Origin of the sequence: Bosea sp. OAE506 (genome assembly GCF_040546595.1) — a bacterium.
In the GTDB taxonomy this organism is placed as follows: Bacteria; Pseudomonadota; Alphaproteobacteria; order Rhizobiales; family Beijerinckiaceae; genus Allobosea.
The window spans coordinates 3690322-3746377 of sequence record NZ_JBEPOB010000001.1 but is presented as its reverse complement, the minus strand read 5'-3'; the positions used below and the strand labels follow the sequence as shown (position 1 = coordinate 3746377).

Annotated in this window: 51 protein-coding genes, 3 tRNA genes and 1 pseudogene (2 of these 55 running past the window's edge); 32 read left to right on the top strand and 23 right to left on the bottom strand. The window is 67.8% G+C overall.

What is annotated here, in order from left to right:
* Positions 1-640: the 3' portion of a cell envelope integrity EipB family protein gene (locus ABIE41_RS18190; RefSeq protein WP_354192721.1), read on the top strand. It extends 197 nt beyond the left edge of the window; 640 of the gene's 837 nt are visible here — the last part of the coding sequence; its start codon lies off the left edge, out of view; the stop codon is at positions 638-640.
* Here ABIE41_RS18190 and ABIE41_RS18185 read toward each other — a convergent pair.
* A complete protein-coding gene (locus ABIE41_RS18185) occupies positions 597-1955 on the bottom strand; it encodes a DNA polymerase IV (RefSeq protein ID WP_465247094.1) in 1359 nt (452 codons plus the stop codon). The genes ABIE41_RS18190 and ABIE41_RS18185 overlap by 44 nt on opposite strands.
* Entirely contained in the window at positions 1952-2242 is a 291-nt protein-coding gene (locus ABIE41_RS18180) for a DUF3572 domain-containing protein (RefSeq protein WP_192641676.1), read from the bottom strand. Before ABIE41_RS18180 ends, ABIE41_RS18185 begins: the two co-directional genes overlap by 4 nt.
* 144 nt (positions 2243-2386) lie before the next feature.
* On the opposite strand from ABIE41_RS18180, the gene ABIE41_RS18175 reads away from it, so the two are divergent.
* Positions 2387-2758 carry a response regulator gene (locus ABIE41_RS18175; RefSeq protein ID WP_192642859.1) on the top strand — a complete coding sequence of 124 codons (372 nt, stop codon included), beginning with the start codon at positions 2387-2389 and terminating at the stop codon, positions 2756-2758.
* Between the two features lie 18 nt (positions 2759-2776).
* On the top strand, positions 2777-4153 hold the full coding sequence (locus ABIE41_RS18170) for a PleD family two-component system response regulator (RefSeq protein WP_192641675.1): 1377 nt from the start codon (positions 2777-2779) through the stop codon (positions 4151-4153).
* A 248-nt stretch (positions 4154-4401) separates the two neighbouring features.
* Here ABIE41_RS18170 and ABIE41_RS18165 read toward each other — a convergent pair whose 3' ends face one another.
* From ABIE41_RS18165 to rnr, 6 genes are all read right to left on the bottom strand, one after another.
* The gene (locus ABIE41_RS18165) at positions 4402-4602 is read right to left on the bottom strand and encodes a hypothetical protein (protein WP_192641674.1); all 201 of its coding nucleotides are present in this window, start codon (positions 4600-4602) and stop codon (positions 4402-4404) included.
* 370 nt (positions 4603-4972) lie between these two features.
* Positions 4973-5206, bottom strand: a complete 234-nt coding sequence (locus tag ABIE41_RS18160; protein ID WP_192641673.1) for a BrnA antitoxin family protein — start codon at positions 5204-5206, stop codon at positions 4973-4975.
* 138 nt (positions 5207-5344) lie between these two features.
* Positions 5345-5512, bottom strand: coding sequence for a 50S ribosomal protein L33 (gene rpmG / locus ABIE41_RS18155; protein ID WP_038367996.1), 168 nt, complete (start codon positions 5510-5512; stop codon positions 5345-5347).
* Between the two features lie 156 nt (positions 5513-5668).
* Positions 5669-6403 carry an NUDIX hydrolase gene (locus ABIE41_RS18150; protein ID WP_192641672.1) on the bottom strand — a complete coding sequence of 245 codons (735 nt, stop codon included), beginning with the start codon at positions 6401-6403 and terminating at the stop codon, positions 5669-5671.
* Positions 6400-6846 carry a DUF983 domain-containing protein gene (locus ABIE41_RS18145; protein WP_192641671.1) on the bottom strand — a complete coding sequence of 149 codons (447 nt, stop codon included), beginning with the start codon at positions 6844-6846 and terminating at the stop codon, positions 6400-6402. Before ABIE41_RS18145 ends, ABIE41_RS18150 begins: the two co-directional genes overlap by 4 nt.
* Entirely contained in the window at positions 6846-9206 is a 2361-nt protein-coding gene (gene rnr / locus ABIE41_RS18140; RefSeq protein WP_192641670.1) for a ribonuclease R, read from the bottom strand. Before rnr ends, ABIE41_RS18145 begins: the two co-directional genes overlap by 1 nt.
* Before the next feature lie 681 nt (positions 9207-9887).
* Between rnr and urtA the strand changes: the two genes are divergently transcribed.
* From urtA to ppk2, 6 genes are all read left to right on the top strand, one after another.
* The gene (gene urtA, locus ABIE41_RS18135) at positions 9888-11117 is read left to right on the top strand and encodes an urea ABC transporter substrate-binding protein (RefSeq protein ID WP_192642858.1); all 1230 of its coding nucleotides are present in this window, start codon (positions 9888-9890) and stop codon (positions 11115-11117) included.
* Between the two features lie 148 nt (positions 11118-11265).
* Positions 11266-12867 carry an urea ABC transporter permease subunit UrtB gene (gene urtB, locus ABIE41_RS18130; RefSeq protein WP_192641669.1) on the top strand — a complete coding sequence of 534 codons (1602 nt, stop codon included), beginning with the start codon at positions 11266-11268 and terminating at the stop codon, positions 12865-12867.
* Positions 12864-14003 carry an urea ABC transporter permease subunit UrtC gene (gene urtC, locus ABIE41_RS18125; protein ID WP_069054905.1) on the top strand — a complete coding sequence of 380 codons (1140 nt, stop codon included), beginning with the start codon at positions 12864-12866 and terminating at the stop codon, positions 14001-14003. The genes urtB and urtC overlap by 4 nt, the downstream gene beginning before the upstream one ends.
* A 5-nt stretch (positions 14004-14008) precedes the next feature.
* Positions 14009-14773 (top strand): urea ABC transporter ATP-binding protein UrtD, encoded by a 765-nt coding sequence (gene urtD, locus ABIE41_RS18120; RefSeq protein WP_066716481.1) that lies wholly within the window; start codon positions 14009-14011, stop codon positions 14771-14773.
* A gap of 2 nt (positions 14774-14775) precedes the next feature.
* Entirely contained in the window at positions 14776-15471 is a 696-nt protein-coding gene (urtE, locus tag ABIE41_RS18115; protein ID WP_069054906.1) for an urea ABC transporter ATP-binding subunit UrtE, read from the top strand.
* Positions 15472-15680: 209 nt separating this feature from the next.
* Positions 15681-16715, top strand: coding sequence for a polyphosphate kinase 2 (gene ppk2 / locus ABIE41_RS18110; RefSeq protein ID WP_192641668.1), 1035 nt, complete (start codon positions 15681-15683; stop codon positions 16713-16715).
* A 45-nt stretch (positions 16716-16760) separates the two neighbouring features.
* Here ppk2 and ABIE41_RS18105 read toward each other — a convergent pair whose 3' ends face one another.
* Positions 16761-17225, bottom strand: a complete 465-nt coding sequence (locus tag ABIE41_RS18105; RefSeq protein WP_192641667.1) for an Lrp/AsnC family transcriptional regulator — start codon at positions 17223-17225, stop codon at positions 16761-16763.
* A 158-nt stretch (positions 17226-17383) separates the two neighbouring features.
* Between ABIE41_RS18105 and ABIE41_RS18100 the strand changes: the two genes are divergently transcribed.
* The 4 genes from ABIE41_RS18100 to ABIE41_RS18085 all read left to right on the top strand — a co-directional run bounded on the left by ABIE41_RS18100 (position 17384) and on the right by ABIE41_RS18085 (position 20340).
* Positions 17384-18394 (top strand): 1-aminocyclopropane-1-carboxylate deaminase, encoded by a 1011-nt coding sequence (locus tag ABIE41_RS18100; RefSeq protein ID WP_192641666.1) that lies wholly within the window; start codon positions 17384-17386, stop codon positions 18392-18394.
* Between the two features lie 5 nt (positions 18395-18399).
* Positions 18400-18702 carry a hypothetical protein gene (locus ABIE41_RS18095; RefSeq protein WP_192641665.1) on the top strand — a complete coding sequence of 101 codons (303 nt, stop codon included), beginning with the start codon at positions 18400-18402 and terminating at the stop codon, positions 18700-18702.
* A gap of 117 nt (positions 18703-18819) precedes the next feature.
* Positions 18820-19806 (top strand): phosphogluconate dehydrogenase (NAD(+)-dependent, decarboxylating), encoded by a 987-nt coding sequence (gene gnd / locus ABIE41_RS18090; protein ID WP_192641664.1) that lies wholly within the window; start codon positions 18820-18822, stop codon positions 19804-19806.
* A 6-nt stretch (positions 19807-19812) separates the two neighbouring features.
* A complete protein-coding gene (locus ABIE41_RS18085) occupies positions 19813-20340 on the top strand; it encodes a gluconokinase (protein ID WP_354192711.1) in 528 nt (175 codons plus the stop codon).
* Positions 20341-20355: 15 nt separating this feature from the next.
* On the opposite strand, the gene ABIE41_RS18080 is transcribed toward ABIE41_RS18085, so the two are convergent.
* Positions 20356-20757, bottom strand: coding sequence for a DoxX family protein (locus ABIE41_RS18080; protein WP_192641663.1), 402 nt, complete (start codon positions 20755-20757; stop codon positions 20356-20358).
* The gene (locus ABIE41_RS18075; protein ID WP_192641662.1) at positions 20757-22193 is read right to left on the bottom strand and encodes a multicopper oxidase family protein; all 1437 of its coding nucleotides are present in this window, start codon (positions 22191-22193) and stop codon (positions 20757-20759) included. The genes ABIE41_RS18080 and ABIE41_RS18075 overlap by 1 nt, the downstream gene beginning before the upstream one ends.
* A gap of 190 nt (positions 22194-22383) precedes the next feature.
* Between ABIE41_RS18075 and ABIE41_RS18070 the strand changes: the two genes are divergently transcribed.
* From ABIE41_RS18070 to ABIE41_RS18045, 6 genes are all read left to right on the top strand, one after another.
* Positions 22384-22468 (top strand) — tRNA-Leu (locus ABIE41_RS18070).
* Between the two features lie 87 nt (positions 22469-22555).
* On the top strand, positions 22556-23998 hold the full coding sequence (gene tig, locus ABIE41_RS18065; protein WP_192641661.1) for a trigger factor: 1443 nt from the start codon (positions 22556-22558) through the stop codon (positions 23996-23998).
* Positions 23999-24174: 176 nt separating this feature from the next.
* Entirely contained in the window at positions 24175-24798 is a 624-nt protein-coding gene (locus ABIE41_RS18060) for an ATP-dependent Clp protease proteolytic subunit (RefSeq protein ID WP_192641660.1), read from the top strand.
* 287 nt (positions 24799-25085) lie between these two features.
* Positions 25086-26354: an ATP-dependent Clp protease ATP-binding subunit ClpX gene (gene clpX / locus ABIE41_RS18055; protein ID WP_069054914.1), complete on the top strand. Its 1269-nt coding sequence runs from the start codon at positions 25086-25088 to the stop codon at positions 26352-26354.
* A gap of 431 nt (positions 26355-26785) precedes the next feature.
* Positions 26786-29209 (top strand): endopeptidase La, encoded by a 2424-nt coding sequence (gene lon, locus ABIE41_RS18050; protein WP_192641659.1) that lies wholly within the window; start codon positions 26786-26788, stop codon positions 29207-29209.
* A gap of 108 nt (positions 29210-29317) precedes the next feature.
* A complete protein-coding gene (locus tag ABIE41_RS18045; RefSeq protein WP_210320829.1) occupies positions 29318-31123 on the top strand; it encodes a methyl-accepting chemotaxis protein in 1806 nt (601 codons plus the stop codon).
* Positions 31124-31133: 10 nt separating this feature from the next.
* Here ABIE41_RS18045 and ABIE41_RS18040 read toward each other — a convergent pair.
* Positions 31134-31209 (bottom strand) — tRNA-Val (locus tag ABIE41_RS18040).
* Positions 31210-31399: 190 nt separating this feature from the next.
* On the opposite strand from ABIE41_RS18040, the gene ABIE41_RS18035 reads away from it, so the two are divergent.
* From ABIE41_RS18035 to ABIE41_RS18025, 3 genes are all read left to right on the top strand, one after another.
* Positions 31400-31476 (top strand) — tRNA-Asp (locus tag ABIE41_RS18035).
* A 157-nt stretch (positions 31477-31633) separates the two neighbouring features.
* Complete coding sequence (locus tag ABIE41_RS18030) at positions 31634-32032, top strand: amidohydrolase family protein (protein ID WP_354192706.1); 399 nt, start codon at positions 31634-31636, stop codon at positions 32030-32032.
* Positions 31975-32829, top strand: coding sequence for an amidohydrolase (locus ABIE41_RS18025; RefSeq protein ID WP_354193499.1), 855 nt, complete (start codon positions 31975-31977; stop codon positions 32827-32829). Before ABIE41_RS18030 ends, ABIE41_RS18025 begins: the two co-directional genes overlap by 58 nt.
* A 9-nt stretch (positions 32830-32838) precedes the next feature.
* Here the strand turns inward: ABIE41_RS18025 and ABIE41_RS18020 are convergent, their stop codons facing one another.
* From ABIE41_RS18020 to ABIE41_RS17990, 7 genes are all read right to left on the bottom strand, one after another.
* On the bottom strand, positions 32839-34323 hold the full coding sequence (locus ABIE41_RS18020; protein WP_192641658.1) for an amidohydrolase family protein: 1485 nt from the start codon (positions 34321-34323) through the stop codon (positions 32839-32841).
* A gap of 46 nt (positions 34324-34369) precedes the next feature.
* A complete protein-coding gene (locus ABIE41_RS18015) occupies positions 34370-36079 on the bottom strand; it encodes a dipeptide ABC transporter ATP-binding protein (protein WP_192641657.1) in 1710 nt (569 codons plus the stop codon).
* A gap of 2 nt (positions 36080-36081) precedes the next feature.
* On the bottom strand, positions 36082-36921 hold the full coding sequence (locus ABIE41_RS18010) for an ABC transporter permease (protein ID WP_192642855.1): 840 nt from the start codon (positions 36919-36921) through the stop codon (positions 36082-36084).
* 65 nt (positions 36922-36986) lie between these two features.
* Entirely contained in the window at positions 36987-37955 is a 969-nt protein-coding gene (locus ABIE41_RS18005) for an ABC transporter permease (protein ID WP_192641656.1), read from the bottom strand.
* A 28-nt stretch (positions 37956-37983) separates the two neighbouring features.
* A complete protein-coding gene (locus ABIE41_RS18000) occupies positions 37984-39552 on the bottom strand; it encodes an ABC transporter substrate-binding protein (RefSeq protein WP_192641655.1) in 1569 nt (522 codons plus the stop codon).
* An 87-nt stretch (positions 39553-39639) separates the two neighbouring features.
* Complete coding sequence (locus tag ABIE41_RS17995; RefSeq protein WP_192641654.1) at positions 39640-41034, bottom strand: amidohydrolase family protein; 1395 nt, start codon at positions 41032-41034, stop codon at positions 39640-39642.
* Entirely contained in the window at positions 41031-42521 is a 1491-nt protein-coding gene (locus ABIE41_RS17990) for an amidohydrolase family protein (RefSeq protein ID WP_192641653.1), read from the bottom strand. Before ABIE41_RS17990 ends, ABIE41_RS17995 begins: the two co-directional genes overlap by 4 nt.
* A gap of 173 nt (positions 42522-42694) precedes the next feature.
* Between ABIE41_RS17990 and ABIE41_RS17985 the strand changes: the two genes are divergently transcribed.
* A complete protein-coding gene (locus tag ABIE41_RS17985; RefSeq protein ID WP_192642854.1) occupies positions 42695-43468 on the top strand; it encodes an EAL domain-containing protein in 774 nt (257 codons plus the stop codon).
* Between the two features lie 10 nt (positions 43469-43478).
* Here ABIE41_RS17985 and ABIE41_RS17980 read toward each other — a convergent pair whose 3' ends face one another.
* Together ABIE41_RS17980 and ABIE41_RS17975 are read right to left on the bottom strand one after the other, a co-directional pair.
* A complete protein-coding gene (locus ABIE41_RS17980) occupies positions 43479-44735 on the bottom strand; it encodes a pilus assembly protein TadG-related protein (protein WP_192641652.1) in 1257 nt (418 codons plus the stop codon).
* A gap of 1 nt (position 44736) precedes the next feature.
* A complete protein-coding gene (locus tag ABIE41_RS17975; RefSeq protein ID WP_210320828.1) occupies positions 44737-45174 on the bottom strand; it encodes a response regulator in 438 nt (145 codons plus the stop codon).
* A 143-nt stretch (positions 45175-45317) separates the two neighbouring features.
* Here ABIE41_RS17975 and ABIE41_RS17970 point away from each other — a divergent pair, with 143 nt between their 5' ends.
* Together ABIE41_RS17970 and ABIE41_RS17965 are read left to right on the top strand one after the other, a co-directional pair.
* Complete coding sequence (locus tag ABIE41_RS17970) at positions 45318-47966, top strand: ATP-binding protein (protein ID WP_192641651.1); 2649 nt, start codon at positions 45318-45320, stop codon at positions 47964-47966.
* A 143-nt stretch (positions 47967-48109) separates the two neighbouring features.
* Positions 48110-48880: a molybdate ABC transporter substrate-binding protein gene (locus ABIE41_RS17965; protein ID WP_192641650.1), complete on the top strand. Its 771-nt coding sequence runs from the start codon at positions 48110-48112 to the stop codon at positions 48878-48880.
* A gap of 3 nt (positions 48881-48883) precedes the next feature.
* Here the strand turns inward: ABIE41_RS17965 and ABIE41_RS17960 are convergent, their stop codons facing one another.
* Both ABIE41_RS17960 and ABIE41_RS17955 read right to left on the bottom strand, forming a co-directional pair.
* Entirely contained in the window at positions 48884-49513 is a 630-nt protein-coding gene (locus tag ABIE41_RS17960) for a YcbK family protein (RefSeq protein WP_192641649.1), read from the bottom strand.
* Positions 49514-49518: 5 nt separating this feature from the next.
* Positions 49519-49833 carry an HdeA/HdeB family chaperone gene (locus ABIE41_RS17955; protein ID WP_192641648.1) on the bottom strand — a complete coding sequence of 105 codons (315 nt, stop codon included), beginning with the start codon at positions 49831-49833 and terminating at the stop codon, positions 49519-49521.
* Between the two features lie 283 nt (positions 49834-50116).
* Here ABIE41_RS17955 and ABIE41_RS17950 point away from each other — a divergent pair, with 283 nt between their 5' ends.
* The 7 genes and pseudogenes from ABIE41_RS17950 to nuoG form a co-directional block, all read left to right on the top strand.
* Positions 50117-50497 carry an NADH-quinone oxidoreductase subunit A gene (locus tag ABIE41_RS17950; protein WP_210320827.1) on the top strand — a complete coding sequence of 127 codons (381 nt, stop codon included), beginning with the start codon at positions 50117-50119 and terminating at the stop codon, positions 50495-50497.
* Between the two features lie 64 nt (positions 50498-50561).
* Positions 50562-51146 carry a NuoB/complex I 20 kDa subunit family protein gene (locus ABIE41_RS17945; RefSeq protein ID WP_054141301.1) on the top strand — a complete coding sequence of 195 codons (585 nt, stop codon included), beginning with the start codon at positions 50562-50564 and terminating at the stop codon, positions 51144-51146.
* A 142-nt stretch (positions 51147-51288) separates the two neighbouring features.
* Positions 51289-51894 carry an NADH-quinone oxidoreductase subunit C gene (locus ABIE41_RS17940; protein WP_192641647.1) on the top strand — a complete coding sequence of 202 codons (606 nt, stop codon included), beginning with the start codon at positions 51289-51291 and terminating at the stop codon, positions 51892-51894.
* Between the two features lie 12 nt (positions 51895-51906).
* Positions 51907-53098, top strand: a pseudogene (locus tag ABIE41_RS17935) (NADH-quinone oxidoreductase subunit D).
* Between the two features lie 290 nt (positions 53099-53388).
* Positions 53389-54363 (top strand): NADH-quinone oxidoreductase subunit NuoE, encoded by a 975-nt coding sequence (nuoE, locus tag ABIE41_RS17930; protein WP_192641645.1) that lies wholly within the window; start codon positions 53389-53391, stop codon positions 54361-54363.
* 10 nt (positions 54364-54373) lie between these two features.
* Positions 54374-55678 (top strand): NADH-quinone oxidoreductase subunit NuoF, encoded by a 1305-nt coding sequence (gene nuoF / locus ABIE41_RS17925; protein ID WP_192641644.1) that lies wholly within the window; start codon positions 54374-54376, stop codon positions 55676-55678.
* A gap of 4 nt (positions 55679-55682) precedes the next feature.
* Positions 55683-56056 carry the 5' portion of an NADH-quinone oxidoreductase subunit NuoG gene (gene nuoG / locus ABIE41_RS17920; protein ID WP_192641643.1) on the top strand. Its footprint extends 1690 nt past the window's final position, so only the first 374 of its 2064 coding nucleotides appear in the window; its start codon is at positions 55683-55685; its stop codon lies off the right edge, out of view.

Here is a 56056-nt window from a genome sequence, read left to right as displayed (position 1 = left end):
CGGCGATGCCTGCGAGGGCTATGCGCTCTCCTTCCGACAGGTGACGCAGTTGCAGAGCGGTGAGAGCGGCCCGCGCCTGATCGATGCGCGCACCACCAGCTTCGAGGCCGGCGACGGGGCGAGCTACCGCTTCAAGACCGAGAGCTCCGCCAGCGGCGCGCCGAAGGAGACCGTCGACGGCACGGCCACTCGCTCGGGGGCGGGCTATGAGGTCAAGCTCACCGCGCCCAAGCCCGAGACCCATGTCGAGCCGGTGGCGGCGCTGTTTCCCAATGCGCAGATGAAGGCCGTCATCCAGGCGGCGCGCGAGGGCCGCAACACGCTCAACGTCCGGCTCTATGACGGCGCCAATGGCGGCAAGGACGTCTACGAGACGCTCTCCGTCATCGGCCGCAGGCTGGAGGGCAAACCTGCCGAAGAACCGCTCCAGCGGTCGGAATTCGAGAAGCTGGCGCGCTGGCCGGTGACGATGTCCTACTTCAAGGTTGGCTCGGGCGAGACGACGCCGAGCTACACGATCTCCTTCGAACTCTATGAGAACGGAGTCACCGGCGCGGTCCGGCTCGACTACGGCAACTTCGCCTTGCGCGGCACGCTCACGCGTCTGGATCTTCTGCCTCAAGCGGATTGCGCGAAATAGCGGTTCCGTCACCGACCCGCTGCGGCAGGCGCAGGCTCAGGCCCTTGCCGATGGCGGCGTCGCCGAAGCGGGCGCGCAGGCTGTCGAGCGCGCCCTCCATCGCCTTCAGCTTTGGCGTCGCCACATCGGCGAGATCGCCATGGTCGGCCTCCTCCGGGCCGGTCAGGTCGCTCGCCCCGATGCCGATCAGCCGGTAGCGTGGGCCGGTGCATTCGCGCCGCAGCAGCTCCCGTCCCGCCGTGAACAGCCGCGCCGCGAGCTGGGTCGGCTCCGGCAGCCGCGTCGCGCGGGTGATCGAGTGGAAATCCGCCGTCTTGAGCTTCAGCGTGATCGTCCGTCCCGCCAGCTCCTGATGCTTCAGGCGCTTCGAGGTCTTCTCGCAGAGCCGCCAGAGCACCGGCTCCAGTTCCTCGAAGCGTGACAGGTCGATATCGAGCGTCGTCTCGCTGGACACGCTCTTCGTCTCCCGGTCGGGCGTGACGCGCCGCGGGTCGATGCCGTTGGCGAGGTTCTTCAGCCGCGGGCCGTCCTTGCCCGCCAGCCGGAACAGCTTGTCGACAGGCGCCTCGCGCAAATCCCCGATCAGCCTGAAGCCGGCTTCCGCCAGCTTGGCCGCGCTCGCCTGGCCGATGCCGGGAATGAGGCCCACCGGCTTGGCGGCAAGGAAGGACACGGCCTCCGCCCGCCCGATCAGAGAGAAGCCGCGCGGCTTGTCCATGTCGGAGGCGACCTTCGCCAGGAATTTCGCATAGGACAGCCCGACCGAGACGGTGATGCCGATCTCCGACTCGATGCGACGTGCGAAGCGCGCCAGCGTCACGGCTGGGCTCGCATGATGCAGCAACTCGGTGCCCGAGAGATCGAGAAAGGCCTCGTCGATCGAGATCGGCTCGACCAGCGGCGTCAGCTCCTGCATCAGCCGGCGCACCTGCCGGCCCACGGTGACGTATTTGGCCATGTCCGGCTTGACCACCACGGCCTCGGGGCAGGCCTTGAGTGCCTTGAACATCGGCATGGCCGAGCGCACGCCATAGGTCCGCGCGATGTAGCAGGCGGTCGAGACGACGCCGCGCTTGCCGCCGCCGATGATCACCGGCTTGTCGATCAGCGAGGGGTCGTCGCGCTTCTCCACGGCCGCATAGAAGGCGTCACAGTCGATATGGGCGAGGCTGAGGCTGTCCCTCTCGGGGTGGCGCAGCAGGCGCGGCGAGCCGCAGGCGGGGCAGCGCCGGGGCTCGGCCTCGTCGCCCTCATGGTCGCGCAGGCAGTCGCGGCACAGGACGCGCCGCGCCACGCCCTGCGCAGGCGCGGTCAACCGTGCTCGCCGGCGGGTGGCCCGCCCAGCCGCTCCCGCGCCAGCGCCACTGTCTCCGGGTTCACGCCCGCATTGGCGGCGAATTCGAGCAGCAGCGAATCGCTGCCGCCGACATGGTCGAGCACCGCGGCGAGGAAGCCCGGGTCACCGGCCGCGGCCCGCAATGTCGCCGGTCCGAGCCCCGTCGTGGCGAGGAAGGGCTCGAGCCGTTCGGGCTCGGCGGCGAGAAACCCCAGCGCGCGCAGGGCCAGCATCTCGGCGTCGTCGTGGCTCGGGGGTCTCGCCATGGCGGTCGGAAGGCTCCTGTCGGAATCGGTCGGGGGATTTGCGTTTCGTCAACGGCTTACATGCTAGGCAGTCATCATGGAACGAGGCTGCCAGCTTGGGCAATCGGGGTCCGACCCCTGTCCGTGGCGCAAATGAAGGGCGGCATCATGAAGACGGTTCTGATCGTCGAGGACAACGAGCTCAACATGAAGCTCTTCAATGACCTCCTCGAGGCGCATGGCTATGCCACGCTGAAGACGGCCGACGGCATCGAGGCGATCGAGCTCGCGCGCACGCACCGTCCCGACCTGATCCTGATGGACATCCAGCTACCCGAGGTCTCGGGGCTCGAGGTGACCAAGTGGATCAAGGAGGACGACGACCTGAAGGCGATCCCCGTGATCGCGGTCACCGCCTTCGCGATGAAGGGCGACGAGGAGCGGATCCGGGAGGGCGGCTGCGAGGCCTATCTCTCCAAGCCGATCTCGGTCGCCAAGTTTCTGGAGATCGTCCGCGCCTATGCCGGCGCGGCCTGAGCGTTCGAAGGGCAAGCCATGTCAGCGCGCGTTCTGGTCGTCGACGACATCATCACCAACGTGAAGCTGCTGGAGGCGAAGCTCTCCTCTGAGTATTTCGACGTCGTCACTGCACTAAACGGCCCCGACGCGATCGCGATCTGCGAGCGTGGCGAGGCCGACATCGTCCTGCTCGACGTGATGATGCCGGGCATGAACGGCTTCGACGTCTGCCGCCGCCTCAAGAGCGAGGCGATCACGGCCCATATCCCCGTGGTCATGGTGACGGCGCTCGACCAGCCGGGCGATAGGCTCAAAGGGCTGGACGCCGGCGCCGACGACTTCCTGACCAAGCCGCTCGACGACACCGCGCTCTTTGCCCGCGTCCGCAGCCTCGTGCGGCTGAAGTCGATGACGGACGAGCTGCGCAACCGCGCGCTCGCCTCGCGCCGCCTCGGCATTGCCGATCCGCTGGCCGCCGCGGCCTCCGAATCCGGGCTGAACGGCCGCATCCTGATCATCGAGGACCGGCCGCGCGTGGTCGAGCGCCTCGAGACCGCCCTCTCGGCCTTCCACGTCGTCGAGGTCGAGCCGGACCCGCAGCAGGCGCTGCTGCGCGCTGTCGAGGGCGAGTTCGACAGCGTGCTGGTCAGCCTCGATCTGCAGGGCTTCGACGGGCTGCGCCTGTGCAGCCAGCTGCGCTCGCTCGAACGCACCCGCAACGTCTCCGTGCTGATGATGGGGGAGGCGGAGGACCGCACCCGCATCCTGCGCGGGCTCGAGATCGGCGCGCATGACTTCCTGATCCGCCCGATCGACCGCAATGAACTCCTGGCCCGCGTCCGCACCCAGGTACGGCGCAAGCGCTTCACCGAGAAGCTGCGCGACAGCGTGCAGTCCTCGATGGAGATGGCCGTGATGGACCAGCTCACCGGTCTGCACAACCGCCGCTACATGGACACCCGCATGGCGGCGCTGTTCGACGAATCCGCCTTGCGGGCGCGCTCGCTGGCTCTGCTCGTGCTCGATATCGACCACTTCAAGAGCGTCAACGACAGCTATGGCCACGATGCCGGCGACGAGGTGCTGCGCGAGTTCGCTGATCGCGTCCGCGCCTGCACCCGCGGCATCGACCTCGTCGCCCGGATGGGCGGGGAAGAGATCGTCGTGGTGCTGCCCGACACCGCTCTCGACGCCGCCTATGCGGTGGCCGAGCGCATCCGCGAGCGCGTGGTCGGCGAGCCCTTCGGGATCAAGAGCGGGACGTCCTCCATTCCCGTTACGGTCTCGATCGGCGTTTCGAGCCGGCGCGCCGGCGATGCCTCGCCCGCCGAGATCATGAAGCGTGCCGACGACGCGCTCTACCTCGCCAAGGCGAACGGCCGGAACCGCGTCATCGCCGCCAACGCGGCCTGAGCTTCGGACTCTGACTGGTTACCCGGTAAGGTTAAGCTCCGAACAACATTGGTGAATCGCTGCAGGACTGTTGATTCGCGCGCCACGGGGCTGCAAGGGTTCGGGCGACGCAGCGTCATGCGCTGCCTCGAGACGCCCCTCGGCTCTCAGGTCCGCCGCATCTCCTGGGAACCCGGAGGGCTCGGCCGGTCGGTTGCGGACATTCTGGCCTCCTCAGAACCGCCACCGGCCGGCCACCTCGCCCTCGCTCAGAAATACTGCGAGAGCAAGGCCGGCAGGCCGTAGCCGATGCCGGCGAAGATCGCGAGAATCCCCACGAGCATCGCCGCCGCGACGACACGGTTGCCGAGGAAGCGCGAGGAATCGATCTCGACCATCATTTTCAGCAGGCGCCGCCCCGTGCCATGGGGCGTGCTGCGCGGTTCGGATGGGGGAACACCGGTTGTCATGAGCGTGCTCCGGGAGGCGTGAAGAATCCGCCGCCTCGCCTGACATGGCGACGGCCAGCATCGACTGCCATGGTGCCAGCAAGAAACCGGCCACTGCGTGATAAATCCGCCGCAGTCGTCGCCAAACCAGCACGAGATTCGGCTCTGGTCGCCCAAGGTTTTGCTGTGCTGCCCTAGGGTCATCACGGCGGTGGCGGCCGCGCGATACCCTGTCGACGCTGCGCATCCTGCGTTCCGATGCGGGGATGCTGGCATGACACCCTCGATCGAGGGACCGGCTCATGCCTGTATTCGACTGGGCGCTCTGCCTCGCGGCATCACCCTGCCGCGGCCATCCAACAAGGCTGAAGGCTGTCCGTAACGCGGGGCGCTAAAGGCCGGCGGCGCGCCGCAGCGCGGCGTTGACGCGGTCCTGCCAGCCCGGGCCCTCGCTCTGGAAGTGTTCGAGCACATCGCTGTCGATGCGCAGCGAGACCAGCTCGCGCGCTCCGGGAAGAGCGGTCCGCTGCGCCACGGGCTCGGGCGCCGGCGGCTTCGGGGCGGCGAAGAGGGCTTCCGCCTTGTCTCGCGCGCTGAGGGGGCGGCGTGGCCGGTCGTTGCTCATAGCGCGAGAATCCTTCGGGGGCCGAGGGGATATCGAGGAAGACCGGCGGGCTGAGCGCCGAGGCAGGCCATGGCGCAACAAAAAACCGCCCTGAGGGGGCGGTTTTCGTGAAGGACCGGCATCAGCGGGGCCGAAGCCTCACTTGATCTTGGTTTCCTTGAACTCGACGTGCTTGCGCGCGACCGGGTCGTACTTCTTCTTCGACATCTTCTCGGTCATCGTGCGCGAGTTCTTCTTCGTCACGTAGAAGAAGCCGGTGTCGGCGGTCGAAAGCAGCTTGATCTTGATGGTCACGGCCTTGGCCATGGGGATATCCTCGAACCATGCGGGGCGGGTGAGGCCCACGAAAAAGGAGAAAGGCCGGGCGAGCCCGGCAAACCGTCGGGCGTGGGAATGCCGGAAAGGGGCGCCGAAGTCAAGGCGGATCGCTGCGCCCCGCCTGCCGGCGCCAGGAGGCGGGAGTCAGAGTTCCTCGCGCACGAAGCGGCCGTTCTTCTCCCAATAGAATGGCACGGGCAGCCAGGGCGCAAAACCGCCGGCGATCCGGGCTTCCACCTCCTGGATGATGACCTTGGTGATGGTCGGCAGGTCGAGTTCCTTCGCCTCGTCGAAATCCACCCAGACGAGGTCGATCAGTTCCGAATCGGGCCCAACGACGTTTTCGATGCGCTTCACGCTCGCCGTGGCGTCGACGGTGAAGAATCGGGTGTCGAAGCGCTTGGGCCGCCGCGGCGGCGTGATCGCCCGGGCGACGAAGGACACCGCCGACAGATCCGGAAAGATGCCGTGGCCTGCGAAATCGGCCCAGCTTCCCGCCGGCGGTTTCTCGGGCGCGCCGTAATCCGCCGAGCCGAAGAGCAGGCCGGTCTCCTCGAAGGTCTCGCGGATCGCCGCCAGCGCCAGCACGCGCGCCTTGCCCGCGCTCGGGCGCATCATGCGCTTCAGCAGCCGGTCCTCGCAGATCTGGGCCAGTGCGCCCGTCGCGCTCATCCGCCGGTCGCCGGGATCGACGCGCCCGCCGGGGAAGACGTATTTGCCCGGCATGAATTTATGGCCGGGATGGCGCTTGCCCATCAGGATGCGGGGCTTTGCCGCCGCGCGGTCGAGGATCATCATCGTCGCGGCATCGCGGGGCCGCTGGTTGACGGCGACGCGGACGCGTTCGGCATTGGTCAGGGTGACGGCATGGTCGTTCATGGCTGCTGCACCGCGGGGGGGAGGGGCTGACGCTCGGCTGCGTCCGGCCGGCCACCGAAGCCGTGCATGCGCAGCGCCCATTGCAGCCCGATGACGCCGCCCTTCACCGGCTGCATCAGCAGCAGCGAGAGGATGACGGTCAGCGCCGGCCACACCGCCATGTGCAGGCCCATCGACCAGTCGGCGTATTTCTCGGCCATCAGCAGCCCGCCGACGACGACATGGCCAACGATGGTGATGACGACATAGGGGGGAAGGTCGTCGGCGCGCTGGTGATGCAGCGCCTCGCCGCAAGCCTCGCAGGCATCGACCGGCTTCAGGAAGCCCTTGAACAGGCGCCCCTGGCCGCAATGCGGACAGCGCCCGCGCAGGCCGTTGCCGATTGCCCGGCGCCAGTCCCGGGTCTGCGGCTGCTCGCTCGCCGTATGGATCTGGACCGCCATCACCGCCTCTTTCCGGATTTGGGTTTGCCCGACTTGCCCTTGGCGAAGCGCCCCGGGCCGCTGCGGCCGCCGGGCGGACCACCAAAGGCGCCGCCCTTGCCGCGGCGGGGCGCGAGGCCGCGTCCACCCAGGCCGCCACCCGTTGCCGCCCGGCCGGCCGAGAGCAGCTCGAAGCGCAGCGCGCCTGCGACGGGTGCGGCCTCGACCAGCTTCACATGGACGCGGTCGCCGAGGCGGAAGCTCTCGCCGGTCCGCTCGCCGATCAGCGCATGCGCCGCCTCGTCATAGCGGTAGTAGTCGGCGCCGAGCGTCGAGGCGGGAATGAAGCCGTCTGCGCCGGTGCCGTCGAGCTTGACGAAGAGCCCGGCCTTGTTGACGCCGCCGATGCGGCCGTCGAAGGAGGCGCCGATCTGGTCGGCGAGGAAATGCGCGATCAGCCGGTCGACCGTCTCGCGCTCGGCCGCCATCGCCCGCCGCTCGGCGGCGGAGATCCGCGTCGAGACCTCCCGCAGCGTCTCCAGCGTCGTGCCTTTGGGCAGGCCGTCCTCGCCGAAGCGCTGAGAGGCCACCAGTGCGCGATGGACGACGAGGTCGGCATAGCGCCGGATCGGCGAGGTGAAATGGGCGTAGCGTCGCAGATTGAGCCCAAAATGCCCGTAATTCTCGGCAACATACTCCGCCTGAGCCTGGCTGCGCAGCACCACCTCGTTGATTAAGATCTCGTTCTCCGAGCCCTTGATCATGCCGAGGATGCGGTTGAACAGCGCCGGCCGCAGCACGCCTTCCTTGGGCAGCTTGATGCCGATCGAAGCCAGCACCTCGCCGAGCGCGCGCATCTTCTCCAGCGATGGCTCGTCATGGCAGCGATAGATCAGCAGGCTGCCGGCCTTCTCGAGCGTCTCCGCCGCCGCAACATTGGCGAGGATCATGAACTCCTCGATCAGCTTATGCGCCGCCAGCCGCTCCGGCACGACGACGCGGTCGACCGAACCGTCCGGCTTCAGGATCAGCTTGCGCTCGGGCAGGTCGAGATCGAGCGGCTGGCGCGCATCGCGCGCGCGGGCCGCCACGCCATAGGCCGCCCAAAGCGGCATCAGGATCGTGTCGCGGACGGCCGCGCCCTTCTCGTCGCCCTGTCCATCGATGGCGGCCTGCGCCTGCTGGTAGGAGAGCTTGGCGGCCGAGCGCATCAGGATGCGGTGGAAGGAATGGCTCTTCTTCGAGCCATCGGCCTTGAGCACGAGCCGCACGGCCAGCGCGGGTCGGTCCTCGCCCTCGCGCAGCGAGCAGAGGTCGTTGGAGATTCGCTCCGGCAGCATCGGCACGACCCGGTCGGGGAAATAGACCGAGTTGCCGCGCTCCAGCGCCTCGCGGTCGAGCGCCGAGCCCGGCCGGACATAGGCCGCGACATCGGCGATGGCGACGGTGACGATATGGCCGCCGGGATTGTCGGGGTCGCTGTCCGCGGCGGCATGGACCGCGTCGTCATGGTCCTTGGCGTCGGCGGGGTCGATCGTGATCAGCGCCAGATCGCGCCAGTCCTCGCGTCCCGCCGTGCCGACCGGCCGCACGGCCTCCGATTCCGCGATGGTGGCGGGTTGGAAGACGTTGGGGATGCCATGGGCGTGGATCGCGATCAGGCTGACCGCGCGCTCGGATTTCAGCGAGCCCAGCCGCTCCTTGACCTGCGCCTCGGGCGGGCCGAAACGGCTCTCGCTGCGCAGCGCGACCGAAACGAGGTCGCCGTCCTCGGCGTCCCCAGTCTGGCCCTTCGGGATCATCGCCTCGCGGCCCTGCGCCTTCTTGTCGATCGGGATCAGGCGGCCCGAACCGTCCGGCATGGCGCGGAAGATGCCGAGCACCTGCGCCTTGCCCTTGCCCATCACCTTCAGCACGCGGCCGGAATAGGCATAGCCCTCGACGCCCTTCAGCCGAGTCAGCTTCAGCAGCACCTGGTCGCCGAAGGCCGGTGCGGGTGCTGCGTGGCGCTTGGCGCGGAACTCGCGCGGCCGCTCGATCAGGATGCGCGGCGCGACACCCTGCTCGGCCTCGTTCCATTCCAAAGGCACGCCATAGGCGTCGCCGTCGCGATCCTTGCCCTTGATCTCGCAGAGCAGGACCGGGGGCAGGGCGCCGCGCGGGTGTACCGGCCGATCGACGCCGTCGCCGCCGGTCTCGCCCTCTTCCTCGAGCTCCTTGAGCAGGCGCTTCAGCCAGATCTTGCCGCCGCCCGAAAGCCCGAAGGCCTTGGCGATCTCGCGGCGGCCGACCTCGCGCCCGGCTTCGCGCTCTGCGTCGATGAAGTCGAGGATCGCCTCGCGGCTGGGTTCAGGCGCGGACAAGGCCGGGGCTTTCCGCATGGGGCAGGGGCTGCGTCATTCGCCTGATGTGGCATGCGCGGGCACGCGACACCAGAACCCGCAGCGGATTTCGTCCCTGTAACGGAAGAAGGGCCGCCCTTTCGGGCAGCCCTTCCATTGCCGAACCGCAGCCCCGGTAACCGGGCCTGAAGGTCCAAAACTCAGGCGGAACACGACCCCCACGGAGAGAGAGACCCTGTCTGCCCGCTTTGACCCAGCGGTTGATGACAATGAGACACTGGATCACCTCCTTTCAGTTGTTACCGACGCAAAGAGGCTAGGGCGATTCCCGCGGCGGCGTAAATGTCAAAAAACGCGCTGCATGTCGCGGCCGCGAACCCGGGTTTTGCGGCGATATCGTCACTGTTGCGGCCCGCTGCCTGTTCGATGGGCGGCCTGTTTGCTCGCGAAATGAGCAAATCGCCCGGTGGCGCACGATCCTTGCGTGGCGGCGTGGCCGCATCGCAGGAAATGGCGCCCGGGACGCGTGAATGGCAGAGACTTGCGGGGTTGTAACGTCCGGTTGTGCCGTTGGCACGCCGCTTGCCAGTTCAGCCCTCGGGCCGGGGAGGCCCGCCGACGCCTCACTCCGACGGCGCGGCCAACCAGGGTTGGTTCGGGGGATCATCCGTGAACACCACACGTCGCGTTATTCTGGGCGCCGCTCTCGCGGGCGCCACCATGTTTGCATCCCATCTGCCGGCGGCGGCGCAGGAGACCATCAAGGTCGGCATCCTCCACTCGCTCTCGGGCACGATGGCGATCTCCGAGACGACGTTGAAGGACGTCATGCTCATGCTCATCGAGGAGCAGAACAAGAAGGGCGGCGTGCTCGGCAAGAAGCTCGAGCCGGTCGTGGTCGACCCCGCCTCCAACTGGCCGCTCTTCGCCGAGAAGGCGCGCGAGCTGATCACCAAGGACAAGGTCTCGGCCGTCTTCGGCTGCTGGACCTCGGTGTCCCGCAAATCCGTGCTGCCGGTCTTCAAGGAGCTGAACTCGATCCTGTTCTACCCCGTCCAGTACGAGGGTGAGGAGAGCGAGCGCAACGTCTTCTACACCGGCGCCGCGCCGAACCAGCAGGCGATCCCCGCGGTCGACTATCTCGCCAAGGAGGAGAAGGTCCAGCGCTGGGTGCTGGCCGGAACCGACTACGTCTATCCGCGCACGACCAACAAGATCCTCGAGGCCTATCTGCTCGCCAAGGGCGTGGCCAAGGAGGATATCATGATCAACTACACGCCGTTCGGTCATTCCGACTGGCAGACGATCGTCTCCGACATCAAGAAGTTCGGCACCGCCGGCAAGAAGACCGCCGTGGTCTCGACGATCAACGGCGACGCCAACGTGCCGTTCTACAAGGAACTCGGCAACCAGGGCGTCAAGGCTACCGACATCCCGGTCGTCGCCTTCTCGGTCGGCGAGGAAGAGCTGGCCGGCATCGACACCAAGCCGCTGGTCGGCCATCTCGCCGCCTGGAACTACTTCCAGTCGGTCAAGACGCCGGAGAACGAGGCCTTCATCAAGCAGTGGAAGGCCTTCAAGAAAAACGACAAGGCCGTCACCAACGACCCGATGGAGGCCCATGTCATCGGCTTCGCCATGTGGGTGAAGGCGGTCGAGAAGGCCAAGAGCTTCGATCCCGACAAGGTGATCGACGCGCTGCCGGGCATCCAGGCGCCGAACCTGACCGGCGGCATCTCGACGATGCTCCCCAACCACCACATCACCAAGCCCGTCCTGATCGGCGAGATCAAGGCCGACGGCCAGTTCGACGTGGTCTCGAAGACCGATCTCGTTCCCGGCGACGCCTGGTCCAAGCACCTCGACGGCTCCAAGGACCTGATCGGCGACTGGGTCGAGAAGAAGTGCGGCAACTTCAACACCAAGACCGGCAAGTGCGGCGGCGCCTGACGACTTGAGAGGGGGAGGGCCGGCACGGGCGCCATAAGGCCCGGCCGGCCCTCGCAATCAGCGGCACCCCCGGCTCGGGCCGGGGGTGTTCGCCACACAAGAGCCGGCGCTGCGCCCCGCCCGCCGACCGACCATGCGAAGCGAGCCCATGCGGATCCTGTCCTGCCTTCTGCGCACCCTGGCGCTGGCGATGCTGCTCGCGCTCCATCCGGGTGCGGCCGCCGCCCAGAACGCCGACGACCCCTTCGTCCGGCTCGCTGCCGACAGTTTTTCCGAAACCAACCGCGCCATCGAAGGGCTGATCGCCCAGGCGCATCCGCAGGCGGCCGTGATCATCGAGGCGCTGGCCGAGGGCCGGCTGCTGGCCGGCGGCGGCACCGTCGTGGTGCGGATGCCCGACGGCCGCATCCTCGACGCCCGCACCGGCGCGACCCTGCCCGCGGCGCCTGCGGGTCTTGCGGCCGTGCGGCTCAACAACAGCGTCCGCCGCACCATCCAGGGCGCGCTCGGCGGGCTCGGCCTGCTCAATCCCGACGCCGGCAAGCGCATCGCCGCGGCCGAGGCCGTGTTCAAGTCACGCGACGCCTCGCTGCTGCCCGTGCTCGAAGGCGCCATCGCCAAGGAGACGAATGCCCGCGTCAAGAGCGCGCTGCGGCAGGCACAGGCGGCCATCCTCGTCGCGAAACCGGACGCGCCGCCCTTCGACCGGATCGCCGCCATCGACGTGCTGCGCGAGCGCGGCGACCAGGATGCGCTGGCGACCCTGCGCTCCCTGCCGGCCGATGCCTCCGCCTCGCTGAAGGAAGCGCAGGCCCGCGCCATCTCCGACATCGAGGGCCGGCTGGCGCTGTGGCGGGCCGGACAGAACCTCTGGTACGGGCTCTCGCTCGGCTCGGTGCTGCTGCTCGCCGCGATCGGGCTGGCCATCACCTTCGGCGTGATGGGCGTGATCAACATGGCCCATGGCGAGATGGTGATGATCGGCGCCTACACGACCTTCATCGTCCAGGAGGTCATCCGCACCAGTGCGCCGGGCCTGTTCGACTATTCTCTGCTGATCGCCGTGCCGCTCGCCTTCCTGGTGGCGGGGCTGGTGGGCATCGCCATCGAGCGCGGCGTCATCCGCTTTCTCTATGGCCGGCCGCTGGAGACGCTGCTGGCGACCTGGGGCATCAGCCTGATCCTGCAGCAGGCGGTCCGCACCGCCTTCGGGCCGACCAACCGCGAGGTCGGCGCGCCCGCCTTCATGTCGGGCGCCTTCGAGATCGGCGAGATGGCGATCACCTGGAACCGGCTCTGGATCATCGTCTTCGCGATCCTCGTCTTCGCGGCCCTGCTGGCGATCCTGAAGCTGACGCCGATCGGCCTGCAGATGCGCGCCGTCACCCAGAACCGGCGCATGGCCTCGGCCATGGGCATCCGGACCGGCCGCGTCGATGCGCTCACCTTCGGGCTCGGCTCCGGCGTGGCGGGGCTGGCGGGCGTCGCGCTCTCGCAGATCGACAATGTCAGCCCCAATCTCGGCCAGAGCTACATCATCGACAGCTTCATGGTCGTGGTCTTCGGCGGCGTCGGCAATCTCTGGGGCACGCTGGTCGCCGCGATGACGCTGGGCGTCGCCAACAAGCTGCTTGAGCCCTATGCGGGGGCGGTGCTGGGCAAGATCGCGCTGCTCGTCTTCATCATCCTCTTCATCCAGAAGCGCCCGCGCGGCCTGTTCGCGCTCAAGGGCCGGGCGGTGGAAGCATGATCGCGCGCTTCCTCCTGCAGGACATGGACCGGCGCGGCACGGTCTTCCTCGCCATCATCGCCGGGCTCGCCATCCTGATCCCGGCTTTGAACCTGCTCGTGCCGGCCGGCTCGCCCTTCCATGTCCCGACATCGACCATGTCGCTCTGGGGCAAATATCTCTGCTACGCGCTGCTGGCGATCTCGCTCGACCTCGTCTGGGGCTATTGCGGCATCCTCTCGCTCGGCCATGGCGCCTTCTTCGCGCTCGGCGGCTACGCGATGGGCATGTATCTGATGCGCCAGATCGGCTCGCGCGGGACCTATGGCAACCCGATCCTGCCGGACTTCATGGTCTTCCTGAACTGGAAGGAGCTGCCCTGGTACTGGTACGGCTTCGACTCCTTCCCCTTCGCGATGCTGATGGTGCTGCTCGCGCCGGGGCTGCTCGCCTTCGTCTTCGGCTGGTTTGCCTTCCGCTCGCGCGTTACCGGCGTCTATCTCTCGATCATCACCCAGGCGCTGACCTACGCCCTGCTGCTCGCCTTTTTCCGCAACGACATGGGCTTCGGCGGCAACAACGGCCTGACCGATTTCAAGGACATCCTTGGTTTCAACGTCCAGGCGCAAGCGACTCGTGCGGCTCTGTTTTCCATGACCTGCGTCATGCTGATCGCGGGCTTCCTGATCGCGCGCGGCATCGTGGTCTCGAAACTCGGCAAGGTCGTCATCGCGATCCGCGACGCGGAATCGCGCACGCGCTTCCTCGGCTACCGGGTCGACCGCTTCAAGCTCTTCGTCTTCACCGTCTCGGCCTGCATGGCGGGTGTCGCGGGGGCGCTCTACGTACCCCAGGTCGGCATCATCAACCCCAGCGAATTCGCCCCCGCCAACTCGATCGAGACCGTGATCTGGGTTGCGGTCGGCGGGCGCGGCACGCTGGTGGGCGCGGCGCTCGGCGGCGTCGTCGTCAACTACGCCAAGACGATCTTCACCTCGGGCTTCATGGCGCCCTACTGGCTGTTTGCGCTCGGCGCGCTCTTCGTCTTCGTCACCATCTTCATGCCCAAGGGCATCCTCGGCACGGCGCAGGACTGGTGGGAGAAGCGGCGCAGGCCTGCTCCCGCGAAGACGCCCGAACCGGCCCCGGCGGAGTGACGCGCATGAACGCTCCCACCCCCGGCCAGCTCACCTCGTCACTGCTCTATCTCGACGGCGTCAGCGTCTCCTTCGACGGCTTCAAGGCGATCCGCGGCCTCTCGCTGACGATCGAGCCCGGCGAAATGCGCGCCATCATCGGCCCCAACGGCGCCGGCAAGACGACGATGATGGACATCATCACCGGCAAGACCAAGCCCGATGTCGGCACGGTGATGTTCGGCGGCTCGATCGACCTGACGAGGCTCGACGAGGCGGCGATCGCCAATCTCGGCATCGGCCGCAAGTTCCAGAAACCCACCGTCTTCGACTTCCACACCATCGAGGACAACATCCTGCTGGCCCTGAAGGCGCCACGCACGGTGGCGCGGACCCTGTTCTGGAAGACGGCGGCCGCGCAGCAGAAGCGCATCGACGACATCCTCGGCATCATCAAGCTGGGAGATGCACGCGAGCGGCTCGCCGGGTCGCTCTCGCACGGCCAGAAGCAGTGGCTCGAGATCGGCATGCTGCTGGCGCAGGACCCCAAGCTCCTGCTCGTGGACGAGCCCGCCGCCGGCATGACCGACGGCGAGACCGCCGAGACGGCCGTGCTCCTCAAGGAGATCGCCAGGGACCATTCGGTCATCGTCGTCGAGCACGATATGGGCTTCATCCGCGAACTCGGCGTGAAGGTCACGGTGCTGCACGAGGGCTCGGTGCTGGCCGAGGGCCCGCTCGACCAGGTCAGCGCCAATGAGCGCGTCGTCGAAGTGTATCTGGGGCGATGAGCATGCTGACCGTCGACGCCATCGACCTGCATTACGGCGCCGCCCAGGCGCTGCGGCGGGTCTCGATCACCGCGCAAGCCGGCAAGGTCACCTGTGTGATGGGCCGCAACGGCGTCGGCAAGACCACGTTGATGCGCGCCATCGTCGGGCAGCAGGCGATCAGCGCGGGCAAGATCTCCTTCGGCGGCGAGGACATCTCGACGCTGCGCACCGAGGATCGCGCCCGCGCCGGCATCGGCTTCGTGCCGCAGGGCCGCGAGGTCTTCCCGCTGCTCAGCGTGAAGGAAAACCTCGAAACCGGCTTCGCGCCGCTGCCGCGCCGGGAGCGCTATGTCCCGGACGAACTCTTCGACCTATTCCCCGTGCTCAAGTCCATGCTGGGCCGACGCGGCGGAGACCTCTCGGGAGGCCAGCAGCAGCAACTCGCGATTGCGCGGGCGCTGGTGACCCGACCCAAACTGCTGGTGCTGGACGAGCCGACGGAGGGCATCCAGCCCTCGATCATCAAGGATATCGGCCGCGCGATCGACTATCTGCGCTCCAAGGGCGACATGGCGATCGTGCTGGTCGAGCAGTATTTCGACTTCGCCCGCGACCTCGCCGACACGATGTTCGTGATGGACCGCGGCGAAGTCGTGCTCTCGGGCGCGATGAAGGACCTCGACGCCAACCAGGTCCAGCGCCTGATCCAGGTCTGAGGGCCGCGCGCCGGCCTCGGCTGACCGCGCTGCCGGCAGCGGCGGCTTGATCCAGATCATGGCGACCCTGCGCCGGTTGCAGGGACACTCCTCGAAATCGGGCCAGCCGGCCCCTCCGAGGGAGAGTGATCGTGGCGACCCGTCGACAGCCCTCAGCCGGTGCCGCGCGTCGGCAGCCCCGCCCAGCGCCGAAATCCGGCGAGCCCGCCATGACCGCCGAGGGCATTGAGGCCGGTCTGGCCGCGGAACGGACGGAAGCCGTTCAGGAAGCGCAGATCGCCGCCATTGCTTCGGTATCCGGCGAAGCCGATGCGGCAGAGGGGATCGATGCGATCCTCGCGGGCGCTGCCCCCGACGACGCCCGCCGGATGCGCAGCGCGCTCGGCCTGCCGAAGGCGCCGGGGAAGCCGCGCGAAACCAGCGACGAATTGTCGGGCGACTGGCGCCAGGGCGCCTATCCCTATCGCTACAAGATGCTGCGCAAGGACTATGAGCGCGACAAGTTCAGGCTCCAGTCCGAACTTCTCAAGCTGCAGACCTGGGTGAAGGAGTCGCGCCAGCGCGTCGTCATCCTGTTCGAGGGCCGCGATGCGGCCGGCAAGGGCGGCGCCATCAAGCGCTTCATGGAGCATCTGAACCCGCGTGGCGCCCGGGTGGTGGCGCTGGAGAAGCCCAGCGAGGTCGAGCGCGGCCAGTGGTACTTCCAGCGCTATGTCCAGCATCTGCCGACGACGGGCGAAATCGTCCTGTTCGACCGCAGCTGGTACAACCGCGCCGGCGTCGAGCGCGTCATGGGCTTCTGTTCCGACAGCGAATACCGCGAGTTCCTGCGCCAGGCGCCGGAGTTCGAGCGCAACCTGGTGCGCAGCGGCATCCACCTGATCAAGTTCTGGTTCTCGGTCAGCCGTAACGAGCAGCATCGGCGCTTCAAGGAGCGCGAGGCCCACCCGCTGAAGCAGTGGAAGCTCTCGCCCGTCGATCTCGCCAGCCTCGACAAATGGGACGACTACACGGCGGCCAAGGAGGCGATGTTCTTCGCCACCGACACGGCCGATTCGCCCTGGACGGTGGTGAAGTCCGACGACAAGAAGCGGGCGCGGCTGAACGCGTTCCGCTATGTGCTGCGCTCGCTGCCCTATGCCGGCAAGGACGTCGACCGCATCGGCGCCGTCGACACGCTGCTCGTCGGCCGCGCCAATTTCGTTTACGAGCGCGACGAGCAGGTGCCGGGTCAGTCGGCCTGACGACACCGCTCGCCCCGCCGCCTCGGGCGGCGGCGGATGCGGCGCTCAGAACGCCAGCGGCGCGTTGTCGACGACCTCTTTCATCACGAAGAACGTGCGGGTCTGCCGCACGCCGGGCAGCGCGATCAGCTTGTCCCCATGCAGCTTGTTGAAATCCGCCATGTCGCGCACGCGGATCTTCAGGATGTAGTCGAAATCCCCGGCAACGATGTGGCAGTCGAGCACGACCGGCATCGCCCGGATCGCCGCCTCGAAATCGCCGAAGCTCTCGGGCGTGGAGCGGTCCAGCACGACGCCGACGAAGGCCAGCGTGCCCATCTCCACCTTCTGCGGCGAGACCTGCGCCTGCACGCCGGTGACGTAACCCTCCGTGAAGAGGCGCTGGATCCGCCTGTGGCAGGTGGCGGCGCTGGTGTTCACGCGCTTGGCGATCTCGGCGTTGCCCATCCGCCCGTCGCTCTGCAGCAGCCGCAGAATCTTGAGGTCGGTCCGGTCGAGTTTGGGCTCCATGAAAGGATCTTCCGAAAAAAGGGATAAATCTGAGAGCCACAACAGGAGATGGGATCCAACACAACGTCAAGGCGCCGCTTCAGGATCCAACTTCGGAAGCACCTTTCAGGAGATTTTCGCTAGTTTTCCCGGAGTTCAATCCGGAGCAAGCGAGAACCATGCTGTCGAAATTCGAGCGCTATCCGCTGACCTTCGGCCCGACGCCGATCGAGCCGCTGCCGCGTCTGTCTGCCCATCTCGGCGGCCAGGTCGAGCTCTTCGCCAAACGCGAGGACTGCAATTCCGGCCTCGCCTTTGGCGGCAACAAGCTGCGCAAGCTCGAATACATCGTGCCGGACGCGATCGCGTCGGGCGCCGACACGCTGGTCTCGATCGGCGGTGTCCAGTCGAACCACACCCGCATGGTCGCCGCCACCGCCGCCAAGATCGGCATGAAGTGCCGTCTCGTGCAGGAAAGCTGGGTGCCGCATGAGGATGCCGTCTATGACCGCGTCGGCAACATCCTGATGTCGCGGGTGATGGGCGCCGACGTCCAGCTCGTCGACGAGGGCTTCGACATCGGCATCCGCCAGAGCTGGGAGAATGCGCTGGCCGATGTGAAGGCCAAGGGCGGCAAGCCCTATCCGATCCCCGCCGGCGCCTCCGTCCACAAGTTCGGCGGCCTCGGCTATGTCGGCTTTGCCGAAGAGGTGAGGGCACAGGAGGCGCAGCTCGGCCTCCGGTTTGACTATATCGTCGTCTGCACCGTGACGGGCTCGACCCATGCCGGCATGGTCGTCGGCTTCGCGAAAGACGGCCGCCAGCGCAACGTCATCGGCATCGACGCCTCCTTCACCCCGGCCCAGACGAAGGCGCAGGTGCTCGACATCGCCCAGAAGACCTCGGCCCTGATCGGCGGCAAGGACATCGTCGCAGACGACGTCGTCCTGAACGAGGATTACGCCTATCCGGTCTATGGCGTGCCCTCGCAGGAGACCATCGAGGCGATCCGACTCTCGGCCCGGCTCGAGGGCATGATGACCGACCCCGTCTATGAGGGGAAATCGATGCAGGGCATGATCGACCTGGTGAAGAAGGGCTTCTTCCCCGCCGGCTCGAAGGTGCTCTACGCCCATCTCGGCGGCGTGCCGGCGATCAACGGCTACAGCTACACCTTCCGAAACGGCTGACGGCGATGGAGGTCGTCCTCCTCATCGAGTTCGAGGCCGCCGCGCCCGGGCGCGCCGCCCTGCTGGAGCGGGTCGGTGCGCTCGCCCTCACGGGGCGGGGGCGGCTCAGCTTTCTCGGAACCGCCCCGGGCGAGTCGCCAGGGCCGGGCCGCGAAGTCCTGGCTGTCGGGCTGGCACGGGCGGCCGAGGCCTCCGCGCTCGTTGCACGCTGGCGCGAGGAGGGGGCGCTTCCGGCCGATGCCTGCGTGCGCCATCTCGCCGTCCAGCCGCTCTGGTCGATGGAGCCGCTGGCGCTGATGTTCCCCTGACCGCAGCGTCGGGTCCGGGGACCGTCCGGTGTCCCGGCTTGTCGGCGGGGGGCGGAGGATGCAAGAACCCGCCGATCGCCGGCTGCGTCGCTCGCCGGCCCGATGGGAGTTCGCGAGATGCAGCTGGGAATGGTCGGCCTCGGCCGGATGGGTGGCAACATCGTGCGCCGGCTGATGCGCGCCGGCCATGACTGCGTCGTCTATGATCGCGATCCCAAGCCCGGCGCCGCTTTGGCGGCCGATGGCGCGGTCGTCGCCGCCGATCTCGCCGACATGGTCGCCAAGCTCCAGGCGCCGCGCGCGATCTGGGTGATGCTGCCGGCCGGCAAGATCACCGAGGCGACGCTGGCGGAGCTCGCCGGCCTGCTCTCGCCGGGCGACACGCTGATCGACGGCGGCAACGCCTTCTGGAAGGACGACGTCCGCCGTGGGCGCGAGCTGGCGGCCAAGGGCCTGCACTACATGGATGTCGGCACCTCCGGCGGCGTCCATGGTCTCGACCGCGGCTACTGCCTGATGATCGGCGGCGACAAGGAAGCCTTCGACCGGCTGGAGCCGATCTTCGCGACGCTCGCGCCCGGCAAGGGCGAGATCGAGCCGACGAAGCATCGTGAGGGGCGCAACCCGACGAGCGAGGAGGGCTATCTCCATTGCGGCCCGGTCGGCGCCGGCCATTTCGTCAAGATGGTCCATAACGGCATCGAATACGGCATGATGCAGGCCTTCGCCGAGGGCTTCGACCTGCTGCGCAATGCGTCGGCCAAGGAAGGCCTGCCGCCTGAATACGGCTTTGCCTTCGACACCGCCGAGATCGCCGAGGTCTGGCGCCGCGGCTCGGTGGTGACCTCCTGGCTGCTCGACCTCACGGCCGAGGCGCTGGCCGCCGACGAGGACCTCTCCGCCTATTCCGGCAACGTTTCCGATTCGGGAGAGGGGCGCTGGACCGTCGATGCCGCGGTCGAAACCGCGACGCCGGCGGAGGTGCTGACCTCGGCGCTGTTCGCGCGCTTCCGCTCGCGCGTCGATCACACCTTCGGCGAGAAGGTGCTCTCGGCAATGCGCGCCGGCTTCGGCGGCCATGTCGAACCCAAAAAGCAGGGCTGACGCCGGATGGTTGCCTCGCACACCGCCGTCAGGCCGGCCGTCATCGTTGTCATGGGCGTCGCCAGCTCGGGCAAGACCTCGCTGGGCGAGCGCCTCGCCGGCCAGCTCGGCTGGCCCTTCCGCGACGCCGACTCGTTCCACCCGCCCGAGAACGTCGCCAAGATGGCCGGCGGAACGCCGCTGACCGACGAGGACCGCAAGCCTTGGCTCGCTGCCATCGCCGCCTGGATCGACGATCTGCGGGCCTCCGGCTATCACGGCATCGTCACCTGCTCGGCGCTGAAGCGGGCCTATCGCCGCGTCATCGTCGGCGACCGGGAGGATGTCGCGCTGGTCTATCTCAGGGGCTCGCGCGAGCTGATCGGGCAGCGCATGGCACAGCGGCAGCATCACTTCATGCCGACGGCGCTGCTCGACAGCCAGTTCGCCACGCTCGAGGAGCCGGGGGCGGACGAGCGGCCGCTCGTCGTCTCGGTCGAATCGTCGAAGGACGCGATCGTCGCGGACGTGCTGACGCGGCTCGCGCTGGCCTGAGGCCGCCGGGGAGCGTCAGCGGCGCTTGAACGGCCAGCGGATCACGCCGCCGGCCTGCAGCGCCCACCAGACCAGCACGGGCTGCAGCGCCAGCCGCGGCGCGTGATACCACCAGCTCGACGGGAGCCCGGTGACGGAAACGCCTTCCAGCGCGTGCTTGATGTTGGCCGGGAAAACGCAGGCCGCGTAGAGCGCGAGCCCGATTCCGGCCGCCGCGCGCAGGCGCGGGATCATCAGGCCGATGGCGCCGGCGATTTCCGCAAGGCCGGTGACCATTACGACCGTCAGGGGCGCGGGCACCCAGTCCGGGACGATCGGCAGGAAACCCTCGGGGCGGGAGAGATGCAGCAGGCCGGCCGCGAAATAGAACGCCGCCAGCAGCCACCGCATCGCTCGTCGCAGGCGGCTCTCGGCCATCACGTCACCTCGAACCAGGTCCAGAGGCCGCGGTCGAAGCGCTCCAGCACCGTCGAGGAGATCAGCCAGCGCCCGGGATTCTCCGCGATGAAGGCGATGTGCAGGCGCTTGCCGTCCGGGATCTGCACCGTGTCGAGGAAATAGGGCTCCCAGCCATCGTCGAGCGGGTGAAGCAGACGGAAGCAGTGGCCGTGCACATGCAGCGGCTGGAGGAAGGCGGTGCGGTTGTCGATGGCCAGAACGATCGGCGTACCGCGCTTGACGCTGAACAGCGGCTTGCCCGCGGCGTCACCGACCCCGCCATTGAGCCGCCAGGGCCGGGCTGAGTCGACCCCCGCCATGTCGAGCTTCAGATCCGCGCCGAGCTTCGCGCCGCCCTCGATCACGATCTGCGGCCGCACCGCATCCTGCAGTCGCACGGCCGCCGGCAGCGTCGGGTTGGCCTTGAGCGCCATTGGCGCCGTCGAGGCCGGCCGGGCGGCGCCCTCGGTGACGAGCCGGACCAGCGGCACGCCCGATCCGACCAGCGCCGTGACGATGGCGGTCGCCCCCGCCTCGGTGGGCATGTCGACCAGGAGGTCGTAGCGGGTCCCCGGTGCGAAGGGCAGTTGCGAGCGCACCGGCTCGAAGGATTCGGTCGGTTGACCGTCGACCGCGATGACCACCGCCTTGATGCCGTCGAAGCGCAGCCGCATGATCCGGGCATTGCAGGCATTGGCGAGCCGCAGGCGCACGCGCGCTCCGGGCGCGACCGGCACGCGCTGCGGCGGCGCAGCGCCGTTGACGGTGATCCAACTGCCCAGCCGGCCCGCGGCAGCAGCTGCAGGGCTTTCAGCCGCGAAGGGCTGGAGCGCGTTGTCGTCGCCCAAGAGCCAGTCCATGACCAGGACGGGCAGGTCAAGATCGACCGGCGGCGGGTCCTTCTCCTCGACCACCAGCAGACCGCTCAGGCCACGGGCCGCGGGCTCGGCCGCGCCGTTCAAGACCAGAGGCCGATACAGGATCGTGCCCGAATCCGGCGGCTTCAGCCGGTAGGTGAATCGCTCGCCCGGCGCGATCGCCGGCTGGCTGAAGCCGCCGACGCCGTCCATGGCCGCCTCGCCGCGCAGCCCGTGCCAGTGCAGCGCCAACGGCGCGGTGGTGTTGTTGACGAGGTCGAGACGCAGCGTCTCGCCCTGGCGGATTCGCAGGGCGGGGCCCGGCGTGGCGCCGTCGAAGGCCCAGATCTCGCTGTCGAGGGCCGGCGCCGGGCGCAGCCGCGCCTTTGCCGGTGCGGCGGTGAGGCTGCGCGGCGGCAGCTCGGCTGCGGCAGGCGGCGCTGGTGCGGGCTGGGACCTCGCGCCGCCGGGTAGGCCGGTGAGAGCTGTCGCGGCGGCGAGGCCGGTCAGCGCGGCGCGGCGGGTCGGCGGAGCGGGGCGGTCTGTCGCGTCGGTCATGCACAACCGCATAATCGGCAGCGGGAACGAAGGCGAGAGGCCGCGTCCTTGCGATCGCGTGAGGACGGCCGCCCGGCGTCTTTTGCAGAACCGTCATTTTTTTGCTGCATGGGCCGCCCGAAATGCGTATAGCACCGGCGCCCAATGATGGCCGCGCTGCGCTTTATCGCGTGCTGGCGCCATCGGGCCGGCGGGCGTGGCGGAACTGGTAGACGCACTGGTTTTAGGTACCAGCGGCGAAAGTCGTGGGGGTTCGAGTCCCTCCGCCCGCACCATCGGATGGTTTTCGTGAGCGCGGCGGCGGTCTCCCCGGCGTCGCGCTTTGGACATTGAAGTAACGAGCTGTTGGCGGATCGAAAACGATGAACGTGACCGAAACCCTCTCGCAGGGCCTCAAGCGCGAATTTCAGGTGGTGCTGAACGCCGCCGACCTCAAGACGCGGCTCGATGACGGCCTCCAGGGTCTTCAGGGCAAGGCCAAGATCAACGGCTTCCGCCCCGGCAAGGTCCCGGTCGGCCATCTGCGCCGTCTCTATGGCCGCTCGGTCATGGCCGATGTCGTTCAGAACGCGGTCAACGAGGCCAACCAGAAGATCGTCGCCGATCACGGCCTGAAGCTCGCTTTCGAGCCGCAGATCAAGTTCCCCGAGAACAAGGACGAGATCGAGGCCGCGATGGAGGCCAAGGGCGATCTCGCCTTCACCGTCGCGCTCGAGGTTCTGCCGAAGATCGAGCTCGCCGACCTGTCGGACGTGGCGCTGGTCAAGCCGGTCGCCGAGGTTCCCGATGCCGATGTCGACGCCGCGCTGGAGCGGATGGCCGGCTCGAACCGCAGCTTCTCCAACAAGGGCGAGAAGGCCAAGGCCGAGAAGGGCGACCGCCTGATGATCTCCTTCGTCGGCACGCTCGAGGGCAAGCCCTTCGACGGCGGCACGGGCGAGGGCATCGCGCTGGACGTCGGCGCCGGCCAGTTCATCCCCGGCTTCGAGGAGCAGCTCGAGGGCGCCAAGGCCGGCGAGACCCGCACCGTCAAGGTCACCTTCCCGGAGAACTATACCGCCGAGCAGCTCGCCGGTAAGCCGGCCGAGTTCGAGGTCACCGTGACCGAGGTTCAGGCTCCCGAGCCGGTCAAGATCGACGACGAGCTGGCCAAGGCCTTCGGTCTGGAGTCGCTCGACGCGCTGAAGAACGCGATCCGCGAGCAGATCGGCCGCGATTTCGGCACCCAGTCGCGTCGCAAGCTCAAGAAGAGCCTGCTCGACGCGCTCGACGGCAAGTACACCTTCGAGCTGCCGCCGACCCTGGTCGAACAGGAGTTCGGCAGCGTCTGGAGCCAGGTCGAGGCCGACATGAAGGACGCCAAGAAGTCCTTCGAGGACGAGGGCACGACCGAGGAGGCCGCCAGGGCCGACTACCGCAAGATCGCCGAGCGTCGCGTCCGTCTGGGCCTCGTGCTGGCCGAGATCGGCGAGCAGGCCAAGGTGCAGATCTCGGATGACGAGGTCACCCAGGCTCTCGTCGAGCGCGCCCGCCAGTTCCCGGGCCAGGAGAAGCAGGTCTGGGAGTTCTACCGCAAGAACCCGCAGGCGCTGGCCGAGATCCGCGCCCCCATCTTCGAGGAGAAGGTCGTCGACCACCTGCTCGGTCAGGTGAAGGTCGAGGATCAGACCGTTTCGCGCGAGGCGCTCTTCGCCGACGAGGACGCCGAGGCGACCGCCGACGCCAAGCCGAAGAAGGCCGCTGCCAAGAAGGCGAAGAAGGCCGACAAGGCCGAGGATGCGCCTGCCGACGACGCGTCCGCCTGACGATACGGAAACCTTATTCTCAACATTCGCGCCGCTCGGCCACGTGCCGGGCGGCGCTTCTCTTTTCAGCCGCGTTTGCCGTGCTTATGTGAGTGTCTCTCACGACAGTCACGATTCGACCGACCGCCGGTTTCCGGCCTCCGCTCTTCCGGCCTCTTCCATCCAAGGACATTTCCATGCTTCGCGATCCGATCGAGACCTACAACAATCTCGTCCCGATGGTGGTCGAGCAGTCGAGCCGCGGCGAGCGCGCCTTCGACATCTATTCGCGCCTGTTGCGCGAGCGGATCATCTTCCTGACCGGGCCGGTCGAGGACTACTCGGCCTCGCTGATCGTGGCCCAGCTCCTGTTCCTCGAGGCCGAGAACCCCAAGAAGGAAATCTCCTTCTACATCAATTCGCCTGGCGGCGTGGTCACCTCGGGCCTGTCGATCTACGACACGATGCAGTTCATCCGCTGCCCGGTGACGACGCTCTGCGTTGGCCAGGCCGCCTCGATGGGCTCGCTGCTGCTGACCGCCGGCGCCAAGGACATGCGCTTCGCGCTGCCGAACGCGCGCATCATGGTGCATCAGCCCTCGGGCGGCTATCAGGGCCAGGTCACGGACATCCTGATCCACGCCCGCGAGGTCGAGAGCCTGAAGCGCCGGCTCAATGAGATCTATGTCAACCACACCGGCCGTACCTATGCCGAGATCGAGGCGGCCCTCGAGCGCGACAACTTCATGACCGCCGAGGCGGCCCGCGAGTTCGGGCTGATCGACAAGGTCATCGACAAGCGGCCCGAAGACGCCGCCTGATCGCTCCTGCGACGAGCGGGCGCGCTGCGTATGGGTTGGCTCGGCCCTGCCGAGCCCCCATATTGCAAGGTGGCCGGCCCCGTGTTTGCATGGGGAATCGGATGGATGCGGGATGATCCCGCAGGTGTTCCACACTGATCCGCTTGTGGATCAGCCGCGAAATCAGGCGTTTCGGAACGAGCCGTTAACCTGATGATCGTGAACTGGACGCCTATGATGACGAAGAGACGACGGTTGCATCCGCTTAGGGCTGATGTGGTCTCCGGCTCCGAGAATGGAGATGGACGATGAGTAAGGTCAGCGGCGGCGATTCCAAGAGCACGCTCTACTGCTCCTTCTGCGGCAAGAGCCAGCATGAGGTTCGCAAGCTCATTGCGGGCCCGACCGTGTTCATCTGCGACGAATGCGTCGAACTCTGCATGGACATCATCCGCGAGGAATCGAAATCCGCGCTGGTCAAGTCCAAGGACGGCGTGCCTACGCCGAAGGAGATCCGCAAGGTCCTGGACGACTACGTCATCGGCCAGGAGCACGCCAAGAAGGTGCTCTCCGTCGCCGTCCACAACCATTACAAGCGCCTCTCGCACGCGACGAAGCACAACGACGTCGAGCTGGCGAAGTCCAACATCCTGCTGATCGGGCCGACGGGCTCGGGCAAGACGCTGCTCGCGCAGACGCTCGCCCGCATCCTCGATGTCCCCTTCACCATGGCCGATGCGACGACGCTGACCGAGGCCGGCTATGTCGGCGAGGACGTCGAGAACATCATTCTCAAGCTGCTCCAGGCCTCCGACTACAATGTCGAGCGGGCGCAGCGCGGCATCGTTTACATCGACGAGATCGACAAGATCAGCCGCAAGTCCGACAACCCGTCGATCACCCGCGACGTCTCGGGTGAGGGCGTGCAGCAGGCCCTGCTCAAGATCATGGAAGGCACCGTTGCCTCCGTGCCGCCGCAGGGCGGGCGCAAGCATCCGCAGCAGGAGTTCCTGCAGGTCGACACCACCAACATCCTCTTCATCTGCGGCGGCGCCTTCGCCGGCCTCGACAAGATCATCGCGGGCCGCGGCAAGGGCACGTCGATCGGCTTCGGCGCGACCGTTAAGGGCCCCGACGAGCGCCGCACCGGCGCGATCTTCCGCGAGGTTGAGCCCGAGGATCTGCTGAAGTTCGGCCTGATCCCGGAATTCGTCGGCCGTCTGCCCGTCCTGGCGACGCTGGAGGACCTCGACGAGGCCGCGCTGAAGACCATCCTGACCGAGCCGAAGAACGCGCTGGTCAAGCAGTATCAGCGTCTCTTCGAGATGGAGGATACCGAGCTGACCTTCACCGACGAAGCGGTCAGCCTGATCGCCCGCAAGGCCATCGAGCGCAAGACCGGCGCGCGCGGCCTGCGCTCGATCATGGAAGGCATCCTGCTCGAGACGATGTACGAGCTGCCGGGCCTCGAAGGCGTCGAGCAGGTCGTGATCGGCCCCGAGGCGGTGGAATCCAAGTCGCGCCCGCTGTTCATCTACTCGGAGCGCGAGGAAGAGGCGAAGTCGGCCTCGGCCTGATGCCGGAAGGGGAGAGGTCCGGCTGGTATTGACGTGGGGTCCGGCCGGTCCCTGGCCATCGCGCCGCAGATGTCTCCGCGTCGAACGCGCGCCCTCTGGCGCGCGTTTTGCGTATCGGCAGGGCGTCTTCTTCGGGTCGGGCGACGAATGCTTGGCGGGACCTTGTTGGTCCGTTGATATCGCACGGCGAAATCGGATCTGCGTCTGGGCTGGAGCAAATTGACGCGGTGCAAATGTCTGGGGCCAACTGTCGCCGGATCGCTTGAAAGCTGGTGAGGAAGTCTCCACTTTAATCTCACTCGCGAGAGTCGCATGCCTGTCGAGGGTGCGATGCGCGGGGGCGGACGGGTGAATGGTCGCCACGCTCGCTTACGTCCGGCGCCGACGCCCATTGCGGGGTAGACGGCGGGCGCAACCACAAAGGAAAAGTCATGACTGGCTCGGCGCCCCGCGCTCCTTTCGTGCCCGGTGAAACCGGCACATATCCGGTTCTCCCCCTGCGCGACATCGTCGTTTTCCCCCATATGATCGTGCCGCTCTTCGTCGGCCGCGAGAAGTCGATCCGTGCCCTCGAGGAGGTCGTGAAGACCGATGGCCTGATCCTGCTCGCCACGCAGAAGAACGCTGGCGACGACGATCCGGAAACCAAGGACATCTATGAGATCGGCACGCTCGCCCGCGTGCTGCAGCTGCTCAAGCTGCCCGACTCCACCGTCAAGGTGCTGGTCGAGGGCGTCGGCCGCGCCAAGGCGACGGCTTATGTCGCCGACGAGGCCTTCTACCAGGCCGAGGCCGTGAGCCTCGCCGAGGAGGAGGGCAAGAAGGTCGAGGTCGAGGCGTTGGGCCGTTCGGTCGTCAGCGAGTTCGAGAGCTATGTGAAGCTCAACAAGAAGATCTCGCCCGAGATCGTCGCCGCCGTGTCGCAGATCGAGGAGCCCTCGAAGCTCGCCGACACCGTGGCCTCGCATCTGGCCGTCAAGATCGCCGATCGTCAGGCGGTGCTCGAGATCACCCATGTCGCGCATAGGCTGGAGAAGGTTCTCTCGCTGATGGAAAGCGAGATGTCCGTGCTCCAGGTCGAGAAGCGCATACGCTCGCGCGTCAAGCGCCAGATGGAGAAGACCCAGCGCGAGTACTATCTCAACGAGCAGATGAAGGCGATCCAGAAGGAGCTGGGCGACGGCGAGGAAGGCCGCGACGAGCTCGCCGAGCTGGAAGAGCGCATCGCGCGCACCAAGCTCTCCAAGGAGGCCCGTGACAAGGCCATCGCGGAGATGAAGAAGCTGCGCCAGATGTCGCCGATGTCGGCCGAGGCGACGGTGGTGCGCAACTATCTCGACTGGATGCTCGGCATCCCGTGGGGCAAGAAGTCGAAGATCAAGAAGGACCTTCCGGCCGCCCAGGCGGTGCTGGACGACGATCACTTCGGGCTCGACAAGGTCAAGGACCGCATCGTCGAATATCTCGCCGTGCAGCAGCGCGCCAATCGGCTCGCCGGCCCAATCCTGTGCCTCGTCGGCCCCCCCGGTGTCGGCAAGACCTCGCTCGGCAAGTCCATCGCCAAGGCGACGGGGCGCGAATTCGTGCGCATGTCGCTCGGCGGCGTGCGTGACGAGGCCGAGATCCGCGGTCACCGCCGCACCTATATCGGCTCGATGCCCGGCAAGATCATCCAGTCGATGAAGAAGGCGAAGACGGCCAACCCGCTGATCCTGCTCGATGAGATCGACAAGATGGGCCAGGACTTCCGCGGCGATCCGTCGGCGGCCCTGCTCGAAGTGCTGGATCCGGAGCAGAACGGCACCTTCAACGACCACTATCTCGAGGTTGACTACGATCTGTCGAACGTCATGTTCGTGACGACGGCGAACACGCTGAACATCCCGCCGGCCCTTCTGGACCGCATGGAGGTGATCCGCATCGCCGGCTACACGGAAGACGAGAAGACCGAGATCGCCCGCCGCCACCTGATCCCCAATGCGATCAAGAAGCACGGGCTGGAGTCGAAGGAGTGGTCGATCGAGTCCGACGCGCTGCAGACCCTGGTCCGCCGCTATACGCGGGAGGCCGGCGTCCGCAATCTCGAGCGCGAGCTCTCCAACACCGTCCGCAAGGCGGTGAAGGACATCGTGCTGACCAACAAGAAGAAGGTCACCGTCACCGGCGAGCTGCTCGAGGAGTATCTCGGCCCGCCGCGCTACCGCTATGGCATGGCGGAGACGGAGGACCAGGTCGGTGTCGTCACCGGTCTGGCCTGGACCGAGGTCGGCGGCGAGTTGCTGACGATCGAAGGCGTCATGATGCCCGGCAAGGGCAAGATGACCGTCACCGGCAACCTCAAGGAGGTGATGAAGGAGTCGATCTCCGCAGCGGCGTCCTATGTCCGCTCGCGCGCCGTCGATTTCGGCATCGAGCCGCCGCTCTTCGACCGTCGCGACATCCACGTCCACGTGCCCGAGGGGGCGACTCCGAAGGACGGTCCCTCGGCCGGCATCGCGATGGCGACCTCGATCGTCTCGATCCTGACCGGCATCCCGACCAACCGCGACGTCGCCATGACCGGCGAGGTCACGCTGCGGGGCAGGGTGCTTCCGATCGGCGGGCTGAAGGAGAAGCTCCTGGCGGCGCTGCGGGGCGGCATCAAGAAGGTGCTGATCCCGGAGGACAACGCCAAGGATCTGGTCGATCTGCCCAAGTCCGTGAAGGAGGGCATGGAGATCGTGCCGGTCTCGCGGATGGAGCAGGTCCTGCAGCACGCCCTGACGCGTCAGCCGGTGCCGATCGTCTGGGAGGAAGACATCAAGGCGATCCCGAAGGTCACCGAGGACGATGCGACCGGCGTGGTCGCTCACTGACAGCCAATCGAGGCTCATTCAGAAGGCCGCCGGGCAACCGGCGGCCTTTCCCTATGGTAAAGCCTTAACGAGTCTGCAGGCATTCTCCGCACGTCGGAGATGACGGCGATGGGTGAGACGCGTTCGAGTTCGGGTGAGGCGGCCGCGAGGCACGCCCCGGCCAGCCTGTTTGCCTACAGGTCGCTGATCTGGTCGATCGTGCTGCCCGGCGTGACCGCCATCATGCTCCTCATGATCGCGCTGTCCGTCTATCTGCCGGGATCCATCGTCGCAGTCGAGGTGCGCGCGGCGCGCGAGCGTGCCGTGGCAGGCGCGATGCGGCTGGTGGCGCTGCGAGCGTTCTATTCCGATGCCGTGATCGCCCGTCTGCCGCCCAAGGGCGTGGGGGCCGCCAAGTCCGGCTATGGGCCCGACCTGCATGCGATCCCCGTCCCGACCAGCTTCCTGCTCGACTACACGGAAAAACTGGCTGCCGGTGGCGACCAGATCAGGCTGGTCAGCCCCTATCCATGGCCGCAGCGGCCCCGGCGCGAAAGCCTCGACGCCTTTCAGGCCGCGGCATGGAAAGTCCTGACGGAGGAGCGGCCGCCGTCCTACAGCGCCATCGAGGGGGAGGGTGCCGACGCGGTCCTGCGCGTCGCCGTGGCCGACCGCATGACGCAAAGCTGCGTCAATTGCCACAACAGCCATCCCGATTCCCCGATCCGCCTCTGGAAGGTCGGCGACGTCCGCGGCATCATCGAGATTAGGCAGCCCCTTGCCACCGTCACCCGGGAGGCCGGGGAAATCGGTTGGCGCCTGATGCAGGGCGGGCTGCTGGCGGCCGCCGTCTTGGCGCTGACCTTTGTTGCCGTCGCGCTACGCGTCGTCCGGCCGCTGCGTGACCTGACCGCCATCATCGGCCAGCTCGCGCAGGATCGCGGTGGTGTGGTGAAAGTCCCCTATGTCGACCGGCGCGACGAATTGGGTGTCGTCGCGCGCGCTCTTCAGATGTTGAATCGGGAGCGGCGCGCGGCCCTCGCCGCGCAGCAGGAGGCCGATGAGGAGGCGCGCCAGCGGCTCGAGCGGGCCGGCCGGCTGCATCGCTTCAGCGCCGGGCTGGGGGAGGACCTGCACCGCCTGCGCGCCGAAGCGGCTGCTTCCTCGGGGGCGATCCGCGGCGCGGTCGATGAGGTCGCCGCGCTGTCTGCCGTGAGCGGTGACCTGGTGCGCCAGGCCGGGACGCATGCCGCCCGGCTGGACGATGCCGGGCGGGCGGTGATCGCGCTTGGAACGGCGATCGGCACGGCCGTCCAGACCGTCGAAGCCCATCTCGATCTCGTCGGCCATCAGGCCGAGCATGCGGTGCGTCGCTCGCGCGATGCCGAGGATCGCACCCGTCGCCTGGCCACCGAGGCCACCCGCGTCGGCGATGTCGTGGGCGTCATCCGGGACATTGCGGAGCAGGTCAATCTGCTCGCCCTCAATGCGACCATCGAGGCCGCACGCGCAGGACCGGCCGGGCGCGGTTTCGCGGTCGTGGCCGGCGAGGTCAAGGCGCTGGCCGAACGGACGGCTTCAGCGACCGAGGACATCGCCGATCGCATCTGCAAGATTCAGCTCGCGTCGGGCGAGGTTGCCGCCCAGATCACCGACATGACAGGCTGCCTTGTCGGCGACGGCGCGACGGCTCGCGATCTCGCCCAGCGGCTGCGCGACGACGTCGCGGTCTCGGCCGATATCGAGCGCCATATGCGGACGGTTTTCGAGGAGGCGAATGCTATGGTCGCCGCGCTCGATCGTGTCAGGAGCGAAACGGCCGCCGCCGGCGGTAGCGTGCAGGCGCTGGACGATGCGTCGTCGCGAGTCGCGTCGGCGGTGCAGCAGCTGGACCGCCACGCCGAATCGCTCTCGCGCGAGATCGCCATGGCCTGAACGGTCTGGATGGTGGGCGGTGACGGGCTCGAACCGCCGACCCTCTCGGTGTAAACGAGATGCTCTACCGACTGAGCTAACCGCCCGCGCAGCCGCATGTAAGCCGTGCGGAGGCGGCCATCAAGCCTTCCGTCGCGCGATGGCGGGACGCACGCTACACACATCCCCAGACGGATCCCGGCGATCTGCATTTTGCCGGCGCTGCGCGCTTGACACTTCGGGCCCGTCGCCATAATCCACACCTCGCCGACGGCCACAGCGTCTCGGCTGCCCTGCGCGGGCGTAGCTCAGTTGGTTAGAGTGCCGGCCTGTCACGCCGGAGGTCGCGGGTTCGAGCCCCGTCGCCCGCGCCATTTCTTCAATGATCTCAAAAAATTGCTGGTAGGAGCGGATCCGTTGGTTCGGATGCCGCTTGAGGCCTTTTGGCCTGCTGCCTATGCTGGGGGCCGGCTGCGATCTGCCTCGATGTCGAGGGCGCTTCGGCCGCGATTTCGCGAGGCATTTCCGCTCATGACGGCTTCCCTTCTGCTGCGCGACGTCCGCCCCTTCGGCGGAGCGGCGACCGACATCCTGATCGAGGACGGCCGCATCGCCCGCGTCGCGCCGGCCATCGCGGCGCCTGGCGTCCTGGTGGAGGAGGGACGTGGCGAGATCGTCGTGCCCGGCCTCGTCGAGGCGCACACCCATCTCGACAAGAACCTGCTCGGCCTGCCCTGGTACGTGAACGAGGTTGGCCCGAATCTGCTCGACAAGATCGACAACGAGCGGATGAATAAGAAACGGCTCGACATCGAGCCCGCCCGCCAGTCGGCGCGGCAGGCTGTGCGGGCTCGGTCTTCGGTGCCACCCATATCCGCAGCCATGTCGATGTCGACACCGAGCACGGTCTCTGGGGCATCGAGGGCGTGATGGCGACCCGCGATGCCTGGCGCGACATCGTCGACATCGAGCTGGTCGCCTTTCCACAGTCCGGTCTGCTGCGCCGCCCGGGCACGCTCGAGGTCATGGACGCGGCCATGAAGGCCGGCTGCGAGGTCGTCGGCGGGCTCGACCCCTGCGGCATCGACCGCGACCCCAGGGGCCATCTGGACGCGATCTTCGGGCTCTGCCAGCGCTACGGGAAGCCGCTCGACATCCATCTGCACGAGCCCGGGGAAATGGGCGCGTTTTCGCTGGACCTGATCATCGAGCGGACGCGGGCGCTCGGCATGCAGGGCAAGGTCGCGATCAGCCATGCCTTCTGCCTGGGCACGCCCGATCCGGCGCTGGTGGATCCGCTGATCGAGGCGATCGCCGAACTCGACATCGCCATCGTCACCACGGCGCCGGCCAGCCGGCCCGTTCCGGCCGTGAAGCGGATGCTCGCCGCCGGCATCCGCATCGCCGCCGGCTCCGACGGCATCCGCGACACCTGGAACCCCTATGGCAATGGCGACATGCTGGAGCGCGCCGTGCTCGTCGGGCTGCGCAACAATCTGCGCCGTGACGACGAGGTACGGCTCGCGCTCGACACCTGCACCGTCGAGGGCGCGAAGCTGATGGAGGTCGCGGACTATGGGCTGGCCGAGGGCTGCGCCGCCGATCTGCTGATCCTGCCCGGCGAGACGCTGGCCGAGGCGGTCGTCAACCGCTCGCCCAACCGCCGCGTTCTCAAGCGCGGCCGCATCGTCGCCCGCGACGGCGTGCCGCTGCGCCCAGCGGCCTGAGGCCGAAGCTCAGTTCTTCTTGAGCCCCGACAGGCTGCGCGCCTCGACTTGGTCCATGGCGCGCACCTGGCCCCAGAAACTCGCCGGCGTCTCCAGCAGAGGCCGGAAGCCGCAGTAATCGAGCATCCAGTCCGTTTGGGCCTGTGCCGTGTCGAGCACCGCATCCTCGTTGACGAACTGCGCGACGCGGCCGCGCAGCGCGATCCGCCCATCGACGATGACGGTGTCGACGTCGTTGCCATTGGCGAAATAGACCAGCCGGAACAGCGGCATGTTGGCCGGGTAGAGATGCGGCCGGCGCCAGTCGAGCAGCACGACGTCGGCCTTCTTGCCGACCTCCAGCGAGCCGATCTCGTCGGCCATGCCGAGCGCCCGGGCGGCATCGACGGTGCACATCTCCAGCACGCGTCCCGGCGGCAGCCAACTCGGATCGTGGTGGAAGGTGCGGTGGTAATGCATGCATTGCTGCATGTGACGGAACATGTCGCCCGAGCGGTCCGGCGCTGTGGCATCCGAGCCGAGGCAGACATTGGCGCCGGCCTCCAGCAGCTCCGTGACCGGGCAGCGCGCCAGGATCGAGGCGACGGCGGATGGATTATGGACGATATGCGTGCCGGTATCGGCGACGATCGCGATCTCCTCGTCGGTCAGCGCCGTCGAATGCGAGAGCAGCGCATGGGACCCGAGAATGCCGAGCTCCTTGGCATAGGCGACGCTGCCCTTGGTGTGCCCGTCCTGGGTGAAGACGAGCCCGGCCTCCCTGGCGAAGTCGGACATGCGGCGGCCCTGCGCACGCGCATCGGCCAGATCCGATGCGCTGAGCCCGGCCTCGTGCTCGGCCCGCAGCGTCGGCGTGATCAGCGCGATGTTGAGCCGCTTGCCGAGCCGGCCATGCTGGGTCTCGACCAGTGACTGGCAGGTCGCAAACATGTCCTTGAACGTCGTGGCGTGCTCCTTCGCCTCGCCGTTCTCGAAGCGGGCATAGGTGCGCGGGAAGGGCGGGCGCGTCGCGCCGACCGCCAGCACCGAGCGCGTGCCGACCTCGGCGACGCCGTCGAGATGCGCCTCGCCATAAACAGGCTCGTCGCAGCGCATGATGGTGTCGCCGCCGCCCAGCAGCGCGACCGCGGTCGTGACGCCGAAGCGCAGTCGCTCCAGCGCCGCGAGCTGCGCCTCGGCGCGCCACCATTCCGGCGTCGAGGCGACGGTGTAGACCCTGTGGCAGACCTCGTACCATTCGTCGCTGCGCCCCCCGCCCATGGTCTTGATCAGTCCGTGGCCGGCATGGGTGTGGGCGTCGATCAGGCCCGGCATCACGATCTTGCCGGCAGCGTCGATGAGGGTGACGGCATCGCCCTGGCTGATCGCGAGTTCGGCGCTGGTGCCGACGGCGACGATGCGGTCGCCTTTGATCGCGACGGCGCCGTCCTCGATGACGCGCCGTGTGCCGTCCATGGTCACGACCACGCCGTGCTGGATCAGGATGTCGGTCATGGTCGTCTCCTCGGGCCTTACATGTTTGGATCGGTGAAGCCGGCCGTCAGGCTTCGCCGCGAATGCGCTCGAGCGTCGGCACGAGCGAGAGCAGTTGTCGGGTGTAATCGGCCTGCGGAGCCGTGAAGAGTGTCTCGGCCGCCGCCATCTCGACGATCCGCCCCGCGCGCATCACCGCGACGCGGTCGCACATCTGGCGGATCACCGCGAGGTCATGACTGATCAGCAGCAGCGTCAGCCCGGTCGCATCGCGCAGATCCTTGAGCAGGTTGAGGATCTGCGCCTGGACGGAGACGTCGAGGGAGGAGGTCGGCTCGTCGCAGACGATCAGCCGCGGCCGCGCCCCCAGCGCCCGCGCGATCGAGAGCCGCTGGCGCTGGCCGCCGGAGAAGGCATGCGGGAAGCGCTGTGCGGCCTCGGCCGGCAGGCCGACGGCCTCGATCAGCAAGCCGACATCGGCCTCGGCCTCGGCCCGCGTCCGCGCCAGCTCGTAGAACAGGATCGGCTCGGCCAGGATGCGGCCGACGCGCATCCGCGCGTTCAGCGAGGAATAGGGATCCTGGAAGATCATCTGGATGGCGCGCCGCGCCTTGCCCTTGCGCGGCGCCGCCTCCGCACCGGCGATCACCTGGCCGTCGAAGCGGATGGTGCCGCCGGTCGGCGCGCGCAGGCCCGCCACCACATTGGCGATGGTGGTCTTGCCGCAGCCGGACTCGCCGACGAGGCCGAAGACCTCGCCTTGCTTGATCTCGAAGCTCACCCCGTCGACGGCCCGGAAGGCGCGGGCGCCACGGCCGGCGAGGAAGCCCGCCCCGTAATCGACGCTGAGATTATCGACGCTCAGCAGGGGCACGTCGCGACCCGACGACGGGTCCCCGACGGCCAGGGCCTTTGCCCGAAGCCTGTCCCGGGCGGCGCCGGCCTCGGTCTGGTTCGCCCCGTCGAGCATCGGAAAGCGGTCGAGCCGGATGTCGATGCGTGGCACGGCGCCGATCAGGGCCTTGGCATAGTCCGCTTGGGGATTGTGCAGGACCTGCGCCACCGGCCCGCTCTCGACGATGTGGCCGCGATGCATGATCGTCACCGTGTCGGCGATCTGCGCGACGACGCCCATATTGTGCGTGACGAGCAGGATCCCGATGCCGCGCTCATCCGCCAGCCCGCGCAGCAGATCGAGGATCTGCGCCTGGATCGAGACGTCGAGCGCGGTCGTCGGCTCGTCGGCTACGAGCAGCTGGGGCTCGCAGGCCAGGGCGCAGGCGATGACGACGCGCTGCCGCTGCCCGCCGGAGAGCTGGTGCGGATAGGCCGACAGCCTGCGCTCCGGCTCGGGAATGCCGACCGCCTTCAGCAGCTCGAGCGCCCGCGCCCGCGCAGCGGCCCGGTCCAGCGGCAGATGCGCCCGCAGCGTCTCGACGATCTGGCTCTCGATCGTGAAGAGCGGGTTCAGGCTCGTCATCGGGTCCTGGAACACCGCGCCGATGTCGCGGCCGAGCCGGACCGCGCCGGGCTTCTGCGGGTCGAAGGGCTGGCCGTCGAGCGCGATCGTGCCCGAGGCGATCCGGCCGGGCTTTTCGAGCAGGCCGAGCACCGCATTGCCGATCGTCGTCTTGCCCGCGCCGGATTCACCCACCAGCGCATGAATCTCGCCCGGCGCGATGGTCAGCGACGCGCCTTCCACCGCCGTCAGCACGCCGCCATCGGCCAGCGGGTATTCGATCCGCAGCCGGTCGATGGCGAGTATGGGGGCAACCATGCTCATCCGCGCCCCTGCAGCTTCGGGTTGAACAGGTCGCGCAGCCAGTCGCCGACGATGTTGACGCCTAGCACCAGCAGCACCAGCAGCAGCGCCGGAAACAGCGCGATCCACCACACGCCGGAGAAGACGAACTCGTTGCCGATCCTGATCAGCGTGCCGAGCGAGGGATAGGTCGGCGGCATGCCGACGCCGAGGAAGGAGAGGGTGGCTTCCGTCAACACGGCGGCGGCGAGGTTGATGGTCGCGATCACCAGCACCGGCCCCATCACATTGGGCAGGATGTGCCGCAGCATGATCTGGCGAGAGGGCAGGCCGATGACCTTGACCGCGCGGACATAGTCGCGCGCAGTCTCGACCATGGTCGCGGCCCGTACGGTGCGGGCATACTGCACCCATTCATGGATCGCGATCGCCCCGATCAGGATGAAGGGCGCCCACTCCGCCGAGCTCGCGGCCGGAAACAGCATCCGCGCCACCCCGGCGACGAGCAGGGCGAGCAGGATGGTCGGGAAGCTCAGGATGATGTCGCCGAAGCGCATGATCGCGGCATCGACCCAGCCGCCGAAATAGCCAGCGATCAGGCCGAGCCCGACGCCGACCACCGCCGCCACCATCACGGCGCCGCCGCCGATCAGGATCGAGACACGCGCGCCGTAGAGCATGGCGGAGAGCAGGTCGCGGCCCTGGTTGTCGGTGCCGAGCAGGAAGCGCGGATCGCCATCGGGCGAGAAGCGCGGCGGCAGCTCCGCGTCGATCAGGTTGAAGCTCGTCAGGTCGGTCGGATCGAACGGCGCGATCAGCGGGGCCAAGGCGGCCGCCGCCACGATGACGACGGCCATCAGCCCGGCGAGCCAGACCGAAAGCGGAACGCGCCGCAGCCGCCGGGACAGGGAGGCCGCCACGCTCAGCTCCTCACGCGCAGACGCGGATCGACCAGCGCATAAAGCAGGTCGACGGCGGTGTTGATGAGGACGAAGAGCAGCCCGACGAAGAGCAGATAGGCCGCCATCACCGGCACGTCCGAGAAGCTGACGGCCTGGATGAAGAGCAGCCCCATGCCGGGCCACTGGAACACCGTCTCGGTGACGATGGCGAAGGCGATCAGCGAGCCGATCTGCAGCCCCGTGACCGTGATCACCGGCATCAGCGCGTTGCGCAGCGCCAACGTGAAATGGATATGCCGGGCCGACAGGCCGCGCGCCCGGGCGAAGCGGATATAGTCGCTTGAGAGCACATCGATCAGCTCCGAGCGGACGAGCCGCATGATCAGGGTGAGCTGGTAGAGCGCCAGCGTGATCGAGGGCAGGATCAGCGCTTTGAGCCCGCTGACCGTCAGCAGCCCCGTCGACCAGGGGCCGATCTGCACGGTCTCGCCCCGGCCGAAGGAGGGCAGGAGGCCGAGCGTCACCGCGAAGGTCAGGATCAGGACGATCCCCGTCACGAAGGTCGGTGTCGAGATGCCGATCAGCGACACCGCCTGGACCAGGCGCGCCGCGACCCCGTCGGGCTTCAGCGCACAGAGCACGCCGAGCGGAATGCCAAGCACCAGCGACAGGACCGTCGCGACCAGAACCAGCTCCAGCGTCGCCGGCAGCCGCTCCGCGATGAGGGCGGCGACGGGGCGCTGGTTGCGATAGCTGATCCCGAAATCGCCGCGGACGATCCGGCCGATGAACGCGCCGAACTGCACGATGATCGGCCGTTCCAGACCCAGTGCCTCGCGCAGTTCCTGCTTTTCCTCGACGGTCGCGTTCTCGCGCGACAGAGCCGAGACGGGATCGCCGACGAAGCGGAACATGCCGAAGGACACCGCCGAGACCGCGAGCATGACGAGCACGGCCTGGCCGAGGCGGGCGATCAGGAGGCGCAGCATGGCAGGCGGTCCGGCCTCGGCGAACGCGTCACTTCACCTGCGCGAACCAGAGGCGGACATACTCGTCCGGGAACTGCGGAACATCGACACCCTGGCGGGCGGCCCAGGCCACCGGCTGCAGATGCAGCGGCAGATAGGCCACCGTATCGCGCGCGATCTTCAGCGCCTCGATCATCATCGCGCGGCGCTTGGGCTCGTCGAGCTCGACGGCGGCTTCCCGCGTCAGGCGCTCGATCTCCGGGTTGGAATAGCCCATCGCGTTCGAGCCACCATAGCCGTCCTTCGGCGCCGTCAGCAGCGCCGAGAGCACGCTGAACCCGTCCATCGGCGGCAGGGTGGCCCATCCCAGCATGAAGGCGTCGAACTCGCCGCGATCCTGCTTGGGGAAATAGGTCGCCCGCGACTCCGTCTTCACCTCGGTCTGCACGCCGATGCGGCTCCACATCGCGGCGACCGCGACACAGATTTGCTCGTCGTTGATGTAGCGGTCGTTGGGACAGTTCAGGCCGAGCTTGAATCCGCCGGGATAGCCCGCTTCGGCCAGCAGGGCCTTGGCCTTGTCGGCGCTGTAGCCCGGGAGGACGTCGTTGGCCTTGTCGTAGCCGGGCACCGGCGGGGCGACCAGCGTGCCGGTGTTCTGCGACTTGCCGCGCATGACCCGCTTCTGGATCGCGTCGAGATCGACCGCCTGCCAGAGCGCCTGGCGGACCTTGAGCTCCTTCAGCGGGTTCTTCTGGCCCGGCGCCGCCCTGAGTTCGTCGCGCTGGTTGAAGCCGAGGAAGATCAGCCGCAGCGAGGGCTCCTCGATCACCTTGAAGGCGCTGTTGGCGCCGATGCGGGCGAGATCCTGCAGCGGTGCCGGCGCGATCAGGTCGAGTTCGCCCGAGAGCAGGGCCGCGACGCGCGTGGCGTCCGACTTGATCGGCTTGAACTCGATGCGGGTAACGTTGTGGGCCGGCTTGTCCCACCAGTCCGGGTTCACGACCATGGTCGTGCCGGCATCGGGCTTGAAGGATTCGAGCTTGAACGGGCCCGTGCCGATGGCGGTGGTGGAGGCGGCGGTGCTGACGCCGGTGGCGATATTGCCCGGCTTGAGCGAGCCCGTCTGCTCCATCCACTCCTTGTCCATGATGTAGATGCCGGCGAGATCGTTCAGCAGCAGCGGGTAGGGGCCCTTGGTGACGAGATCGACGGTGAAGTCGTCGACCTTCTCGGCCCGGATCACCTGCGAGAGGTTGCCCCGCGCGCGGGCGCCGGGGTCGAGCAGACGGGTCACCGAGGCGACGACGTCGTCGGCGGTGAAGGCGTTGCCGTTGTGGAACTTGACGCCCTTGCGCAGCTCGAAGCGCCAGGTGTCGGGCTTGATCGTCTTCCAGCTCGTCGCCAGCGCCGGCTCGAGCTGCATCGTCCGCCCGCGGCGCACCAGCGGGTCGAAGACGTGGTGGAGCATCGCCGTGGTGAAGCTCTCGGTCTGGGCATAGGGGTCGAGCGTGGCGATGTCGGTCGGCGCGGACCAGCGCACCGTGTTCGCACCGGCCGCCGTGGCGGCGAGAACGGCCGCCGACGCGGCGGCCAGAAGCGTAACGACCCGGTTCATCCGACACCCCTCCATGCGCAGATCACTGCATGCCGTATCATACGCAAACTGCATACAATCGCGTCAAGCGACGATTCCGGGCGCCGCTCAGATTCCTGCCCGTTGTTTCATCAGCGCATAGGCGGCGCCCGCCCGGTCGAGAACTGCGTCGGCGTCCATTGTGAGCGGCGCCCGGTCGCGCAGCAACAGCCGGCCGTCGACCATGACATGGCTGACATCGGCCGCATTGGCGAAGAAAACCAGCCGTTCCACCGGCATATCGGGGGGGTGGAGATGCGCGCCCCGGCGCGACACGACGACGAGATCGGCCCGCTTTCCAGTCTCTATCGAGCCGAGGCTGCCGCCCAGGCCGAGCGCGGCGGCACCGCCCCGGGTCGCCATCTCTAGGATCGTCCAGGCGTCGATCGCGGACGGGTCCTTCCAGCGGATCGCCTGGTGGCGATGGGCCATGAACATCGTCCGGAACAGGTCGAGCGAGCGGTCCGGCGCCGGCCCGTCGGTGCCGAGTCCGACGCGAAGCCCCGCGGCGAGCAAGGCGGGGGCCGGGCAGTAGCCGAACACCGCCATCAGCGAACTGGGCGTATAGGCGGCCGCGCAGCCGCGCGCGACCATCGTCGCGATGTCGGCCTCCGTCAGGTCGATGCAATGCGCCAGGACCGAGCGTTCGTCGAACAGGCCAAAGCGCTCAGCCATGAAGGCGACCGAGCCGTCGCGGTGGCCGTCCTGCACGAAGCGGCTGCCGCTGCGACGCGCAAGGTCCCAGGCGGCGCTGACGCTCTCGGCGATGGCGCGTTGCGCCTGCGGCTGGGCGGCCTCGAAATCCAGCGGGCCGACGACCGGCGCCGAGACGGCGACGTCGATGCGGCCCTCTGCGGCACCCCGCCAGGACGCGGCAACGGCCTCGATGGTCTGGAGTTGGTCCGCGAGCCCGATGGCGCGCTCGGCACCGCCGCGTCCCCAGTCGCGCCGGCGCTTGGGGAAGGGCGGGCGGTCGATGCCCATCACCAGGATCTCGCGCAGGCCGCTGGCCGCCACGGCAGCGAGATGGGCCTCCGCGAAGGCGGGGTCCTCGCTGCGCATGACGTTGTCGCCGCCGCCGAAGAAGGGCACCGCCAGCGTGGTCCCGCCCATCAGCCGCTCCAGCGTCTGCAACTCGGCATCGGCGGTCCAGAAGGCGACATCGGAATGCAGCGCATAGACATCGCCGACCATCGCCATCCAGTCGCCGACAGCGCCGCCGAGATTCTTCGTCAGGCCGTGTCCGGCATGCAGGTGCAGGTCGATCAGCCCGGGGATGAGGATGGCGCCGTCGCAATCGAGGCGCTTGGCGCCGGGGGGAGCCAGATCCGGCCAGCGGCCCTCCGCCACCTCCAGGATCACGCCGTCGGCGACGACGACATGGCCGCGGTCGAGGATATGCCGGCTCCCGTCGACGGGAATGACGACGGCGTTGCCGATGACCGTGACCCTCGCCTCCATCATGGCGCCGCCTCGACGGGATAGCTGGGCTGAAAGATCTCCGTGACCGGTGGATGGCCCCAGGTCCTCTCCGGGTACTTGGCGATCAGCCCGTCGAACTGCCGCTGTGCCCGGGCATGGGCTTCGGCCGCGTCGAAGCCGGGGATGGCGCCGTCCACGAGCACATGGCGCCCCTCGACGAAGACGTCGGTGACGTCGCGCCCCGAACTGGATTGCATGAGCGTCTGGATCGGGTCGATCACCTGCCCGATCCGGTCATGGCCGAAATCGATCGCGATCAGATCGGCCCGTGCCCCGGGCATCAGCCGCCCGAGATCGGGGCGGCCCAGCGCATCGGCCCCGGCCCAGGTCGCGGCGTCGAAGAGCTGCGCGCTGCTCGGCTGGCTGACCGAGCCGGCCATCACCCGGCCCAGCATCAGGCCGACCTGCATGTTCAGGATCATGTCCGGCGGCCAGGTGTCGGTGCCGAGCCCGATGCGTAGCCCTCGCGCAACGAGATCGGACAGGCCGGCGAGCGCCGAACCATTGCGCGCCATCACCACCGGGCAATGGACGACCGTCGCATCGGCCGCGAGCAGGGCGGCCAGGTCGGCCTCGCGCGTCGAGACGCCGCCGACGCTCGGAAAATCCGTGAAATGCGGCAGCAGCACGCGGGAGCCGAGCACGCCGAGGCTGGCTAGCCAGCCGGTCGGCGAGAGCCCGTGCAGCCGCATCACCGTCTCGACCTCGAAGCGCGACTGGTGGCAGTGCAGCCGCAGCGGCACGTCGAGATCGCGCGCCGCCGCCGCCGTCCGGCGCAGCAGTTCCGGTGTGCAGCTCTCGATCCGGTCCGGCGCCAGCATGATCCGCACTCGTCCGCCGGCCCGCCCCTCCATGTCGCGACAGAAGCGGATCGCCTCGTCGAGGCCGGCGAGGCCGCGCGCCTCGTCCATGAACAGGCTGACCGCGCCGGCCTCGTCGACTTGCGTGTGGCCGCTGCGATAGGCCGGTCCGAGATAGACCCGCAGGCCAAGATCCTCGGCCGCTTCGGCGGCCGCGGCGAATTCCTGATAGGTCTCGCCCCATTCGCGATAGAACAGGGAGGCGATGGGCAGCGCGGTGGTGATGCCATTGCGCAGAAGCTGGGCTAGCCCGTAGCGCTTCTGGAAGGCGAGCTCCTCGGGCCCGTACATCTCATAGGGGCCGCGCGCGACATAGCTCGTCGGCCAGATCCGCCCTTTGCGCCAGGAGGGCGTGTTGTCGAGGCTCAGCACGGCGGTATCGAGATCGCAGACCGCATCCAGATCGATGAAGCCCGGCGCGATCAGCGTGTCGGGTCGCTCGATCCGGCGGGTCACCTCGCCCGGGAAGCCGTGCCCGACGAAGATGATCTCGCCGCCTTCGAACACCACTTCGCCACGCTCGATCAGGACATGCCGGCCGTCGCGATGACCGACGACCCATCGCCCCGCCACCAGCGTGCGGCCCGTGCTCTGCGCTCCAACCGTCATGCAGTCGCTCCTGCAACAATCGCGCCCGTCATCGCCGCGATACGGCCCCCGACCGCGGTGTCATTGAACGTCGGCTGGAGAGGCGCCGCAATGGGGCGGGCAGGTTGTGCAAGGAGCCGCCTGCGCGCGGCATTGAGGCGGTGCGCTGGATCGACTAACGTCAGCGCCGTCGAATCTCGCCTTCGAAAAGGGCCGGCGTCGGCCCAACCACTGAGGGTCCCATTCTCGCCACCGCTCAACTCTTCTATCAGCCGCAGGTCAGTTCGGACGGGAAGGCGTTCGTCGGGGTGGAATGCCTGTTGCGTTCGGTCAAGCCCGACGGGTCGGTGACGGGACCGGGAGCCATCCTCGACAAGGTGGTCGATGATGCGACGGCCGATGCGCTGGACTGGTGGGTGATCCGGCAGGCCTGCACGGACGGGCTGCGCTGGCCACAGCTCTCGGTCGCAGTGAACATCAGCGCGCGGCAGTTCCAGGCGCACGACTTTGCCGCAAGGCTGCTGGCGGTCATCGCGGAATTGGGCAGCGCGCCAGCCCAACTCGAGCTCGAACTGCTCGAAAGCGGCATCATCGAGAATTTCGAGCGGGCCATCGAGACGATGGAAGTTCTGCGGCGCGCCGGCATCCGCATCGCGCTCGACGATTTCGGGACGGGCTATTCCAGCCTCGCCTATCTGCAGAAGCTGCCGATCGACAAGCTCAAGCTCGACAAGTCGCTGGTGGACGGCACCGGCGAACTGAAGGCCGCCGCGATCGTCCAGGCGGTCTCGGCACTGTCGCGGGCGCTTGGTCTGAAGGTCGTGGCGGAAGGTGTCGAAACGCAGGCGCAGCAGCAGTTCCTGCGCATCGCCGGCTGTCACCTGCTCCAGGGCTATCTGTACTCGCCCGCCGTGCCGGCCGCGCAGATCGACACCTTCCTGCGCGAAGGTTGGCCCGCCGGCCGCTGAGGCCGGCGCCTCAGCGCGCCAGATGCGCTGCGGTCGAGCCCGGGCCGACTCCCTCGGGCACGGGGATGTTGGTCGAGGAATACTTCGCGTTCATCACCATGGTCGGCCCCGCAGAGAGCGTGAACCGCCGTGCCACCACGATGGTGTAGGCCGAATCCGCTGCAACCGGCTTGTTGGCGCCGATGTTGAGCTCGCCCTGCGGCAGATAGAGCGTGCCCAGCAGCACCTTGGCGTCGTTGCTGAGGATCTCGTGCTTTTGGTTCAGCGGCGAGCCGCGATCCTCGAAAATCAGGATGCCGGCCATCACGCCGTCCTTGGGAGCGGTGAGGTCGATCTTCGTGTCGGCGTCGAAGCGCAGCACGGCGCCCTTGCCTGTGAAGTAGAGCCCGACATTGGCGCCCTTGAGCGTCGCGCCGCCGGACACGTCGAGCCGTCCTTCCTTGAAGGCGTAGATGCCCGGGTTCAGCGTGACCACGGCGCCTTTGCTGATGCGCACGCCGCCGCAATAGGTGCCGGGGCTGAGCGTGGTGCTGGCGGTCACCTTCAGGTCGGTCGCCGCGCAGGCGCCGGTCGAGGGCGGCGGCCGCGAGGCCAACGGGTCGTTGAGGATCGGGCAGTCCAAGGTCGGGCTGGGGACAAAGCTGTCATATTTGTCCTTGTAGCTACCGCCGGCCGAGCAGATGAACCGGGCGCGAAGCTGGGAGTTCTCCTTGGCCTTGAGGCCATCCTTCTTGTTCGAGTTGGAGTAGACGGCGCATTCGGGCGCCTCGAGCTTCGCTTCCTTCTCGAGATAGATCGTCTCGTTCTTCGAGGTCTCGAGGCCGATGACGCAGATCGAGGCCGTGCCCATGACACGCGCGGTCGCGCTCGCGGCGACCGTCACCATGTCATGCCCGAACATGTGCATGATGTTTGTGCGTGCCACCGTCGATACATCGACCGTGACGGTCATCTTCCGGACGTCGACGGAGGTCGCGACCGTCGCGGTCTGGTTGACAGCGGCCAGGGATGATTTCGCGAACTTCTCCGCGGCGGACTGCACCCCCGTGGGGCTGGCATTGGCGAGCCGGAATTCGCGCGCCGCGGCGAGCGCCGAGGCGTCCGCGACCGTCTGGAACGCCTGGCGCTGCTCGGACAGGATGCCGTAATCGACCACGACGCCCGCGCCCATCGCCAGGACCGGCAGGGCAATGCCCATCGCGACGATGGTGCCGCCGCGCTCGTCACCGAGCAGGCGTAGCAGCAGCCTTGTGAACCGCGCCGCCATCTCAGGCGGCCGCCAGGGCACGATGCGCCCGGACCATGAAGCGGATCTGGTGGCCGAGCAGCCGCCAGTTCACGGGCTTGCACATGAAGGAGGTCGCGCCGGCCGCATAGGCCTGGTCGATGGAGAGGATATCCTCACGGCCGGTGATGACCATCACCGGCAGATCGTCGAACCGGTTGTCCGCGCGGATGCGGCGGACCATCTCGATGCCATTGATGCCGGGCATGTCGACATCGACGAGCGCGACGTCGAAGGATGTCGTCTCCAGCAGCGCGAGGCCCTCTTCCGCCGAGCCGGCCGTCGTCACCTCGGCCTGCGGGCCGGCGAGATAGACCGCGCTGAACTCGCGCTGGATCGGATCGTCGTCGACCGCAAGGATCGCGAGCCGGTCGCACAGCACGTAGCTGAATGGGATGCAGGCTTCGCCCGTCATCGTCATCGGAAGGCTCCAGCGGCACCGTTCTGGTGCCTGAGTGACAACCCTGACGCGCAGATGCAAAAAAACCGTTCCACCTCTTGAGAATTATTCGCGTTCGAATTTGGAATTGGGAAAGCATGAGCGGCCTATCCTGCGACATGCCCATGCGTTTTCACCTCTCGATCCGCAGCCGCCTGATCCTCCTCGTCGTTGCCTCGACGCTGATGGCGAGCGCGGTTCTCGTCGCCGTCTCGGTCTGGCGGGAGACCGAAAGCTACGGCGTGTCGCGACGAGACGCGGTGCTCGACACGGGTTTCGCCATTGCGGCCGCCGCCTCGCGCCCGGTGGCGGACCACGACGCCTCCGCCGCCCAGGAGGCGATCAACGCGATCTCACGCCTCAAGGGCATCACCTATGCCGGCATCGAGACCAGCGAGGGGCGGGCGCTCGCCGAGATCGGCGCGACCGAGCAACTGGCCGGCGATCTGGTCGTGGACGGTCCGCAAACGCGCTGGTCGCTGGCGGCGATCCTGCGCAGCCGCTCGATGGAGGCGACCGTGCCTGTCATCCATGGCGGCGCTACGGTCGGCAGCCTGCGCGTCATCGCCGATACGCGAGACCTGCCGGCGTTGATCCGCCGTGCCGTCGAGGAGACGCTGCTGACGGGCGCGGTGGCGACGCTGGTCGCGATCGCGCTGGCGCTGCGCCTGCAGGGGCGCATCACCGGCCCGCTCGGCGCGCTGACCCAGACGATGATGCGCGTGCGCCGCGAGCATGATTACACAGTCACGCTGCCGGCCGGCCCGCGCGACGAGATCGGCATCCTCGTCGACAGCTTTAACGGCATGCTCGGCGACATTCGCGAGCGCGATCAGAGGCTCGCCGATCACCGCGACCGGCTGGAACGCGAGGTCGCTGACCGTACCGCCGACTATCAGCACGCCGCGCTGTCCGCCGATCGGGCGAACCAGGCGAAGTCCGACTTCCTCGCGACGATGAGCCACGAGATCCGCACGCCGATGAACGGCATCCTCGTGATGGCCGAACTGCTGGCGGCCGGCGAACTGCCGCAGCGCGCCCGCAGGCAGGCGGAGGTGATCGCGCGCTCCGGCACCAGCCTGCTGGCGATCATCAACGACATCCTCGACATCTCGAAGATCGAGGCCGGCAAGCTCGAGGTGGAATCGCTGGAGATCGACCCCGAGGAGTCGGTGGACGCGGTGCTTCAGCTCTTCGGCGACCGCGCCCTGTCGAAGGGGCTCGACCTCTGCGGCCTGTTTGGGACGCCGCCGGGGCTGATGGTCCGCGCCGATCCCGTGCGTCTCGGCCAGGTGCTCGGCAACCTCGTCAACAACGCACTGAAATTCACCGAGGCCGGCGGCGTCACCGTCGCGCTGACGCGGGACGGCGAGGGGGCCCTGCGCTTCGCGGTGACCGACACCGGCATCGGCATCCCCGCCGACAAACTGGGAACGATCTTCGAATCCTTCTCCCAGGCCGACCAGTCGACGACCCGCACCCATGGCGGCACCGGGCTGGGGCTGTCGATCGCGCGCCAGCTCGTTGCCGCGATGGGCGGGACGCTGGAGGTCCGCAGCACGCTCGGCGAGGGCAGCACCTTCTCCTTCGCGCTGCCGGTCGCGGCCAGTGCCGCCGCGGTGGAGCCGGCGGCGTTCGCGGGCAAGCCCCGCAGCGCGGCCGTCCTGCTGGATCAGGGCCAGACCGGCGCCATGCTCGCGCGTGCTCTCGCCACCGCCGGCTACCAGCCGGGTGACGCCGAGGCGACCGACCTCGACTTGATCTTGACGTCGCCGGCCGGTCTCGCGGCGGTCAAGGGAAGAGCGGCGACCATCCTCGTCATCGCCGCGGCGGCGCAGGATCCCGGCGCGCTGATCGAGGCCGGTGCGGCCGAGGTCCTGACCTGGCCGGTGCAGCGGCGCGATCTCGACGCCGTGCTTGCGGCGCTGCGCGAGGGTGCACCGTTGCGGCGCGCCGAGGTCGCGCGGACCGTCGCTGGAGACAATACCCAGTTTCCGGATCTCCGCGTGCTCGTCGCCGACGACAGCGAGGTCAATCGCGAGGTTGCCGACGCGGCCCTGCGGCGCTTCGGCATCGCCGCGAGCTTCGTCGCGGACGGGCTTCAGGCCGTCGCGGCGGTCGAGCGTCAGACATTCGACCTCGTGCTGATGGATGGCAGCATGCCGGGGCTCGACGGCTTCGAGGCCGCGCGCGCCATCCGCGCCCGGGAGGCCGAGACCGGGCGTGCCCGCCTGCCCATCGTCGCCCTGACCGCCCATGTCGTCGGCACCGCGGCCGATGCTTGGCGCGAGGCGGGCATGGACGATGTCGTCCACAAGCCCTTCACCCTCGCGCGGCTCGGCAGCGTCCTCGCCGCCTTCGCGCCGGGGCGGCAGGGGCAGAAGCCTTCGCATCCAATGTCCGAGCAGGTGACGGGCGAGGACGCCTGCCTCGACGTATCGGTCCTGCAGGACCTGATCGCGATGACCAATGGCTCGATCGAGACGGCACGCCGCATCGCCGAGCTCTACCGGGTGAAGTCGCTGGAGGAGGCCGAACACCTCGCCGACGCGACCCGGGCCGGCGACGTCGACAGGATCGCACGCTGCGCCCATGCGCTGAAGTCGATGAGCGCCAATCTCGGTGCGAAACGCCTGGCGGCCGCGGCGGCCGAGATGGAGCGCGCCGCGCGGGAGGACGCCGCGCCGCCGGGGGCGGACAGCTTCGAGACGGTCGCCGGCCTCCTGCAGCAGACCCATCGCGAGATTGCGGAAGCGATGGGCCGTGCGGCCTGAGCGCGGCCTCGCTCGTCAACTCACCAGGCTGTGATCGGGCGAGCGCGCAGCGCCGGCCTCCGGCCCGTTGCCGGGGTCACGCCAAGCCCCTAGTCCTGAACCCCTTGATGCGGGGCCCGGTCGTTCGGGCAGGGGAGTTTGTTATGCGCCTTGGTTCTGCCGTCGCTTGGGCCGTCGCCGGCCTGTTGTCCTGCCTCGCCGCGCCGGCATCGGCCGACGAGATCAAGGTCCTGACGGCGGGAGCCTTCAAGCCGATCGTGACCGCGGTCGCCCCGGAATTCGAGAAGAGCACCGGCCACAAGCTCGTCATCGACAACGACACGGCGGGCGCGCTGCTGCGCCGCATCGGCGGGGGCGAGGCCTTCGATGTCGCGGTGCTGACACCGGCCGCCGTGAAGGAACTCGTCGGCGGCGGCAGGATCGCGGCCGGCACGCCGGTCAATCTGGCGCGCACCTCGGTCGGCGTCGCCGTGCAGGAGGGCGCGCCGCGTCCCGACGTCGCCACCGTGGCGGCTTTCAAGACGGCGCTGCTGGAGGCCCGCAAGGTCGCCTATATCGACCCGGCCGCCGGCGGCTCCAGCGGCATCTACTTCTCGAAGCTGCTCGAGACCATGGGCATCGCCGAGCCGATCAGGGCCAAGGCGGTCCTTGTCCCGGGCGGCCTCGTCGCCCAGCGGCTCGTCACCGGCGAGGCCGATCTCGCCATCCACCAGATCAGCGAGATCCTCGCCGTTCCCGGTGCGGTGCTGGTTGGGCCGCTGCCCGCCGAGATCCAGAGCTACACCGTCTACACCGGCGGACTGGCGACCAATGCGGCCGGCTCGGCTCCGGCGAAGGCCTTCCTCGCCTTTCTGCAGGGCGACGCCGCCCGCCGCATCCTTGCCGAGAAGGGCATGGAGCGCGCGCCGGAGTGAGCCTCACCAGGGCCGGCGCGGCCCGGTGTCGACGTGCAGGATGCCGTTCCAGTAGACCTTGTGCCCGCCGACCTCGGGCAAGGTCCGGACCCATTCGATGACCGTCCTCGGCCTGACCCCTGGCACCCGGAAATCCATCGCCTCGCAGCGCTTGTGATAGGAGCCGCGTCGCGCCCGCCAGGGCGGGCGCCAGGTCGAGGTCACCTTCACCGCCCCGTATTTGTCCGAGATCTTGTTCAGGATCAGCTTCAGCCGCTGCGGCAGGCAGGCGATCGACGTGCCCGGATCGGTCGAGATGCCCGGACGGTCGGGTTTCTCGTTGGGGTCGAAGGCGGGCTCGGCGCCGGCCTTCTGGCCGGGTGTCAGCTGCGGCCATTCCGGGCCCTGGTCCTCGTCCGGTTCGCTCGCCATCGGCGCGTTCGCGGCGGGCGTGGGGGCGTCGGCAGCCTGGCTGGGGGGCGGCACGATGATCGGCGGCAGGGCCGGGCTGCCCGGCAGATCGAGGTCGAAGGGGCGCTGCGGCGGCAGCGGCGCGCGCATCATCTGGCCGTCCTGCTGCGCGAAAGCCGCAGCGAAGGGCGCGCAGGCAAGCACCAGCGCCAGGGCCGGCGCGATCGGAAAGCGTCGAACCATGAAGGTCAGGGCGTCGGCGCGGGGATGAAGACGGCCCGCGTCTCGGCCCCGACGAGGGCGAGCTGCGGGGACTTGGCGCAGAGCTCCGCCAGCGCGGCGGGCGCGGCCGTGACCTTGTCGGTATCCAGCAGGGGGCGCATCGCGCTGCCGGCGAAGTAGCCGGCGAGCCAGAGCGAGAGCTGGGTGCGGTCGTTCTCGTTCATCGAGACGAAGTCGGCGCAGCTCGCCCGCGACAGGTCGAGCGCTTCCGCCTGCGCGATCTGCAGCCCCGCAATGAGGAGCAGGGGGGCCGCCAGCAGGGACCGGACATGCGCGGGCATGGGCGCCTCTCCTTGGACGTCGCGGTGGAACGCGGGTGAATCGATTCGACGCGAGTGTGTCGTGTCGCAGCGTATGCGGCTAGCGGGAAGCCGCGTTTCTGCGGCGAAATTCGGGCGGTTGCGCCCGACGGCCGCGGGAGCAACGGCACAAATCTCGACTCTTGCGCCGGAATCAACCCTGCTGCGCGATGCTGCGGCGCGGCAGAGTCTTGCTTCATTCTAAAGCAAGGTCTAATCGACAGCGGCGGCGCGGTGCCGCGTCCGTTTCGAGGCGGGATCGTCCATGCAAGCTCTTCCGGTGCCGTCGCTCCTGAACGACTATCTGCCGCTGGTGATCTTCGTCGGCGTCTCCGCATTCATCGGCCTGGCCCTGCTGGTCGCCCCCTTCCTGATCGCCTATTCGAAGCCGGACCCCGAGAAGCTCTCGGCCTATGAGTGCGGCTTCAACGCCTTCGACGACGCGCGCATGAAGTTCGATGTGCGCTTTTACCTCGTGGCGATCCTGTTCATCATCTTCGACCTCGAGGTCGCCTTCCTGTTCCCCTGGGCCGTCGCTTTCGGCGAGCTCGGCTGGTATGGGTTCTGGTCGATGATGATCTTCCTGGGCGTGCTGACGGTCGGCTTCGTCTATGAGTGGCGCAAGGGTGCGCTTGAGTGGGACTAACTGTCGCCTCGAACGCGCAAAGCGCGAGGCATATCTGACGGTTACGGTTCACGAGGATACGAGAATGGCAACAACAGCGATCGACCGCGGGGACCCGCTCGTCGCGCCTGCGCCCAAGGGCCTGCTCGGCCCCGACGGCCTGCCCGTCGGCCAGCGTGACCCGTTCTTCACCGCGATCAACAGCGAGCTCGCCGACAAGGGCTTCCTCGTCACCGCCACCGACGACCTGATCAACTGGTCGCGCACCGGCTCGCTGATGTGGATGACCTTCGGCCTCGCCTGCTGCGCCGTCGAGATGATGCAGCTCTCGATGCCGCGCTACGATGTCGAGCGCTTCGGCTTCGCGCCGCGCGCCTCGCCGCGCCAGTCGGACGTGATGATCGTCGCGGGCACGCTGACCAACAAGATGGCCCCGGCGCTGCGCAAGGTCTACGACCAGATGCCGGAGCCGCGCTACGTCATCTCGATGGGCTCCTGCGCCAATGGCGGCGGCTACTACCACTACAGCTACTCGGTGGTGCGCGGCTGCGACCGCATCGTGCCGATCGACATCTACGTGCCGGGGTGCCCGCCGACGGCGGAGGCGCTGCTCTACGGCGTGCTGCTGCTGCAGAAGAAGATCCGGCGCACGGGCACGATCGAGCGCTAGGCCGTTTTTCGTCGAGGTCGGGCCTGATCCGGCCTTCTTTCGACGAACCGGTGCCGGACACGACAGGGATTGGGCCCAATCCTGCATGAGATGGCCGGGTCGAGCCCGGTCATGACGCAGATGGGGCAACGAAGGTGAGATGATGAGCGAAGCGCTCGTACAACTCGGCGAAGAGATCAAGGCGGCGCTGCCGGGCGCGGTCACCGAGGCGGTCGTCGCCTTCGACGAACTGACGATCCATGTCGAGGCAGCCTCGATCGTCGCGGTGATGAAGACGCTGTACGGCGATCGCCGCTTCCGCTTCGTCAACTTCACCGACATCGCCGGGGCCGATTATCCGGGCCGCGAGAATCGCTTCGACGTCGTCTACCATCTGCTGGCGCCCTATTCGAACCGTCGCATCCGCGTGAAGGTCCAGACCGACGAGGCCACCCCGGTGCCCTCGATCATCGAGGTCTTCCCGGCCGCCAACTGGTACGAGCGCGAGGCCTACGACTTCTACGGCATCCTGTTCTCGGGCCATCCCGATTTGCGCCGCATCCTCACCGACTACGGCTTCGAGGGCTATCCGCTGCGCAAGGACTTCCCGCTGACCGGCTATGTCGAGGTCCGTTACGACGACGAGCAGAAGCGCGTCGTCTACGAGCCGGTGAAGCTCAACCAGGAATTCCGCAACTTCGACTTCCTCTCGCCCTGGGAAGGGACGGATTACGTCCTGCCCGGTGACGAGAAGGCGAAGACGGTCTGATCGGAGCCGGACATGACCGAACACAACATCCGGAACTTCTCGATCAACTTCGGGCCGCAGCATCCGGCAGCGCACGGCGTGCTGCGTCTCGTGCTGGAGCTCGACGGCGAGATCGTCGAGCGTGTCGATCCCCATATCGGCCTGCTGCATCGCGGCACCGAAAAGCTGATCGAGGCCAAGACCTATCTCCAGGCGCTGCCCTATTTCGACCGGCTCGATTATGTCGCGCCGATGAACCAGGAGCACGCCTACTGCCTGGCCGTCGAGAAGCTGATGGGCGTCACCGTCCCGCGCCGCGGCCAGCTTATCCGCGTGCTCTATTCCGAGATCGGCCGCATCCTTTCCCACCTCCTCAACGTCACCACGCAGGCGATGGACGTCGGCGCGCTGACACCCCCGCTCTGGGGCTTCGAGGAGCGCGAGAAGCTGATGGTGTTCTATGAGCGTGCCTCGGGCGCGCGCATGCACGCCGCCTATTTCACGGCCCGGTGGCGTTCACCAGGATCTGCCGCCCTCGCTGATCCATGACATCGCCGAATGGTGCGACCCGTTCCTCCAGATCTGCGACGATCTCGAGGGGCTGCTCACCGACAACCGCATCTTCAAGCAGCGCAATGTCGATATCGGCGTCGTCGATCTCGAGACCTGCTGGAAATGGGGCTTCTCGGGCGTGATGGTCCGCGGCTCCGGCGCCGCCTGGGACCTGCGCAAGTCGCAGCCCTATGAGTGCTATGCCGAGATGGATTTCGACATCCCGATCGGCAAGAACGGCGACTGCTACGACCGCTACTGCATCCGCATGGAAGAGATGCGCCAGTCGGTTCGCATCATGAAGCAGTGCTGCGAGAAGCTGCTCTCGGCCGATGGCGGCGGCCGGATCTCGGCGCTCGACGGCAAGATGGTCCCGCCCAAGCGCGGCGAGATGAAGCGCTCGATGGAAGCGCTGATCCACCACTTCAAGCTCTACACCGAGGGCTTCAAGGTGCCCGAGGGCGAGGTCTATGCGGCCGTCGAGGCGCCGAAGGGCGAATTCGGCGTCTATCTCGTCGCCGACGGCACCAACAAGCCCTACCGCGTCAAGATCAAGGCGCCGGGCTTCGCCCATCTCCAGGCCATGGACTTCATGTGCCGCAAGCACATGCTGGCGGACGTGTCCGCGATCCTGGGCTCGCTCGACATCGTCTTCGGGGAGGTCGATCGGTGAGGTTGGCCGCTGCCTTGATCGGTCTGGTCGGGTGCGCGTTGGCGGTTGAAGCCGCGTCCGCGCAGACCCGTCCGACCTATCAGCAGCTTGAAAAGGCCGGGTTTCGCTATGTCGCCAAGGATCAGCCGGGATATGTGAGCTGGTGCTCCTGGATTTATGTCCGCCGTTGCACGGATCCGGTGTTCAGCTGCAGCTGCGGCGGCCAGGATCCGAACTATGGGCGTTGTGCGCCGGCTCTGCCGCGTGCCGCCGCTCACTATCGAAGCCATTGCCAGGGTTGAGAAAGCCGAATGTCCGTCCGTCGTCTTGCACCTGATCCGGTTCAGCCCACCTCCTTCGCCTTTACCGCGGCGAACGAGAACTGGGCTGACCAGCAGATCGCCAAATATCCGGAGGGCCGCCAGGCCTCGGCCGTGATCCCGCTGTTGTGGAAGGCGCAGGAACAGCATGACGGCTGGCTGCCGCGTGCCGCGATCGAGGCGGTCGCGCGCAAGCTCGGCATGGCGCCGATGCGGGTGATGGAGGTCGCGACCTTCTACACCATGTTCAATCTCCAGCCGGTCGGCGAGCACTTCATCCAGCTCTGCGGCACCACGCCCTGCGCGCTGCGCGGCGCGGAGGCCCTGAAGAAGGTCTGCCTCGACGTCATCGGCCCGCAATCGACGGTCAGCGCCGACGGCAAGCTCTCCTGGCTCGAGGTCGAGTGCCTCGGTGCCTGCTGCAACGCCCCGATGGCGCAGATCAACTTCGACTATTATGAGGATCTGACGCCCGAGAACTTCAAGGCGCTGCTGGAGGATCTCCGCCACGGCCGGCCGACGAAGCCCGGCCCGCAGAACGGCCGCTCGGGCTCGGAGCCGCTCGGCGGCGGCGAGACCCTGAAGGACCCGGCCCTTTATGACGGCACGGTGATCGGCGCCGGCGATTGGCAGAAGCGCGTCACCGAGCAGCGCAAGGCCGCGGCCGAAGCCGCCGCCGCCAAGGCCGCGGCCGAGGCGGAGGCCAAGAAGGCCGAGGCACCCAAGACGGATGCGCCCAAGCCTGACGCTCCCAAGGCAGACGCCCCAAAGACCGACGCGACGCCCGCAGCTGCGACGAAGCCGGCGACCGAGACGGCCGCACCCGGGCGCCCCAAGCCGTCCGAGCCGGGCCAGCCCAGCGGGGCCGCCAACGATACCCCCGCCGCCGGCGGCAAGGTCGATGCCAAGTCAGCCGCGGAGTCGGCCAAATCGGCCGGCGCGCCCGCCGACAAGCCGGTGAAGTGAGGTCAAGACGATGCTCGCCGATCGCGATCGTATTTTCACCAATCTCTACGGCCTTCACGACCTGTCGCTGAAGGGCGCCATGGCGCGTGGCGCCTGGGACGGCACCAAGTTCCTGCTGGAGCAGGGCCGTGACTGGATCATCGACGAGATGAAGAAGTCCGGCCTGCGCGGTCGCGGCGGCGCCGGCTTCCCGACCGGGCTGAAATGGTCCTTCATGCCCAAGGTCAATGATGGGCGCCCGCACTACCTCGTCGTCAATGCCGACGAGTCGGAGCCGGGCACCTGCAAGGATCGCGAGATCATGCGCAACGACCCGCATACGCTGGTCGAGGGCTGCCTGATCGCCTCCTTCGCGATGGGCGCGCATGCGGCCTACATCTACATCCGCGGCGAATACATCCGTGAGCGCGAGGCGCTGCAGCGCGCCGTCGACGAGGCCTATGAGGCCAGGCTCATCGGCAAGGACAACGTCCACGGCTATCCCTTTGATCTTTATGTGCATCACGGCGCCGGCGCCTATATCTGCGGCGAGGAGACGGCCCTGCTCGAGAGCCTCGAGGGCAAGAAGGGCATGCCGCGGATGAAGCCGCCATTCCCGGCCAATGTCGGCCTGTATGGCTGCCCCACCACGGTCAACAACGTCGAGTCGATTGCGGTCGCGCCGACCATCCTGCGCCGCGGCGCGAGCTGGTTTTCCTCGCTCGGCAACCCCAACAATGTCGGCACCAAGCTGTTCTGCATCTCGGGCCATGTGAACAAGCCCTGCAATGTCGAAGAGGTGATGGGCATCACCTTCCGCGAACTGATCGACCGGCATTGCGGCGGCATCCGGGGGGGCTGGGACAATCTCAAGGCGGTCATCCCGGGCGGCTCCTCGGTGCGCATGGTGCCGGCCGAGCAGATCATCGACACGCCGATGGATTTCGACTCGCTGTCTAAGCTGAAATCGGGCCTCGGCACCGCAGCCGTGATCGTCATGGACAAATCCACCGACGTCATCCGCGCCATCGCCCGCCTCAGCCATTTCTACAAGCATGAGAGCTGCGGCCAGTGCACGCCGTGCCGCGAGGGCACGGGCTGGATGTGGCGCGTCATGGAGCGGATGGTCGAGGGCCGCGCCCAGAAGCGCGAGATCGACATGCTGCTGGACGTCACCAAGCAGATCGAAGGCCATACCATCTGCGCGCTCGGCGACGCCGCCGCCTGGCCGATCCAGGGCCTGATTGCGCATTTCCGTCACGAGATCGAGCAGCGCATCGACGACTATGCCGCCAACCCGCACAGCGAGCCCGTGCGCATGATGGCGGCGGAGTGAGAGCATGACCAAACTCATCATCGACGGCATCGAGGTCGACGTACCCGCCGAATACACGGTGCTTCAGGCCTGTGAGGCGGCGGGCGCCGAAGTGCCGCGCTTCTGCTTCCATGAGCGGCTCTCGATCGCCGGCAACTGCCGCATGTGCCTCGTCGAGGTGAAGGGCGGGCCGCCCAAGCCGCAGGCCTCGTGCGCTATCGGCGTGCGCGATCTGCGCCCCGGCCCCAATGGCGAGCCGCCGGTCGTCTCGACCAAGTCGCCGATGGTCAAGAAGGCGCGCGAGGGGGTGATGGAGTTCCTCCTCATCAACCACCCGCTGGATTGCCCGATCTGCGACCAGGGCGGCGAGTGCGACCTGCAGGACCAGGCGATGGCCTA

Coding starts and splice junctions, on each gene's coding strand:
- ABIE41_RS18180 (WP_192641676.1), bottom strand. CDS start 2,242: ATGGCGAGACCCCCGAGCCACGACGACGCCGAGATGCTGGCCCTGCGC.
- ABIE41_RS18170 (WP_192641675.1), top strand. CDS start 2,777: ATGTCAGCGCGCGTTCTGGTCGTCGACGACATCATCACCAACGTGAAG.
- ABIE41_RS18165 (WP_192641674.1), bottom strand. CDS start 4,602: ATGACAACCGGTGTTCCCCCATCCGAACCGCGCAGCACGCCCCATGGC.
- ABIE41_RS18160 (WP_192641673.1), bottom strand. CDS start 5,206: ATGAGCAACGACCGGCCACGCCGCCCCCTCAGCGCGCGAGACAAGGCG.
- rpmG (WP_038367996.1), bottom strand. CDS start 5,512: ATGGCCAAGGCCGTGACCATCAAGATCAAGCTGCTTTCGACCGCCGAC.
- ABIE41_RS18150 (WP_192641672.1), bottom strand. CDS start 6,403: ATGAACGACCATGCCGTCACCCTGACCAATGCCGAACGCGTCCGCGTC.
- ABIE41_RS18145 (WP_192641671.1), bottom strand. CDS start 6,846: ATGGCGGTCCAGATCCATACGGCGAGCGAGCAGCCGCAGACCCGGGAC.
- rnr (WP_192641670.1), bottom strand. CDS start 9,206: ATGCGGAAAGCCCCGGCCTTGTCCGCGCCTGAACCCAGCCGCGAGGCG.
- urtA (WP_192642858.1), top strand. CDS start 9,888: ATGTTTGCATCCCATCTGCCGGCGGCGGCGCAGGAGACCATCAAGGTC.
- urtB (WP_192641669.1), top strand. CDS start 11,266: ATGCGGATCCTGTCCTGCCTTCTGCGCACCCTGGCGCTGGCGATGCTG.
- urtC (WP_069054905.1), top strand. CDS start 12,864: ATGATCGCGCGCTTCCTCCTGCAGGACATGGACCGGCGCGGCACGGTC.
- urtD (WP_066716481.1), top strand. CDS start 14,009: ATGAACGCTCCCACCCCCGGCCAGCTCACCTCGTCACTGCTCTATCTC.
- urtE (WP_069054906.1), top strand. CDS start 14,776: ATGCTGACCGTCGACGCCATCGACCTGCATTACGGCGCCGCCCAGGCG.
- ppk2 (WP_192641668.1), top strand. CDS start 15,681: ATGACCGCCGAGGGCATTGAGGCCGGTCTGGCCGCGGAACGGACGGAA.
- ABIE41_RS18105 (WP_192641667.1), bottom strand. CDS start 17,225: ATGGAGCCCAAACTCGACCGGACCGACCTCAAGATTCTGCGGCTGCTG.
- ABIE41_RS18100 (WP_192641666.1), top strand. CDS start 17,384: ATGCTGTCGAAATTCGAGCGCTATCCGCTGACCTTCGGCCCGACGCCG.
- ABIE41_RS18095 (WP_192641665.1), top strand. CDS start 18,400: ATGGAGGTCGTCCTCCTCATCGAGTTCGAGGCCGCCGCGCCCGGGCGC.
- gnd (WP_192641664.1), top strand. CDS start 18,820: ATGCAGCTGGGAATGGTCGGCCTCGGCCGGATGGGTGGCAACATCGTG.
- ABIE41_RS18085 (WP_354192711.1), top strand. CDS start 19,813: ATGGTTGCCTCGCACACCGCCGTCAGGCCGGCCGTCATCGTTGTCATG.
- ABIE41_RS18080 (WP_192641663.1), bottom strand. CDS start 20,757: ATGGCCGAGAGCCGCCTGCGACGAGCGATGCGGTGGCTGCTGGCGGCG.
- ABIE41_RS18075 (WP_192641662.1), bottom strand. CDS start 22,193: ATGACCGACGCGACAGACCGCCCCGCTCCGCCGACCCGCCGCGCCGCG.
- tig (WP_192641661.1), top strand. CDS start 22,556: ATGAACGTGACCGAAACCCTCTCGCAGGGCCTCAAGCGCGAATTTCAG.
- ABIE41_RS18060 (WP_192641660.1), top strand. CDS start 24,175: ATGCTTCGCGATCCGATCGAGACCTACAACAATCTCGTCCCGATGGTG.
- clpX (WP_069054914.1), top strand. CDS start 25,086: ATGAGTAAGGTCAGCGGCGGCGATTCCAAGAGCACGCTCTACTGCTCC.
- lon (WP_192641659.1), top strand. CDS start 26,786: ATGACTGGCTCGGCGCCCCGCGCTCCTTTCGTGCCCGGTGAAACCGGC.
- ABIE41_RS18045 (WP_210320829.1), top strand. CDS start 29,318: ATGGGTGAGACGCGTTCGAGTTCGGGTGAGGCGGCCGCGAGGCACGCC.
- ABIE41_RS18030 (WP_354192706.1), top strand. CDS start 31,634: ATGACGGCTTCCCTTCTGCTGCGCGACGTCCGCCCCTTCGGCGGAGCG.
- ABIE41_RS18020 (WP_192641658.1), bottom strand. CDS start 34,323: ATGACCGACATCCTGATCCAGCACGGCGTGGTCGTGACCATGGACGGC.
- ABIE41_RS18015 (WP_192641657.1), bottom strand. CDS start 36,079: ATGGTTGCCCCCATACTCGCCATCGACCGGCTGCGGATCGAATACCCG.
- ABIE41_RS18010 (WP_192642855.1), bottom strand. CDS start 36,921: ATGGCCGTCGTCATCGTGGCGGCGGCCGCCTTGGCCCCGCTGATCGCG.
- ABIE41_RS18005 (WP_192641656.1), bottom strand. CDS start 37,955: ATGCTGCGCCTCCTGATCGCCCGCCTCGGCCAGGCCGTGCTCGTCATG.
- ABIE41_RS18000 (WP_192641655.1), bottom strand. CDS start 39,552: ATGAACCGGGTCGTTACGCTTCTGGCCGCCGCGTCGGCGGCCGTTCTC.
- ABIE41_RS17995 (WP_192641654.1), bottom strand. CDS start 41,034: ATGATGGAGGCGAGGGTCACGGTCATCGGCAACGCCGTCGTCATTCCC.
- ABIE41_RS17990 (WP_192641653.1), bottom strand. CDS start 42,521: ATGACGGTTGGAGCGCAGAGCACGGGCCGCACGCTGGTGGCGGGGCGA.
- ABIE41_RS17980 (WP_192641652.1), bottom strand. CDS start 44,735: ATGGCGGCGCGGTTCACAAGGCTGCTGCTACGCCTGCTCGGTGACGAG.
- ABIE41_RS17975 (WP_210320828.1), bottom strand. CDS start 45,174: ATGACGATGACGGGCGAAGCCTGCATCCCATTCAGCTACGTGCTGTGC.
- ABIE41_RS17970 (WP_192641651.1), top strand. CDS start 45,318: ATGCGTTTTCACCTCTCGATCCGCAGCCGCCTGATCCTCCTCGTCGTT.
- ABIE41_RS17965 (WP_192641650.1), top strand. CDS start 48,110: ATGCGCCTTGGTTCTGCCGTCGCTTGGGCCGTCGCCGGCCTGTTGTCC.
- ABIE41_RS17960 (WP_192641649.1), bottom strand. CDS start 49,513: ATGGTTCGACGCTTTCCGATCGCGCCGGCCCTGGCGCTGGTGCTTGCC.
- ABIE41_RS17955 (WP_192641648.1), bottom strand. CDS start 49,833: ATGCCCGCGCATGTCCGGTCCCTGCTGGCGGCCCCCCTGCTCCTCATT.
- ABIE41_RS17950 (WP_210320827.1), top strand. CDS start 50,117: ATGCAAGCTCTTCCGGTGCCGTCGCTCCTGAACGACTATCTGCCGCTG.
- ABIE41_RS17945 (WP_054141301.1), top strand. CDS start 50,562: ATGGCAACAACAGCGATCGACCGCGGGGACCCGCTCGTCGCGCCTGCG.
- ABIE41_RS17940 (WP_192641647.1), top strand. CDS start 51,289: ATGAGCGAAGCGCTCGTACAACTCGGCGAAGAGATCAAGGCGGCGCTG.
- nuoE (WP_192641645.1), top strand. CDS start 53,389: ATGTCCGTCCGTCGTCTTGCACCTGATCCGGTTCAGCCCACCTCCTTC.
- nuoF (WP_192641644.1), top strand. CDS start 54,374: ATGCTCGCCGATCGCGATCGTATTTTCACCAATCTCTACGGCCTTCAC.